At 45.3% G+C, this 57,671-nt stretch carries 42 protein-coding genes and 1 rRNA gene (1 of these 43 running past the window's edge); 18 read left to right on the forward strand and 25 right to left on the reverse strand.

Annotated elements, in window-relative coordinates:
- Nucleotides 1-438, reverse strand: a 16S ribosomal RNA gene (locus tag L5L94_RS12010); the annotation flags it as partial.
- Nucleotides 439-1,086: 648 nt separating this feature from the next.
- The gene (gene gmhB / locus L5L94_RS12015; protein ID WP_219253763.1) at nucleotides 1,087-1,635 is read right to left on the reverse strand and encodes a D-glycero-beta-D-manno-heptose 1,7-bisphosphate 7-phosphatase; all 549 of its coding nucleotides are present in this window, start codon (nucleotides 1,633-1,635) and stop codon (nucleotides 1,087-1,089) included.
- A gap of 425 nt (nucleotides 1,636-2,060) precedes the next feature.
- Between gmhB and L5L94_RS12020 the strand changes: the two genes are divergently transcribed.
- The gene (locus tag L5L94_RS12020; protein ID WP_028760950.1) at nucleotides 2,061-2,732 is read left to right on the forward strand and encodes a GntR family transcriptional regulator; all 672 of its coding nucleotides are present in this window, start codon (nucleotides 2,061-2,063) and stop codon (nucleotides 2,730-2,732) included.
- Nucleotides 2,733-2,823: 91 nt separating this feature from the next.
- Nucleotides 2,824-3,891, forward strand: coding sequence for a ketoacyl-ACP synthase III (locus tag L5L94_RS12025; RefSeq protein ID WP_028760951.1), 1,068 nt, complete (start codon nucleotides 2,824-2,826; stop codon nucleotides 3,889-3,891).
- A gap of 88 nt (nucleotides 3,892-3,979) precedes the next feature.
- Here L5L94_RS12025 and L5L94_RS12030 read toward each other — a convergent pair whose 3' ends face one another.
- The 12 genes from L5L94_RS12030 to L5L94_RS12085 all read right to left on the reverse strand — a co-directional run bounded on the left by L5L94_RS12030 (nucleotide 3,980) and on the right by L5L94_RS12085 (nucleotide 20,654).
- Nucleotides 3,980-4,573, reverse strand: a complete 594-nt coding sequence (locus L5L94_RS12030; RefSeq protein WP_263163315.1) for a lecithin retinol acyltransferase family protein — start codon at nucleotides 4,571-4,573, stop codon at nucleotides 3,980-3,982.
- A gap of 203 nt (nucleotides 4,574-4,776) precedes the next feature.
- A complete protein-coding gene (locus L5L94_RS12035) occupies nucleotides 4,777-5,463 on the reverse strand; it encodes an exonuclease domain-containing protein (protein ID WP_263163317.1) in 687 nt (228 codons plus the stop codon).
- Nucleotide 5,464: 1 nt separating this feature from the next.
- Nucleotides 5,465-7,312, reverse strand: coding sequence for a DUF294 nucleotidyltransferase-like domain-containing protein (locus L5L94_RS12040; RefSeq protein WP_263163319.1), 1,848 nt, complete (start codon nucleotides 7,310-7,312; stop codon nucleotides 5,465-5,467).
- A gap of 199 nt (nucleotides 7,313-7,511) precedes the next feature.
- Complete coding sequence (locus L5L94_RS12045; protein ID WP_131523557.1) at nucleotides 7,512-9,248, reverse strand: sodium:solute symporter family protein; 1,737 nt, start codon at nucleotides 9,246-9,248, stop codon at nucleotides 7,512-7,514.
- An 11-nt stretch (nucleotides 9,249-9,259) separates the two neighbouring features.
- A complete protein-coding gene (locus L5L94_RS12050) occupies nucleotides 9,260-9,526 on the reverse strand; it encodes a DUF4212 domain-containing protein (protein ID WP_006082142.1) in 267 nt (88 codons plus the stop codon).
- Between the two features lie 631 nt (nucleotides 9,527-10,157).
- The gene (locus L5L94_RS12055; RefSeq protein ID WP_263163321.1) at nucleotides 10,158-10,778 is read right to left on the reverse strand and encodes a thiol:disulfide interchange protein DsbA/DsbL; all 621 of its coding nucleotides are present in this window, start codon (nucleotides 10,776-10,778) and stop codon (nucleotides 10,158-10,160) included.
- A 121-nt stretch (nucleotides 10,779-10,899) separates the two neighbouring features.
- Nucleotides 10,900-11,763 (reverse strand): SDR family oxidoreductase, encoded by an 864-nt coding sequence (locus tag L5L94_RS12060; RefSeq protein ID WP_263163322.1) that lies wholly within the window; start codon nucleotides 11,761-11,763, stop codon nucleotides 10,900-10,902.
- A 56-nt stretch (nucleotides 11,764-11,819) separates the two neighbouring features.
- The gene (locus tag L5L94_RS12065) at nucleotides 11,820-13,025 is read right to left on the reverse strand and encodes an HD-GYP domain-containing protein (protein WP_173244162.1); all 1,206 of its coding nucleotides are present in this window, start codon (nucleotides 13,023-13,025) and stop codon (nucleotides 11,820-11,822) included.
- A gap of 222 nt (nucleotides 13,026-13,247) precedes the next feature.
- Complete coding sequence (locus L5L94_RS12070; RefSeq protein ID WP_131523553.1) at nucleotides 13,248-13,733, reverse strand: DUF2919 domain-containing protein; 486 nt, start codon at nucleotides 13,731-13,733, stop codon at nucleotides 13,248-13,250.
- Between the two features lie 246 nt (nucleotides 13,734-13,979).
- Nucleotides 13,980-16,037 carry an NAD-dependent DNA ligase LigA gene (gene ligA / locus L5L94_RS12075; protein WP_263163324.1) on the reverse strand — a complete coding sequence of 686 codons (2,058 nt, stop codon included), beginning with the start codon at nucleotides 16,035-16,037 and terminating at the stop codon, nucleotides 13,980-13,982.
- 103 nt (nucleotides 16,038-16,140) lie between these two features.
- A complete protein-coding gene (gene zipA / locus L5L94_RS12080; RefSeq protein WP_219251477.1) occupies nucleotides 16,141-17,214 on the reverse strand; it encodes a cell division protein ZipA in 1,074 nt (357 codons plus the stop codon).
- 23 nt (nucleotides 17,215-17,237) lie between these two features.
- Nucleotides 17,238-20,654, reverse strand: coding sequence for a chromosome segregation protein SMC (locus tag L5L94_RS12085; RefSeq protein ID WP_263163327.1), 3,417 nt, complete (start codon nucleotides 20,652-20,654; stop codon nucleotides 17,238-17,240).
- Between the two features lie 198 nt (nucleotides 20,655-20,852).
- Here L5L94_RS12085 and cysZ point away from each other — a divergent pair, with 198 nt between their 5' ends.
- Together cysZ and L5L94_RS12095 are read left to right on the forward strand one after the other, a co-directional pair.
- The gene (gene cysZ / locus L5L94_RS12090) at nucleotides 20,853-21,632 is read left to right on the forward strand and encodes a sulfate transporter CysZ (RefSeq protein WP_131523549.1); all 780 of its coding nucleotides are present in this window, start codon (nucleotides 20,853-20,855) and stop codon (nucleotides 21,630-21,632) included.
- A 144-nt stretch (nucleotides 21,633-21,776) separates the two neighbouring features.
- A complete protein-coding gene (locus L5L94_RS12095) occupies nucleotides 21,777-24,218 on the forward strand; it encodes a DUF5916 domain-containing protein (RefSeq protein ID WP_411569221.1) in 2,442 nt (813 codons plus the stop codon).
- Between the two features lie 100 nt (nucleotides 24,219-24,318).
- Here L5L94_RS12095 and L5L94_RS12100 read toward each other — a convergent pair whose 3' ends face one another.
- Both L5L94_RS12100 and L5L94_RS12105 read right to left on the reverse strand, forming a co-directional pair.
- Nucleotides 24,319-25,440, reverse strand: a complete 1,122-nt coding sequence (locus L5L94_RS12100) for a beta-ketoacyl-ACP synthase III (protein WP_028760965.1) — start codon at nucleotides 25,438-25,440, stop codon at nucleotides 24,319-24,321.
- Nucleotides 25,437-26,636 carry an RDD family protein gene (locus L5L94_RS12105; RefSeq protein WP_263163331.1) on the reverse strand — a complete coding sequence of 400 codons (1,200 nt, stop codon included), beginning with the start codon at nucleotides 26,634-26,636 and terminating at the stop codon, nucleotides 25,437-25,439. Before L5L94_RS12105 ends, L5L94_RS12100 begins: the two co-directional genes overlap by 4 nt.
- A 250-nt stretch (nucleotides 26,637-26,886) precedes the next feature.
- Between L5L94_RS12105 and cysK the strand changes: the two genes are divergently transcribed.
- The 4 genes from cysK to L5L94_RS12125 all read left to right on the forward strand — a co-directional run bounded on the left by cysK (nucleotide 26,887) and on the right by L5L94_RS12125 (nucleotide 33,690).
- Nucleotides 26,887-27,855, forward strand: a complete 969-nt coding sequence (cysK, locus tag L5L94_RS12110) for a cysteine synthase A (RefSeq protein WP_113940761.1) — start codon at nucleotides 26,887-26,889, stop codon at nucleotides 27,853-27,855.
- Between the two features lie 202 nt (nucleotides 27,856-28,057).
- A complete protein-coding gene (locus L5L94_RS12115) occupies nucleotides 28,058-29,131 on the forward strand; it encodes a methyltransferase (RefSeq protein WP_263163333.1) in 1,074 nt (357 codons plus the stop codon).
- 152 nt (nucleotides 29,132-29,283) lie between these two features.
- Entirely contained in the window at nucleotides 29,284-30,282 is a 999-nt protein-coding gene (locus tag L5L94_RS12120; protein ID WP_263163334.1) for a TDT family transporter, read from the forward strand.
- A 693-nt stretch (nucleotides 30,283-30,975) separates the two neighbouring features.
- Nucleotides 30,976-33,690, forward strand: coding sequence for a TonB-dependent receptor plug domain-containing protein (locus L5L94_RS12125; protein ID WP_263163336.1), 2,715 nt, complete (start codon nucleotides 30,976-30,978; stop codon nucleotides 33,688-33,690).
- Between the two features lie 154 nt (nucleotides 33,691-33,844).
- Here the strand turns inward: L5L94_RS12125 and focA are convergent, their stop codons facing one another.
- Nucleotides 33,845-34,840, reverse strand: coding sequence for a formate transporter FocA (gene focA / locus L5L94_RS12130; protein ID WP_263163338.1), 996 nt, complete (start codon nucleotides 34,838-34,840; stop codon nucleotides 33,845-33,847).
- Nucleotides 34,841-36,046: 1,206 nt separating this feature from the next.
- On the opposite strand from focA, the gene pflB reads away from it, so the two are divergent.
- Complete coding sequence (gene pflB, locus L5L94_RS12135) at nucleotides 36,047-38,329, forward strand: formate C-acetyltransferase (protein ID WP_263163340.1); 2,283 nt, start codon at nucleotides 36,047-36,049, stop codon at nucleotides 38,327-38,329.
- A 63-nt stretch (nucleotides 38,330-38,392) separates the two neighbouring features.
- Nucleotides 38,393-39,133, forward strand: a complete 741-nt coding sequence (gene pflA / locus L5L94_RS12140) for a pyruvate formate lyase 1-activating protein (RefSeq protein WP_263163342.1) — start codon at nucleotides 38,393-38,395, stop codon at nucleotides 39,131-39,133.
- 44 nt (nucleotides 39,134-39,177) lie between these two features.
- On the opposite strand, the gene yfbV is transcribed toward pflA, so the two are convergent.
- Nucleotides 39,178-39,621 (reverse strand): terminus macrodomain insulation protein YfbV, encoded by a 444-nt coding sequence (yfbV, locus tag L5L94_RS12145; protein WP_081729091.1) that lies wholly within the window; start codon nucleotides 39,619-39,621, stop codon nucleotides 39,178-39,180.
- 141 nt (nucleotides 39,622-39,762) lie between these two features.
- On the opposite strand from yfbV, the gene ackA reads away from it, so the two are divergent.
- The 3 genes from ackA (at nucleotide 39,763) to L5L94_RS12160 (ending at nucleotide 44,139) form a co-directional block, all read left to right on the forward strand.
- Nucleotides 39,763-40,962, forward strand: a complete 1,200-nt coding sequence (ackA, locus tag L5L94_RS12150; RefSeq protein WP_107948097.1) for an acetate kinase — start codon at nucleotides 39,763-39,765, stop codon at nucleotides 40,960-40,962.
- Between the two features lie 111 nt (nucleotides 40,963-41,073).
- Nucleotides 41,074-43,227, forward strand: a complete 2,154-nt coding sequence (gene pta, locus L5L94_RS12155; RefSeq protein ID WP_028760976.1) for a phosphate acetyltransferase — start codon at nucleotides 41,074-41,076, stop codon at nucleotides 43,225-43,227.
- A gap of 477 nt (nucleotides 43,228-43,704) precedes the next feature.
- Nucleotides 43,705-44,139, forward strand: a complete 435-nt coding sequence (locus tag L5L94_RS12160) for a hypothetical protein (protein ID WP_263163345.1) — start codon at nucleotides 43,705-43,707, stop codon at nucleotides 44,137-44,139.
- 798 nt (nucleotides 44,140-44,937) lie between these two features.
- Here L5L94_RS12160 and L5L94_RS12165 read toward each other — a convergent pair.
- Both L5L94_RS12165 and L5L94_RS12170 read right to left on the reverse strand, forming a co-directional pair.
- Nucleotides 44,938-45,855, reverse strand: coding sequence for a class I SAM-dependent methyltransferase (locus L5L94_RS12165; protein WP_131523541.1), 918 nt, complete (start codon nucleotides 45,853-45,855; stop codon nucleotides 44,938-44,940).
- A gap of 6 nt (nucleotides 45,856-45,861) precedes the next feature.
- A complete protein-coding gene (locus L5L94_RS12170) occupies nucleotides 45,862-46,971 on the reverse strand; it encodes an AI-2E family transporter (RefSeq protein ID WP_263163347.1) in 1,110 nt (369 codons plus the stop codon).
- Between the two features lie 98 nt (nucleotides 46,972-47,069).
- Here L5L94_RS12170 and folX point away from each other — a divergent pair, with 98 nt between their 5' ends.
- The 3 genes from folX (at nucleotide 47,070) to gltS (ending at nucleotide 50,170) form a co-directional block, all read left to right on the forward strand.
- A complete protein-coding gene (folX, locus tag L5L94_RS12175; RefSeq protein WP_105252131.1) occupies nucleotides 47,070-47,432 on the forward strand; it encodes a dihydroneopterin triphosphate 2'-epimerase in 363 nt (120 codons plus the stop codon).
- An 87-nt stretch (nucleotides 47,433-47,519) separates the two neighbouring features.
- Nucleotides 47,520-48,413 carry a TIGR01777 family oxidoreductase gene (locus L5L94_RS12180; protein ID WP_219234381.1) on the forward strand — a complete coding sequence of 298 codons (894 nt, stop codon included), beginning with the start codon at nucleotides 47,520-47,522 and terminating at the stop codon, nucleotides 48,411-48,413.
- 533 nt (nucleotides 48,414-48,946) lie between these two features.
- A complete protein-coding gene (gene gltS / locus L5L94_RS12185; RefSeq protein WP_263163348.1) occupies nucleotides 48,947-50,170 on the forward strand; it encodes a sodium/glutamate symporter in 1,224 nt (407 codons plus the stop codon).
- A gap of 75 nt (nucleotides 50,171-50,245) precedes the next feature.
- Here gltS and lepB read toward each other — a convergent pair whose 3' ends face one another.
- The 3 genes from lepB to L5L94_RS12200 all read right to left on the reverse strand — a co-directional run bounded on the left by lepB (nucleotide 50,246) and on the right by L5L94_RS12200 (nucleotide 54,401).
- On the reverse strand, nucleotides 50,246-50,908 hold the full coding sequence (lepB, locus tag L5L94_RS12190) for a signal peptidase I (protein WP_263163350.1): 663 nt from the start codon (nucleotides 50,906-50,908) through the stop codon (nucleotides 50,246-50,248).
- A 266-nt stretch (nucleotides 50,909-51,174) separates the two neighbouring features.
- The gene (locus L5L94_RS12195) at nucleotides 51,175-53,670 is read right to left on the reverse strand and encodes an ABC transporter permease (protein WP_263163351.1); all 2,496 of its coding nucleotides are present in this window, start codon (nucleotides 53,668-53,670) and stop codon (nucleotides 51,175-51,177) included.
- 2 nt (nucleotides 53,671-53,672) lie between these two features.
- Nucleotides 53,673-54,401: an ABC transporter ATP-binding protein gene (locus tag L5L94_RS12200; RefSeq protein WP_212600695.1), complete on the reverse strand. Its 729-nt coding sequence runs from the start codon at nucleotides 54,399-54,401 to the stop codon at nucleotides 53,673-53,675.
- A 52-nt stretch (nucleotides 54,402-54,453) separates the two neighbouring features.
- On the opposite strand from L5L94_RS12200, the gene L5L94_RS12205 reads away from it, so the two are divergent.
- Together L5L94_RS12205 and L5L94_RS12210 are read left to right on the forward strand one after the other, a co-directional pair.
- A complete protein-coding gene (locus L5L94_RS12205; RefSeq protein WP_263163352.1) occupies nucleotides 54,454-55,053 on the forward strand; it encodes an arylesterase in 600 nt (199 codons plus the stop codon).
- Nucleotides 55,054-55,198: 145 nt separating this feature from the next.
- Nucleotides 55,199-56,266 carry a DUF3083 family protein gene (locus tag L5L94_RS12210; protein WP_028760986.1) on the forward strand — a complete coding sequence of 356 codons (1,068 nt, stop codon included), beginning with the start codon at nucleotides 55,199-55,201 and terminating at the stop codon, nucleotides 56,264-56,266.
- 87 nt (nucleotides 56,267-56,353) lie between these two features.
- Here the strand turns inward: L5L94_RS12210 and sohB are convergent, their stop codons facing one another.
- Nucleotides 56,354-57,370 carry a protease SohB gene (sohB, locus tag L5L94_RS12215; protein ID WP_198572807.1) on the reverse strand — a complete coding sequence of 339 codons (1,017 nt, stop codon included), beginning with the start codon at nucleotides 57,368-57,370 and terminating at the stop codon, nucleotides 56,354-56,356.
- 111 nt (nucleotides 57,371-57,481) lie between these two features.
- A protein-coding gene (locus L5L94_RS12220) for a VolA/Pla-1 family phospholipase (RefSeq protein WP_263163354.1) crosses the window boundary here: on the reverse strand, nucleotides 57,482-57,671 show its 3' end. The gene runs 2,294 nt beyond the window's last position; only the last 190 of its 2,484 coding nucleotides appear in the window; the start codon falls outside the window, past its right edge; the stop codon is at nucleotides 57,482-57,484.

Here is a 57,671-nt window from a genome sequence, read left to right on the forward strand (position 1 = left end):
AAGTGCTTTACAACCCGAAGGCCTTCTTCACACACGCGGCATGGCTGCATCAGGGTTTCCCCCATTGTGCAATATTCCCCACTGCTGCCTCCCGTAGGAGTCTGGGCCGTGTCTCAGTCCCAGTGTGGCTGATCATCCTCTCAGAACAGCTAGGGATCGTCGCCTTGGTGAGCCATTACCTCACCAACTAGCTAATCCCACCTAGGTTCATCCAATCGCGGAAGGCCCGAAGGTCCCCTCCTTTCCCCCRTAGGGCGTATGCGGTATTAGCAGTCGTTTCCAACTGTTATCCCCCTCGACTGGGCAGATCCCTAGGCATTACTCACCCGTCCGCCGCTCGCCACCTCAGAAGTAAACTCCCTTGTGCTGCCGCTCGACTTGCATGTGTTAGGCCTGCCGCCAGCGTTCAATCTGAGCCATGATCAAACTCTTCAATTAAAGTTTTGTTGTTTGACTCACGTCAAACGGCTCAATGAATTCTACTGTTTTGATTCGCTTTGCTCACTAAGAAGCATCACGTTTCAACTCATACATTACTGTATGTACATATTACTATGAACACTCAGTCACGCTTCTCGTTGAGAAGAATGACTTGAAAACATTGATTTAAATTTTTGACTGCCAACCCTAAGGTTAAGCAGTTTCGATTAACTCAACACCTGTGAGTGTCCACACAGATTTGCTTGATAAATTGTTAAAGAGCATGGTTAGCAGCTTATTCAGCGTTTAACCCTTGACCCCGCTGGGTCAGTGGATGCGCATTATAGGGATGTCAGATTTTACCGCAACCCCTTTGGCGCGAATAATTACGAAAAACGATTCAAGCGCACACTTTTTAAACTAAAAGTGTGTTTTAACGCCAATATTATCGAATCTATGCTGAATTAAGGGCAAAGATGAGATTAATCCAGCGCTAGAAATGACAAGAGCCAACCTATTGGTTAGCTCTTGTCATGTTAGATCACTTTTAACGCAAGCTTCCATTCAACAAGAGCAACAACCCACGCTACTGGCTACTGTGATAGTAGCTACTTGAGATGAACTTATAAGCAAATGTTTATCTGCTTATAAGTAATAGCGTAGCGACTAGCCTAGGCTTTTTAAGTAAGACGGCACATCGGCAATACTGTCGAGTACCACAGTGGCATCACTGTCATCGGCAATAACCTTACCACTGCGCACTAATATACGAGTAGTCACGCCCGCCGCTTTCGCTGCCTGCATATCTTCGGCTTTGTCGCCAACCATGACTGAGTGCGCTAAGTCGATTTTTAAGAATTGCGCCGCATCATTAAGCATACCCGGCTTAGGTTTGCGGCAATCACAATCGACCTTATATTCCCCTATGCCTTTCTCGGCATGGTGCGGGCAATAGTAAATACCATCGAGCTCGACCCCTTTGTCGGCAAAGTTCCAATCCATCCACTCCGTTAAGCTGTGGAATTGGTCTTCAGTGTACATGCCACGGGCAATACCAGATTGGTTAGTGACGACAACTAACTTGTAGCCCATTTCTTTTAAAGAGAGGCAAGATTCAAACACACCGTCAATATATTCGAAGTCATCCACTAAATAGACATAACCATGGTCTTTGTTAATCACGCCATCACGGTCTAAAAATACTGCTCGACTCACTGTAATACTCCCAAATCGCCTAAGGCGTTATCGCGCTATTATTCCATTCATTATCAGAAATTGCACCGCTGAAGTTATGCTTTTAGTGCTAAATTGCGCGTTAGTGATATTTCGTGGCTGTACAGGCAAATCTCTATGCACAGCTTGTGTCTATGCGAGATAGTAATTGTCCCACCAAATTAGAGTCCAAAAAAATCCAGCAGTGAGCTGAACAGCGTTTTTACAAATAATTGCCACCGTTGCCATCGAAGCCGCTCGCAAGGAATGCGCTTCAAATCGTAAGAGAAAACCACAAAAAACCCCGTCTTTTGGGCATTATTAGTCTCTTAGATGCTGCACTCAATCAAGCATTTCCCTTTATTTGTGGTGTTTTTAACGGTAATCTTGGGCAAATAACGAGAAAATACCCGAAATAGACGGAAATAATGAGTCGAACTACTCCTATCGTCCACAAAACCCGCACCCAGTTAGTTGTGGAAGTGCTCAGAGAGAGAATTCTTTCAGGTGACATAGCCGCAGGAGAACCCCTCAGACAAAGTGCTTTGGCTGAAGCGTTAAATGTCAGCCGTATTCCGGTGAGAGAAGCGTTATTGCAACTCGAAGCCGAAGGACTCGTTAAGTTTGAGCCCCATAAAGGTGCGACTGCGACAGTTTTATCCGTCGAACAAGTCACCGAACTTTTTGAATTACGTGCAATGATCGAAACCGATCTGCTTGCGAAAGCGATCCCACGACTTCAAGAGGCTGATTTAGAAAAAGCAGAACGTGTACTCGAGCAATTGGAGTCGGCCTTCAAACATGAAGATGCCGTCGCCAGTTGGAGCGAGTTGAATACGCAATTTCACACTTGCTTATATCAGGCGGCTAATCGCCCACACACCCTTGAGGTTGTTCACGGCCTCAATACTAATTGTGATAGATACATTCGTTTGCAGTTATTGCTCGCGGGGGGAATTCCTGCCGCAGAGCATGAGCACAGGGCTTTGCTCAACCACTGCAAACTGAGAGAAACAGAAAAAGCGACGGCGCTACTGCGTCATCATATTCTGCATGCCGCAATGACAATTCGAGATCTCGTCGCCAAACAGGTGGTCTAGATCACGGACGGCCATTAGAGTTGCCGATAAGCTTTGTTGTCGATTCAAGGCAGCGCTCAGGTTCTGCCTTTTTTATTTGAGAGAAACCACCATGCAGTACGCCACTATCACAGGTTGGGGCAAATGTGTTCCACCAGCCACGCTGACCAACGATGATCTTGCTACCTTTATCGAGACATCCGACGAATGGATCAAATCTCGCACAGGGATCAGCCAGCGCCATATCAGTCATGTAAATACCTCTGAACTTGCTTCAGTTGCAGCACAACGTGCGCTCGCAGCAGCGGGTATTGATGGCAGTGAAATCGACATGATCATTCTGGCCAGTGCCAGCCCAGACACTTTGATCCCAAATATTGCATCCACTGTACAAGCTAATATTGGCGCCAGTTGTGCCGCATTCGATATCAATGCTGCCTGCAGTGGCTTCTTATATGGCTTAGGTTTAGCCAGCTCACAAATCAAGAGTGGCCAGAGCAAGAAAGTATTAGTCATTGGTGCTGAACGTTTATCTTTCTATTTAGATTGGTCGCGCCGCGAAACCGCAGTGCTATTTGGTGATGGTGCGGGTGCCGTTGTGGTTGAAGCGACAGATGTTGCCGGTGGCGTGCTCGGTTATGAACTGAATAACGATCCTGAAGGTCGTGATATTCTGAAAGCGGGCTTTGGCACGGCGATGGACAGATTCTCAGCCGACTCATTGGACTTTTTCATTGAATTCGATGGCCAAGAAATCTTCAAGCGTGCGATTAACGGAATGAATAAATTGAGCACTAAAGTGCTTGAAAAATGTGGTGTTGATAAGGATGAAGTGGATCTCGTGATCCCGCATCAAGCCAACGAACGTATTATTGATACCTTAGTTAGCCGAATGAAAATCCCGAAAGAAAAAGCCTTCGTGAACATCGCTAATTATGGCAATACCTCGGCGGCGACGATTCCAATTGCGATTTGTGATGCGTTAGAACAAGGCATTATCAAGCCGAATCAAACCATACTCTCTTGTGCCTTTGGCGCAGGCTTAACCTCTGCCGCACTCTTGCTGCAATGGGGAAATCGTGTCACACCTATCAATATCAGTGATGCCGAGTTACCGCCTTGTGATAAAACAGGCATAGAGTTAGTCAAACGCGCTGTAGATTATTTTTGTAAGCCGTAAACGGTTTCTGCAAAACGATTACATAGTGTTTCACTAAAACATAAAAGCCATCTTAAGCGATGGCTTTTTTAGTATATGACTACAGAACTTATTCATTCAGCTTGCTAATGATCATCTCATCCCAATAGATAGCTTGATTAAAATGTTCGGCGAGTTTTTGATTTAACTCATTAAAGCCTTTAATCACGCCTTCGCTGCCACTAATACAAGACCAAACAAATCGATGGCAATTGTTGTCGAATAAATCATATTCCCGATACTGATAAATCGCCTGTTCAGCGCGGGGCAACACAGAGTCGGCAATAAGAGGCTGATGTTGGTGATTACAGGCAAGATAGATTTGGCTACCGGTCCGTCCCGCTAAAAAACGCTTTACCGATACAGCCCGCACCAGCCCTGAGCCATGTAACTCTACGAGGCAATCATCACCAAGCCAAATGCCAGTATGCTCAATCACGCCAAAAACATAACAACAGACGATACTGCCAGGAATTGGCGATACTTGTTTTAATCCCTTTTGCCATTGACTCGGCGGTGCCACCATAGCGCAATTGGCAACGGGGTACTTAGGGGCCTTACCGAGTAATCTGTCACGCTCAAGCTGTTGACGCTGCTGGCGCTCATCGGCCAGCAAAACCGCACCGATTACGGCACCACCCACCCAAAGTAAAGGTAACGGCATCATATTCTCCTACACACTCAACTTAGTAGAGTGAAGTACAAGTTGGTTGGATTGCCAAGTTAACGGCAGGTTGAATTTGAACAGAGGATTAAATGTAAACTGAGTTTAGCTTGTCAGTGATTAACCTAAGATGAAATCCAGGTGAAACCAATCCATCTCAAATGGATTCACTCACCACAAAGAGTGATTTCAGTTAACACTGACTAAGTCGATTTTTGCAGTAAATCAGCCACGGTAAGCTTTGCCGCACCGCCCATGGCGGCCATTTGCGCGAGTAATAATTCCCCACAAGCTAAGGCATCGGTCAGCGCGCTATGGGCTGTATAAATGGGTAAACTGTAACGTTCGCGACAAGCACCGAGACGCAAACTCCCCTCTTTAATCACTGAATGTTCCCGTAGTAAACGGTGCTTTTCAACCATTAAAGTATCGATTGCAGGTAAAACAAGGGCTTGATGATAAATCGTCAATAAATCCTGCTGTAAAAAACGACAATCTAAACGGGCATGATGTGCCACCAGCACGCGTCCATAGGTTTGATTGATAAACCAGCACATGGCTTCTTCAATGGTGACAGCTTGCACCAAATGATTGTCAAGAATGCCGTGGATCGTCGCGCTTTGGCCTACACTACCGCGAATTTGCACTAACTTTTGCTCGGCGCGTGCCAACGGGATCTCACCGCGCTCAATCGGCACCAATCCAATACTGAGAATTTGGTCTTGCTGTGGATTGAGCCCTGTCATCTCCAAATCCATCGCCGTTAACGGCGCTTCAGATAACGGCATTGCCAGCAGAGGCAACAGCGACTGATAATAGCCTTTAAATAAATGATGTTGGCAACGCAGCGCCCGCCAATTGAGCTGAGTTTTCAGCAACAATGTATTCATATCAAAAACTTCGCATAAATTTCATCTTCATCCCCGCCTGCGCCTCATGCACGACTTTAAAAGCGTCACGTAACTGATGACGAACCAGCGAAGACAAATGCCCAGGCAGCAAATAATTACTCACCTCTACCCCTTGATTATGTTGATAACCTTGGTTCGATAACCGCATATGGGCGATAAACTCGTGGGCATCAGCCAAATTGAGCGCATCTTGTCGATTGAGGATATTCGCATCCATCAAGGCACGAATACGTTTTGCGGTATTCACTTCTTTAATGCCCGCAGACAAGGCATAAACACGGGAAATATCGTTGATCAAAGCATTGCCCTTATGCTTCAAATCGATGCCTTTAACTTCACTACCATCCCGCTCGAGTACAAATTTGCGAAAAAATCCTAACGGCGGCGACTCCACCAGCGAATTGCCTGTCATACCCGCGAGGAAAATATCGTTATCGCGGGTTTGAGCCAAGACTTTATCCTGTAAGGCATCAAACAGGGTTTGTGGACCGTAAACCGATCGCATATCGAAGAAGATGCTGGCGTGCATTAACGCCTTAGGCTCAGGCGTTATGACCCATTTTTCAAATACCTGTTGCCACTGTTTGAGTGACATCCGCCATTGGGGATTTTGCGCCATAATATTGCCGGGACAAAATTCATAACCACATTGGTCAAGCCCTGCGCATACGGCATGGGTTAAGGCATCAAAATAACCTTTAGCAAAATCATCCATCTCTTCTGCGACTAACAAGCCATTATCTTGATCTGAACACGCAGCCTGATCTTGTCGTCCCTGCGAGCCAAATGCCAACCAGCAAAAGGCCATCGGCGGTTCACCAAGCAATTGTTGATTGAGCAAGATTAATCTCCGCGTCAGCGCATCGGTGACAGAGGTTAACACTCGGCCAATTTCTTCAGCTCTGGCATCGGCACTAATAAGATTTTGCAGCAATAGGGGAATTTGCTTACTGACACCAATTAAACTGGCAAGATCCTGCTGCCGTTCTATCTCACCAATCAACAGTAGCGGTTGTGAGCCCTGCCCGCGCAAGATGTCAGTACTGGTCACCATACCGATAGCTTTATCTTGATCGATAATAGGTAAGTGATGAATATTATGCTCACTCATCAGCAGCATGGCTTCAAAAATCAATGCATTGGAGGAAATCGAGATAGGTGAAACCGTCATGGCTTGATGCACAGCAACGCTGCCATCAAGCCCAGCTGCTAACACGCGATTACGCAAATCCTTATCGGTTAAGATGCCAACCAATTTATGATTATCCGTCACCAATAAGGACGATACTCGGCGATTTCGCATCAAGAGTGCCGCCTGAGTCACGCTAGCTTGGGCATCTATAACGATGGGAGTGGAAGACATCAAGGTACTTATCCGACTTGTGGTCGTCAGATCCTTTGCCTTAAAGCGGGCCTCATGGCGTAAACGCTTTGCGAAGGCGCGGGTAAAAAACTTATCGAAGTGACGACTCTCACTCCTAAGGCTATCAAACAAGGCTTGGGGCAGATGATAAACTAGACCGTCTTCAAGAATAGCGACTTTATTAACGACTTTTTCCCCTGATAACAAAGTAGAAAAGCCAAAAAACTCACCCTCACCCACTCTATCCACCAACACGCCGTCAGGATCGCGCACCTCAAAGGCGCCGCTACGCACCATATACAACTTAGGCGAATTCGCGTCGAAATTAACATAACCAGAGGCTTTGCTGTAATACCCAACAGTAACAGCCTTAGCGCAGCGCACAACAACATCCTCAGGCAGAGCATCAAAGGGCACAAGTCCCTGTAGAAATTGCACTACGGGTTGTAACTCACTGGCATTCATAGGCAACACCTTCTTTAGGCGAATTTTTACTGAGATGTCATCACTATAGCCTGCATTGTCGCTACGCTACATTCGACTAAAGTCAGCCGCAAGCATAATAAAGTGACTCCCCACAGAATCATAAAGGCTGGCCAAAAGAGCCATAAAAAAGAGCGCCGAAGCGCTCTCTTGTGTTGGTACTCACCATTACGCAGTAAGGTTAGTGGCCGCTTGCTTCACCCGAACCTTTAGGGAAACGAATCGATTCAACCATCTCCTGAACATGCAGTGGTGTTGCCGCAGTGACTCGACTCACTATCGCTGCCACACCGAAGTTCACTAACATGCCTACCATACCAATACCTTCTGGTGAAATACCCAGAAACCAGTTAGCAGCTATGTTAGCCGTTGGATCAACAAACTTGAAGTAGATGATATAACCAGCAGTAAACAGTAGACCCGTTAACATACCGGCAATCGCACCTTCTTTATTCATTGTCTTAGAGAAAATACCCATAACAATGGCAGGGAACAGTGAGGAAGCCGCTAATCCGAAGGCGAATGCCACCACTGCCGCCACGAAACCAGGAGGGTTCACCCCAAAGTAACCCGCAATCACAATGCCGATACCTGCCGCCAAGCGAGCGTATAGCAGCTCTTTTTTATCGGAAAGGTTAGGCATTAAATTCTTTTTCAATAGGTCGTGTGAAACCGACGTTGAAATCACCAATAGCAAGCCTGCAGATGTTGATAACGCTGCTGCTAAACCACCCGCCGCCACGAGGGCGATAACCCAAGCTGGTAAATTAGCGATTTCTGGCGTAGCAAGTACGATAATATCGTTATCAATCTTCATTTCATTTTTGCTAGCGGGATCTTCAATCTTACCTGACGAATAGTAAATTTTACCGTCGCCATTTTTGTCATCCCACTTAATCAAACCGGTTTTTTCCCAGTTCTTAATCCAATCTGGTGCAGACTCATAAGCCACACCTTTAGAATCGGGACCGTTAATAGTTTCAATCATGTTCACGCGGGAGAACGCTGCTAACGCAGGTACTGTGGTGTACATAATCGCAATAAAAACAAGCGACCATCCGGCAGTGATACGTGCATCCTTCACCTTAGGTACAGTGAAGAAACGCACGATAACATGGGGTAAACCCGCAGTACCCACCATCAAGGCTCCCGTAATACAGAACACATCTATCATGCTCTTAGAACCGTCGGTGTAAGGTGCAAAGCCGAGCTCAACCGAAACGTTATTGAGTTTTTCTAACAAATACACACCGCTATTATTACCAGCGGCATCCAGTAACTCAGCACCAAAACCAATTTGCGGTACTAAGTGGCCCGTCATCATCACTGAAAGGAAAATAGCCGGAACCATAAAGGCGAAAATCAGTACGCAGTATTGGGCAACCTGAGTGTAGGTAATCCCTTTCATACCACCGAGTACCGCGTAGAAGAACACGACCGCCATACCGATATATACGCCCGTATCCACATCCACTTCAAGGAAACGCGAGAACACAACACCCACACCGCGCATTTGCCCTGCAATATACGTAAAGCAAATAAAGATGGCACAGATAACCGCTACAGTACGTGCCGCCTGTGAGTAATAACGCTCACCGACGAAATCTGGCACAGTAAACTTACCAAATTTACGTAAATACGGTGCCATACAAAGGGCAAGCAATACGTAGCCGCCCGTCCAGCCCATCAAGTACACGCTACCATCGTAACCGACGAAAGACACAATACCCGCTAACGAAATAAATGACGCCGCTGACATCCAATCTGCCGCCGTTGCCATACCGTTCACCACAGGGTGAACACCGCCGCCAGCAACATAGAACTCTTTGGTTGAACCCGCACGGGTCCAGATTGCAATCCCAATGTAGAGCGCAAATGAGAGCCCTACGATAATATATGTGAGTGTTTGAACATCCATCTCAAAGCTCCTTAGTCTTCTTGTACGTTATATTTTTTATCTAAGGCGTTGGCTTTTGCCGCGTAGACAAAGATAAGCGCAACGAATACATACATAGATCCCTGTTGTGCAAACCAGAAACCTAATTTGAATCCCATGAAATGGACTTCATTGAGTACATCAACCAATAAAATGCCGCATCCAAAAGAAACTGCCGCCCAAATGGCTAATAAGCTCAGTACGAGACGAATATTCTCGCGCCAATAACCCTTTGCCTTGTCGTTGTTTTCAAAACCCATAGTGACTCCCCTGTGCTGTTTTAATTTTAAGTCATGTTTAATCTAGCAACAGCTGGTGTGAGCACAATCACGACTTTCGTCTAACCCGTGATTCAAAACACTGTCTGCAAATAGCGAATAGAAACAAATTCAAAGAGTTAACAATAACATTACATTTTGATGCGGTTTTAACTTTTTTAACAGGTTAGACCAATGTCGAACATGAATGAGTGGGATGTGAATGGAGAAAGAGGATTTTCATCCAATAAATAGAAATAACTTATTGTCTGAACTAGGGAAATTAGAAATTTAAATGACCTTTAATACGGCTCTAGACTGGCTAAAAATCAGATACTTGAGATTTTTAGCCTAGATTATTGAGAATTTTAATCATGAGTTCCTCAATTAATTAGAGACGTTAAATCTCTCATCAAACCTAGGTCAGCCCAATTGCTTACCGTTTTATTTCATCATGTCATTTCGTCACAATGTTAGGGTTTGACTCATAGTCACCTTGCAGGTTAACAACAAAAAATAACCCAGCCTATGCTGGGTTACTCAATCTACCTTGAGGAAACGTGACTAAAGGTTACTCGCAAAAAGCTACTTTCATCGCATGATACATCGCGTGCCGTCCGTCTATAAAATGCCGTTACTTCGCAGCTAAAAACTTCACTAACGCTGCCAATTCTTCTGCGGTATGTGCGGTTGAGGTCAGCATATAACGGCCATTAACCAGTAATGACGGTACCCCCTTGATCCCAGCAAGCTCAGCTTGAGAGTCATAATTCATTAGGGTGAATTTAGCATCGACGGAATTCATCGCGGCATCGACATCATCTGCCTTAGCGCCTTGGGCAAGGAAAAAGGCTTTTACTTGCTCAAGGGTGGTAAATTGCTCACCTTTCTCATGAATTTGCTTAAAAATGGCACCATGGGTTTGCTTAGTCATCTTTAATTTTTGCGCCATATAATAGGCAAACTGGCTCAATTCCCAAGCAGGACGACCTGCACCAACGGGGGTACGCTCAAAGGCCACATCTTTGCCAAGCAGCTTTACTGTCGACTCAATGAGCGGTTCTTGCTTATAACAATGTGTGCAGTTATAAGAAAAAAACTCCCGCAGCACTGGCTTTTGTGCTTCGGTAATGCCCGCCACAGTGACATAATCCTTGCCTTCTTCGAAACTTGCAGCCTGCAGGGCAAAGCTGGCACTCAGCATTAATCCGCACGCAAATACTGCTATAGGTCGAACTCGATTAAACACGCTCATTATATTGTCTCTTTTTATTCGTCATTTGTTTAAATAAGGATTACACATTTGCTCAAGCAAATTTGGAACTCAAAGATAACCTAAAAGTTCAACTTTTACCTTTTACAGTAATGAACCTTTCTCAACATGACGCTAGCATATCCAGCGGCGAAACATACTGATATCGAAAGCCTAAATCCGTGACAATCGCGTCAGCTTGGATGACTTTACTCGGCATAGATTGTTGATTAAATTCTGGCGCGACTAAACCTAGAGATTCGGCAGCAGCTTGATAAAACTCAGCTTTAGTCGGATGTGAAGGTGCGCAAAGATTATAAATCGGCGCCACTGATAATCCAGAATGAGTTGCCGCGAGAATTGCGCTAACCGCGCGCACACAGTCACTAAGATGGACTAAATTTACCGCGACATTCGCCCCACTCACATCGGTTTTTCCAGCAAGAAAACGCCCAGGATGACGTTTAGGACCGACGAGCCCAGCAAAACGAACGATACAGGTATGGGGCAATGCTTGAAATAAAGCTTCAGCATCTAACAGCACTTGGCTATCGCTTGATTCTGCCATCGCATCGGCTTCTGTCATCAATTTATCTTGGGTCGGATATACGCCCGTAGTGCTGATAAACACAATCCGCTGATATTGCCAGCCTTGAGTTAATGCGATGAGTTGTTGTAATTCTTCAAGATAAGCGGCATTACCACGCTTTAGCCGTGGAGGAATATTGACCACCAGATAATCAGTCTGAAATAAACCGCTTAAAGCCTGAGCATCGGAGGCAGATGATGCTTCGTGGCCCAATTGCAGCGGATAGGCTTCAATCCCGACTTCAGTTAATACCGATAATTCTTCGGCACTGCGCTTACAGCCAGTGACTCGATAGCCTTCATGGACAAGTTGCTTTGCCAAAGCAAAACCAAACCAACCACAACCGACCAAAGCAACACTGGATTTTACTGCGCTGTTTTCTGCTTTTACATTCGCCATATTAGCCCTAAGGGAATCACATCAGCGGATAGAATACGGAACTTAGCGCATAAGATTCAAGCTTGTAGCGAACTAAAATAAAAACTAATCCCTTTATCGACTTGTAAGGTACGAATAGCACCCTCGGACAACTCTTCCGCCTTGATGGCTTTTTGTACTGTCACGCCTTCATTACTTAAAAAACGCAGCGATGGCTCACTGCCATCCTCTTTGCAGGCCCACACTTGGGGTTGACTCACATCTTTAGTCGTCATCATGACTTTTGCGATACAGCCATCGGAGAGTTTCACTATGGTTCCTGGTGGATAAATACCGAGAATTTTAACCAAAATAGCGATTAAAGATTCGGCATGTTTAGTGGCCCGATTCTTAAACAAATAACCTAAAGCGACTTGAGGGGAGGATATTTGTTGACCACTGAGCTGTTGATCGTAGTCATTTGCCAAACTCACGATCTGCGTAATGATAGGAATTTTATGGTCAGTTAACCCATCAGGGAAACCTGAACCGTCAATAAACTCATGGTGGTGTAGCACAATGTGTAGTACTTCTTTAGGGAATAATCCGGAACGATTGAGCATGTCATAGGCGAAATTAGGGTGCATTTGCAGATAATTTGACTCATGAGGTGTTAAGGCTCCGCGCTTACGGCGAATAACATCAGGTACCTTAAGTTTTCCAATATCATGTAACAAACTACCAAGAGCAATATCACGCAGTTCCCTTGGGCTTAAATCCAGTGCATGGCCCATCATCATTGCTAATACTGCCACGGAGACGCCGTGCTGGGTCACACTGACATCGTTATCATCCATTCCAACCAAAGTGAGGAAAGGTTTTTCAACTTCCTGTAGATGGCTGAGCAAGTCTTCTACCAGTGCCGCCGATAATCGATAGGCACCTTCGGGATCACTGGCTATCTTGCCAAATACATTTCGGCAGTTATTTACATTCTCAAGGAAACGCTTTTGGCTTAAACGTATCGCCTTACGGGTATCGGCCTTAAGATCTCGCTCAGGTGGAACTTCAATTTCATCTTCAACATCCTCATCTTCCCTAACAGTCTCCGAGCCGGGATTCAATTCAGATAACAAAAAAACATAGGGAACGCCTAAGCCACGGATCATTTCGATTTGAGCGGCACTGCTAATATCAACACGGTTAAATAAAAAAGGGTGGTTCGTCCATGACAAAGGCAACTTGACTCTCATGCCAAGTTGAATTTCTGACAGTAACAACTTTTTTTGAGGTACTTTTGCCACGCAATATGACTCCTTTCAAATGTAATGTGGATATAAACAGATGGCCTCATCTGCGTATCCAACAGGGCACATTTAAGCTAAGTACATATAACTATAGATGATTCAAAGCATTCAATGGAGAAATAAGGTAAAAATCCTTATCAAACTGAGGGATAGAACACATCGTCATGTGCCCCACCGCTCAGATCTAAATAAAGTTATTATATAACAATACGATAAAAACTAAGGCTGAAGTTCTTTAGCTTCTTCTTTTGGCCAATCACGGAGGTAATAACTGAGTCGCTTCGATTTAATAAGATAAATACTCGACCAAAATAACATTAAAGCATCTAAAGCAAGACTCCAATGAAACAGAAATTGGCCATGGATCAATCGCTGACCCAACAAAACGCCATCAATAATCAACAGCAACCACAACCCCCATTTTAAATGCACAAAAATCGGTCTTAACCATTGGGGCGAACGTCGACGTTCAGCTATCACCACAAGATAAATCAAAACCGCGCCAAGTCCCGCCCCGAGTGCTAGCAAAAAATCTGACTTTTCAGGGTAAAAAATCCGCACTAACTCAGAACGGTCACCCATCTGAGTCAGCGAGGCGATAAAAATACACCAACCACGCGCGAGATAAGCCAAAAGCGCATATAAAAAGATGGGCGGTTTAATGTGGCCTTTATCATCGAGCCAAGTGATGTGACTAAAATTCAAATAGGTTTCCAATCAGCAAAATCTAAAACAGCATATCAAGGAGATGGTGCCAATCGCGGTTAATTCAATAGCCAAAGCAGATAATCTTTCCGCACCTTGATTATTTTCAGACAAAAATAGCGCCTTGGGCCAGGCGCTATTTAATATCTGCTATTCGGCGGTATTCACCCCTTGATACAAGGCTGCAGCCGTTACAGCCGGCATTGAATCAACATCAAGCCAACGCCCTCTCTGAAATGACGCCAATCAAGCGTTCGCGGCGAGAAGGGCTAACAACTCGTCTTCATCCATCACTTTAACACCAAGCTCCTGCGCTTTAGCCAGTTTTGAACCTGCCGCCTCACCTGCCACTAAACAATCGGTATTTTTGGAGACACTGCCTGCCACTTTCGCCCCCAGCGCCTGCAACTGCGCTTTAGCATCATTGCGATTGAGCTGATTTAAGGTGCCAGTCAATACCCAAGTTTGGCCTTTAAGCGGCTGAGCATCTGCACTAGGTGCTTGAATGGCGGGCCAATGCACACCAGCAGCAACTAAAGCATCAATAACTTCAAGGTTATGGGGCTGGGCAAAAAAGTGGGCCACATGCTGGGCAACGACAGCACCAACATCTTCCACTTCAGTTAACTGCTCCACAGTGGCCACCCGCAGCGCATCTAGACTGGCAAAGTGCGCCGCTAGGTTTGCTGCCGTCGCCTCGCCCACTTCGCGAATACCTAAGCCATATAAGAAACGCGCGAGAGTGGTGGTTTTGGCCGCTTCAATCGCGGCCGCTAAATTGGTTGCTGACTTCATCCCCATACGGTCAAGCATAGTCATCATAGAAGCGGTGAGCTTAAACAGATCCGCAGGACTTTGAACTAACTCTTTATCAATCAATTGCTCAACGACTTTGTCGCCCATACCATCGATATCTAAAGCCTTGCGGGAGGCAAAATGCTTAATCGCTTCTTTACGCTGCGCTTCGCAGAATAAACCTCCGCTACAGCGAGCCACAGCCTCACCTTCTAGGCGCTCGACTAAACTGCCACACACAGGGCAATTATGCGGAAATACAATGTCTGTCGCCGTTTCAGGGCGTCTTTCGGGCACTATGCCAACAATTTGTGGGATAACATCGCCAGCGCGGCGGATGATCACTGTGTCACCGACTTTAATGCCTAAGCGGGCAATTTCATCGGCATTGTGCAGCGTCGCATTCGATACCGTCACGCCACCAACAAACACTGGCTTTAAGCGTGCTACTGGCGTGACAGCACCTGTGCGGCCCACTTGAAAATCAACGCCTTCAAGTTGGGTCATTTCTTCCTGTGCGGGGAACTTATAAGCAATCGCCCAGCGGGGTGATTTAGCCACAAAGCCTAAACGTTGCTGCTGGGCAATGTCGTTAACTTTCATCACTACGCCATCGATTTCAAAGGCTAAATCACCGCGACGGCTGAGAATATCTTTGTAGTAGTCATAGACTTGGCTTAGTTCAGCGCAGACTTTAATTTCGCTACTTACGGGTAAACCCCACGATTTAAGCTGCTGTAACTGCTCGAAATGGGTTTTAGCTAACGGATGGGAATCCGGCTCCACCACACCGAGCGCATAGGCATAAAAAGCCAATGAACGGGCAGCAGTAATTTTACTGTCAAGTTGTCGCAAGCTACCTGCTGCTGCGTTACGCGGATTCACGAAGAGTTTTTCATCTTTGGCGCGCGCCCTGTCATTCAAAGCTTCAAAAGCGGCTTTTGGCATAAAAGCCTCGCCGCGTACTTCAACGAGTTCAGGGAAGTCATTACCACGTAATTTAAGCGGGATCGATTTAATGGTTTTAACATTTTCAGTGATGTCTTCACCCACTGAACCATCGCCGCGCGTCGCCGCACGCTCGAGCACACCATGGCGATACAAGATACTCACGGCAAGGCCATCAAGTTTAGGCTCACAACAAAAGCTCACCTCACCCACTTTATCGGTGACACGCTTATGGAAAGCACTGAAATCCGCCTCATCGAAGGCGTTATCTAGGCTTAACATAGGCTTAAGGTGCGTGATTTGATCAAATTTGGCGAGCGCTAATCCGCCCACCCTTTGAGTCGGTGAATCAGCGACAATCAAATGGGGATACAAGGCTTCTAACTTGAGTAAACGCTGCATCAACCTGTCGTACTCAGAATCGGTAATGCTCGGAGCATCGTCCACATAGTAACGAATGTTGTGCTCGTTCAGCGATTGGCTGAGCGCCTGCATCACCTGCGATGCGTTTTCTGGGGTGACGTCTTTAGACAGAAGTGTATCGATTTGAATGTCTTGCATATTCTTTATCCAGAATTCTTTAGATCACAAAAAGTAGATCACAAAAAATGAGGCCGCAATCGCGGCCTCATCAATGTATTAACCGCCAAGTTGCGGCGTCGGCTTAAGCGTTAGCGCGAATGCGGTGTAAATAATCTTGCTTAGTGAACTCACCCCAAGGTTGGCGTTGTCCGTCAAGCACGACCGCATCGATATCATCCGCGAGTTGACGCGCCGAGTTAAGCATAATCGAGAAATTCATTAGGGCGTCACCGTAGCAAGGCAAAGTCATGAAAAACACCACACCTTGGGTACTGAACTGCTCCATATTATCCGGATCAAACACGCCAGGCTTTAGCATATTCGCTATCGAGAACAATACTTTACCATTGCCAGCATTATCCACATGGCGATGGAAAATATTCATATCGCCATATTTAAAATTCAAGGTTAAGAAACAAGGTAGCAATTCGGCTCCGTTAAGCTGTAGACCCTCTTTAGCGACCACGTGTAATACCAGTACGTCGCGTGGTTCACCTAACTCATCTTCAGCGGCTTGTTCGACAACCTCTTCTTGATATCTATCTTCTTTATATTCATTTTCGTCAAACAAGGCCGTTTGCTGCGGAGCTGCACTACGTAACGCATGTTCCTGCTCAGCCGCTTTTTGCGCGACGATAGCCGCATGAGATTGACCCATTGGCGGAGTTTGCGTACTCACTTGAGTGTTCAAAACGGGCTCTTGACGCGAGACTTTCGGGCCACGGTGTTGCTCTTTTGCCACGGGTGGCTGCAAGCTAAAATCAGGCTGAGCTGTTACAGGCTCGTGTTTAGGGCCAACTTTCAACTCTGGTTTAAATTCTGCTGATTTAAACTCTTGTGGTTTAAATTCAGGCTTAGGTTCTAGCTTTACTTCCTGCTTCAAATAAGGATTGGTCGCAGGAGTTTCGTTGTTAGGTGCAAGTTCACCGGCTTTGCGCACGCGTACGGCGCCAATACCATCGGCATCAAACCCTTCTGAATCGATCCGCTTCGGACTCGGCTCACCTTTCTCAGCCTGTTTCTTATAAAAGTTGCTCATTGGGCTATCTTTCAATGATTTAGGCTGTTGTCTTCTGATAGACCAAAATCCATGCACCAGCACAGCAACTATGGCTATGGCGCCTAAAACGAACAATACTAGTTGCAAATCTTCCATTGGTTACCCTGTCTTTCTTCTAGTTATCCAGCGTCAGCCATCGCCACCGCTTGCTCTATGTCTACCGCAACTATACGAGACACACCGGGCTCGTGCATAGTCACGCCAATAAGTTGATCCGCCATTTCCATGGTTATTTTGTTATGGCTGATATAAATAAACTGTACGCTCTGTGACATTTCTTTTAGCAATCGACAGAAGCGTTCTACGTTGGCATCGTCTAATGGCGCATCCACTTCATCTAACATACAGAAGGGAGCAGGATTCAGCCTAAAAATGGCGAATACCAATGATAAAGCGGTTAATGCTTTTTCACCACCCGAAAGAAGATGGATTGTGCTGTTCTTCTTCCCCGGTGGTTGGGCCATGATAGTCACGCCCGTTTCTAGCAAATCGTCGTCAGTTAACGCTAAATAAGCTCGGCCGCCGCCAAACACTTTCGGAAATAAGCGTCCGAGATCTTCGTTGACTGAATCAAATGTCGTCTTAAAGCGGCTTCGGGTTTCCTTATCTATTTTACGGATCGCTTCCTCTAAGGTTGCAAGCCCTTTATTTAAATCGTCATCTTGATGATCAAGATAAGATTTTCGCTCACTTTGCTGTTCAAATTCTTCGATCGCCGCAAGGTTAATGGCACCTAAACGAACAATTTTCTGCCGTATTTGATCTAAATCACTCTGCCACTTGTCTGGCATCCCCTCTGCGGGCAAGTTTCCAAGGATTTCAGACAGAATGATTTGCTGTTCCTGTAAGGCTTCCAGCTGACTATTCGCTTGGCCTTTTATTCCTTCACGACGTAACTTTAACGTGCTCAGGCTTTGAGTCAAGTCCTCAAGCTTACCAAGCTCTTGTTTTTGCTTTATTCCTATACGGTTTAATGTGTCTGTGAGCACACTTTGCTGCTGACGAACCTCTTTTAAGCCCTGTTGTTGCTCATGTTGTTGCTTTAGTAACTGCGTTAACTGTTCAGTCAGCTGCCCACTATTTTGCACCCCACTCAATTGGGCAACTTTGGCAAGTTCTGTTAACACAGACTCGCGGGAGTGGATGAGTTCATTGACACGCACTTGCTGTAATTCAATTTGCTCCGTGCTCACGGCCATGCGCATCGTCACGGCTTGCAAACCCGTCGCAGTGGCTGATAATTGACGTTCTACCTCAGTAATACGCCCTTTTAATGCTTGATGGCGCACACTATCGGCCTGCGTGTCTTGGATGAGTTGCCGTTGAATATCTTCACTTGCCTGCAGCGTCTCATCGAGCTCCATTTCTTGTTCTGCTAATAATTCGCATTGCTCGCTTAAGCGTTCAATATCAATCAAACTCGTACTTAAAGCCGCGTCGAGTTTACTTTGCTGTTCGACGCGCGCCTTCACTTGCTCGATTAAACCACTAAGCTGCATCGACTTAGTCGCTTTGTCTAACTGCAATTGATGTAATTTTTGCGCGCCATAGGTCAGTTGCAGTCTTTGTTGCTGCAAAATAGCCGCAAGATCTGTCATCTTGTCTTGCCGAATCTGCAGGGATTGTTGCAAATCGAGGATATTTTGCGCTAACTGAGCTTGCTCTTTACTGAGTTGCACCAGTGACTGGGCGCCCTCTGTTTTCGTGATTAAAAAACCTTGTCCCAGTAGATAACCGTCGGCAGTGACAATCCGTTGATCGGATGTTAGTTGTGGCAGCAGTTCTTTAGCTGCATGGATATCCTTTGCCCACTTAAGCCCCGCTAACCAAGGGGCGAGATTCACCTTAGCCTGTAAAAATTCACTTTGGTTTGATTGTGACGCTAATGCTTGAAACCCCATTTCAGTTTCAGTGACGCCAACGGGCAAGGTCAACAAGCCATTTAGGGCGAGTTCGGCCGCGGTTTCCCAACCATTTTCAACGGTTAAACTCTGCCATAACTGCGGTTTATCACTCTGCTGTTCTTGCTTAGTCAACCACTGTTCAACCAGCTCATGGCGCGCTTTAGTCGCAGTTAATTGCTGCTGAATTTGCTCAGCGCTATGGCGGGCTTCATCTAAGGCTTGCGTACTTGCACTTACACTTTGTTCTTGCTGATGATTAATTTCATTTTGCAGTGTGAGCGCATCATCCAAAGACTCAATATCTTGCTGCAATGGTGTAATACTCGATGCGAGATCACCATCCATTAACGCCGAAAGTTGCGCCTGCTGCTCACGACTTTGCTGCTGTTTGTGTTGCTGTAATTGCTGCTGATGCGCTAACTGGCTGCGACGCAGTTCAAGCTGCAACTTATGCTGAGAAACATCCGCGGCCTGTTGGCGCGCCACTTCGGCCTGCTGCTGACTGCGTTCTATGCTCATTTCCCATTGGGATTGCAGCTCATCCATGAGCTCTTGTTGCTCATCATGCTGTGGCCCAAGCTTGGCAAGCTCAAGCTCTAACGCACTAAGACTCGCTTTATAGCCGTTAAGCTTATCGGTGTTTTGTTGGATCTGCTCTTTGACTTGCGCCAACTGGGTTTCGAGCTGGGCGTCGCGCTGCTTTTGATTCTGTAGCTGTTGCTCTAACTTAGCGATTTCAGTACCGGTCAGATAATAGGCCTCAACCGCTCGCTGCTCTTGCTCCGCCAGTTGCGCGAGTTGCACTTGCAGTTCAGTGGTTTGTAATTCATCGGTTTGCGCGAGTGACTGCGCCGCCGCTTGCTGTACTTCAATAGCACTTATCTGCTCAGATAGGCTCGCCATCTGATCTTGCAACTCTTGATAGCGCATCACAAGGAGTTCAGCATGGGTCTTACGCTCGGCCTGCTTAAGCTCACGATATTGCTTAGCGGCTTTAGCCTGCTGCGCGAGTTTATCTAACTGCTTACCGAGTTCACTGCGAATATCGCCCAAACGCTCGAGGTTTTCGCGGGTATGGCGAATACGGTTTTCAGTTTCGCGCCGACGCTCTTTATAGCGGGAAATCCCAGCGGCTTCCTCAATAAAGGTACGCAAGTCTTGGGGTTTAGATTCAATCAGGCGGGAAATAGTGCCTTGCTCGATAATGGCATAACTTCGCGGGCCAAGACCTGTGCCCATAAACAAGTCGGTAATGTCTTTACGACGACACTTTTGACCATTGAGAAAATACCAAGACTCACCGTCGCGGCTCACTTGACGCTTAACGGCGATTTCTTCATAACTGGCATACTGACCAGCGAGGCGACCTTCTTTGTTTTCAAAAATAAGTTCAACACCCGCCACAGACACAGGTTTTCGCGCGCTTGAACCGTTAAATATCACATCAGCCATAGAATCACCGCGTAGGTGCTTCGCCGAGCTTTCACCGAGCACCCAACGCACTGCATCGATCACGTTCGATTTACCGCAGCCATTTGGGCCAATAATGGCGGTTAATGCCTGTAAAAAAGGAATTTTCGTGGGATCGACAAACGACTTAAAGCCGGCAAGTTTTATCTGTTTTAATCTCATGGTGCCAGTTAGCGCGTCTCTGAAGTCTGGCCCGAAAATGAGCCGAGCGGTGTAAATGCATTTATCGGCCAACTTTAACAAAGCAGGCAGCATTTTGTAACGCTTTTTATTGAATTCATGCGGCTTTTAGCTTGTCATCTGTCCATGAGTTGATCACAATCGCATATAGCTGTCGCTTAACTTTTTTGGAAAAACGATATGACACAGAAAAAAACCTTGCCCTTCCCAGCCAAAAGTGGCGTTAATTATTTTCTCGATGGCTTTGGTTTAATCACACGTAAAGGCCTGCGCACTTTCGTATTTATTCCGCTAATGATTAACCTTCTGCTGTTTGCTGGCGTCATTTATGTAGCCATAGGCCAGTTAGATACGCTATTCACTTGGATGAATGCGCAGCTCCCTGAGTACTTAAGCTGGTTAAACTTTTTACTTTGGCCACTCGCCGTCACCACTATGCTGGTGATGCTTGCTTTTGTATTTAGCTCCGTCATGAACTGGCTCGCCGCCCCCTTTAATGGTCTGTTGGCTGAAAAAGTCGAGCAGTTGTTAACTGGTAAGCAGCTGAATACCGGTTCTGGTATTGATTTAATCAAAGACTTACCTCGTATCCTTGGGCGTGAGTGGATCAAACTCAAATACTATCTGCCCCGCGCACTGGTATTTTTGTTATTGTTTTTAGTGCCTATGGTAGGCCAGACGCTGGCGCCGATTTTATGGTTTCTGTTCAGCGCTTGGATGATGGCGATTCAGTACTGCGATTATCCCTTCGATAACCACAAGGTCAGTTTTAAAGATATGCGCTTTGCCTTGAATCAAACCCGTGGCACCAGTTTTAGCTTTGGCGCCACTGTGACGCTATTTTCGATGATCCCCATAGTCAACTTTATCGTCATGCCAGTGGCGATTTGTGGCGCGACGGCCATGTGGGTCGATAAGTATCGTGAAGCGTATCGCAACCATGCAATCGCACCCGAGTAGTAACACCAGCAGTGCTGAGTCATGGCTCAGCACTGCTCCCCAATTTTTTTAGACCCAATAATCCAATCATGTTTCGCCTCGTTAAAATCAACGCAAACCTTGTAACAATTACTCGCTATTGTTAACTTCACGTTTTCTGGCAAAATGCGCGCCACGAATGTGTTATTTGAGTCTTTTTTGTTGAAATCAATCTTAGCCATAATCTTATCTAGTCTTACTTTTCTACCTGTAACTTGTCTTGCTGGCTATGCCAGCCAATTTCAGTTAGCCATTCCAACACTTAACAGTGCTGCCAATATCGACGGTGAGTTGGACGATGCCATTTGGCAACAAGCCGCAGTCACAGAGCTCAAATACGAAACCCAACCAGGGGAAAACATTGCCGCATTAGTGAAAACCGAGGCGCGAGTCTATGCGACTAAAACCAGTCTTTTTGTGGCATTTACTGCCAAAGACATTAATCCCAAACTCATTCGGGCAACCCTCAAGGACAGAGACAAGCTGTGGAGTGATGATTTAGTCGGAATTAAACTCGATACTTTTAATAATGCCCGTTTAGCATACCAATTTTTTATTAATCCCCTTGGCGTGCAATTAGACTCAATTGAAAACGAATTAACGGGTGAAGAAAGCGAAGCATGGGATGGGATTTGGAAATCCGCAGGCAAGATCACCGCCGATGGCTATCAGGTCGAAGTCGAATTACCACTGAGACTGTTCAACTTTGACGACAAGAAAAGCCTACAAGAATGGGGCTTTGAGTTAATTCGTTATTATCCACGCAATGAAAAACATCGCCTATCGACCCATAAGATTGACCGAAATACGAGTTGTCAACTTTGTCAGTTAGGTGTGGCTTCTGGCTTAGCGGGGGCAGAACAAGGACAGGATGTACAAATCACCCCGACTTTTATCGCCAACCGTAACGAACATAAACAGGCGGATGGCTGGGAAGCAGATAACAATCTCGAGCCAGGTGTAGACTTACGCTGGGGCATTAATTCCAGCACCTTACTCAATGCCACCATTAATCCCGATTTTTCCCAAGTCGAATCTGATGCTGGCCAGCTCGATGTGAACAGCACTTTCTCCTTGTTCTATGATGAGAAACGGCCGTTCTTTTTGGATAATAAAGACTATTTCGACACACAGGTGAATCTGCTGCACACCCGCAATATTGTTGCACCAGACTATGGTATAAAACTGACAAGTAAGAGCGATGATCATACTTTAGCTCTGCTAGCGAGTAACGATAGCCAAACCACGTTTTTGGTACCGGGAAATTTAAGCTCAGAAGTTGCCTCGCTTGATCAAGAAAGTTTGAACCTTGCGGGACGTTATCGTTTCGACATGAGCAAAACCTTCTCCATCGGTGGATTACTTACCGCGAAAACGAGCAGTGACAACACTCACAATGGTACAGCAAATAACCCACACTATGGGATTAACAGCCAACCCGATTACCACAACTATGTCATTAGTCTGGATGCGAAATATCAACCAACACCACAGGACAGTTTCACTGCGCAAGTGGCCCAATCAGATACTCAGTACCCCACGGGAGTTTATCGTCAATTTTGTACTGATACTGAAAATGACCCTAGTAATGGTTTGCCCTGTGGCCAATCTCAGCTTGATTGCGAACTCGGTCACTGCCAACTCAACGAACAAGTATTACGTAGCCAATCTGATAGCCGCTTTGGCGGCAATTTATATCAGTTAACCTTTAAACACGAAGAGCGAAATTGGTTTGCTTACAGTGAATACAACGCAGTTGATCCCGATTTTCGTGCCGATTTAGGCTTTGTCGAAAAAATCGATTACCGCACCTTTGAGGCTGGTGCGGGTTTGATTTGGTATCCTACGGGCACCTTTAACAAGGTGGAATTAGCGGGAGATTGGGATATCACTCATAACCAAGCAGGCGAACGACTTGAAGAAGAGTATGAAGCCTACATCGAAATCCTCGGCGCATTACAAAGCGAAATCACCTTTGGTGTAGAAACCCGTGAACGTGTGGGCCCTCGCCGCAATGCTTCACAGCTCACTATCGCCGGAAATAGTCAACTATATGATGAAACCCAAGTGTGGTTTTATGGCGCAGTAACCCCGTTATCGCCCCTGAGTATGGAGCTTGAAATGTACTACGGCGATGAAATTGATTTTATCAATGATAGGCTGGGCACTCAAACGCAAATGAACCCGAGTATCAATTGGAAAATTGCTAATGGACTTTCTATCGATATCTCCCATCTTTATCAGCAAATGGATCTGGAACAAGGTGCGCTTTTTACCGCGAATCTGAGCGATGTACGCCTCAACTGGCAATTCAGTCTACACAGTTTTATTCGCCTTTCTAGCATTTACACCCGGATAAATCGCAATGTGGCGCAGTATTTATATTCGGCGCCGCAGAGTGAGGAAGCGCATTTAGGCAATGAGCTCCTCTACGGTTATAAACTCAATCCGCAGAGTGTATTCTACCTCGGATACTCTGATAGTTTGCAGGCTAATGATGAGTTAAGCCGCCTGACGCGGGACGAGAAAACCTACTTTATGAAGTTAAGTTACGCATGGCTGCTATAAACAATCATTGCCTTAAACAGAAAGCAACTTAGGCAAACAACTGACATAAAAAAGCCCACATCTTCCTCGATGTGGGCATTTTATTATGGCGGTGAGAATCTTAGACCTTCTGCAGAATAACACTGCCAATAGAATATCCTGCGCCAAACGAACTCAATAAACCTAAATCGCCAGTCTTAAAGTCACCGGAAAACTTATGAAATGCAATCACAGAACCCGCGGAAGCCGTATTGGCGTATTCATCTAGTACCACGGGCGCTTGTTCCGCTGACACATCATCCCCAAGCAACTTTCTCACCACAAACTGATTCATGTTGATGTTCGCTTGATGTAACCACAAACGTTTGAAGGACTGTGGCGTTAACGCTTGTTCGGCCAGATGTTCATCCAAATGTTGGTAAATCATCGGCAACAGCTCTTTAAATACCTTGCGCCCTTGTTGGTGGAATAACTTATCGGCTTGATGGGCCGCACTCGGATCGCAGCGATTCAAGAAACCGAAATTACTGCGAATATTGTTCGAGTAATCGGTAAAACAGCGGCTTGAGAGGATCTTAAACACATGGTCAGACTGGGCTAAGCTTTGTTCTTCCAGTACCAGAGCCGTCGCCACATCACCGAAGATAAAATGGCTGTCACGGTCGCGATAATTCACCTGTGCCGAGCAAATCTCAGGGTTGATCACTAACACTCTTGAGGCAGAACCCGTAGCAATGGCATTAGCCGCGGCGACAATTGCAAACGTCGCCGATGAACACGCTACCTGCATGTCGTAACCATAACCCCGCGTACCCAGTGCACGTTGAATTTCAATCGCCATAGCAGGATACGCACGCTGAGTATAAGCACAGGCAACAATCACTAAGTCAATTTGCTCAGCTTTGAGATTGGCATTCTTTAGTGCCATCAAGGCAGCTTCAAGGCCAATCTCAGCCTGCATAGATAATTCGTCACTGCTGCGCTCAGGAATTAGCGGCATCATGACTTCGGGATCCAGAATGCCCTCTTTCACCATCACATATCTGTGCTTGATACCTGAGGCTTTTTCAATAAACTCGCTCGATGAATAGGACAAAGCCGCAACATGGCCTTGCTCAATTAAGCCTGCATTTTCAAGATTAAAAATATCCACATAAGCATTGAAGCTCTCAACTAAGGCTTCATTGGAAATACTGTGGGGCGGCGTAAATAGGCCACTCCCCGAAATGACGACCTGTTTCATAAATGCTCCAAACGGGTACTGGTTGTAAGGTGAGCAGAGGATGCATCATCACTCGTAAGCACAGGTGCTAACTCATTTTGCCCCTGCGCTTGTTGCTCTAATCGTTGCTTTTTATGCATTTGCACTAAGTCTATCACGACTGTTGAAGATATTTTATCTTGGATCCCCTGCCGATTGGCATCCCAAAATATTTGCATAAAGCCAAGTAAGCCAGTAGTAAAGCCTGCGGCATAGCCACCATAACGGCCAAACGCGGCCCATAAACTGATGTTGGCACCATCGAGCTGGATCACCCTAATGCCCAACATCTTCTTACCTAAGGTTTGACCATCAAATCGTGCAGTAAAGACGGTAAAGTAAAACGCTGCCCAACCAAAACCCAACCCCATATCACTCAGAAAGCCTTTCACCCAAGCGACAACACTATGGGTTGTAGCTTCATCAACGGTTCTGAGGCGAGAATATTGCGAAGAGCTCACATTCACTGCATCAGCCGCACTTTGCAGCTGTACATCCGGCGAAATAGCTTGAATAGGCTGAAGTGGCTCAGGCGGAGAATCTGTTGTCGCCAACTCAACAGGAAGTGTAATAACAGGCCATAGGCTGCCATTAAGCACCTCCGCCTGTAACTTTTCACTGTCTATGGCAGGCAAACTACTGTTGGCTATGGTTGCTAGCACTATTTCACGTTGATCATTTTCTGTCATGCCCTTTGATCCTGAAGCGCTTTTTATCGCTTCATGTAGGGATTGAACTTGAGTTTTACCACAAGCATAATTATTGCACTGGCTCAACGACATCAATGCTGGTAGTGACGTAATGATTTGTTCACCTAATGCCAATTGTTGCTCTACTCCCTCACTGCTTTTAACGTCTGATCCATTAAAATCAAACAGATTATTGGCGGTTGTCAGCAACATAAAAACCAACATCAGGGCATAAAGTCCCCACTTTAATAAACGACCAAACTTACGACTGCGCTTTTCAATCCAGATAATACTGACCACCAGCAAGACAAACATCCAATCCATCTGCTCAGCTAACACAGTGATCAGCAAACCATCAATCAGTATGGCTAACATCCGCTTCAACGGTGTCGCCAATGGGGTATATAACACGGCTGCTGCAATGGTAAATGCCTTTGGTGTTACCATCGTTTTTGGATCTTTACCCAGATCCATTTGTTGCTGCTTCATCTTTGCGCTTGTCCGATACGAGTGATAGGCTAGTTTTACGATTGAGACATCAAGAAGTTATCCCTGTTAATGCCACAATCTTTTTTATGTTAGCAAGAGGTTAACACAGTTAAACTGGCTGCCAATCAGGGTTTGCGAATAACAGCACACCCTTTAATAACCAAATCGAATAAAGAAGAACAAACAATCACTTCTAAAAGCGCCACAGCAGATTATGATTCAGTAGTGCCAACATAGGAGCAAGCAATCCATGAGCAAAATTTTCGAAGATAATTCATATACTATTGGTAATACACCGCTAGTACGTTTAAACCGTGTTAGCCAAGGTAAAGTGCTGGCCAAAGTCGAAGCCCGTAACCCAAGTTTCAGTGTTAAATGCCGTATCGGTGCCAATATGATTTGGGATGCCGAGAAGAAAGGTCTATTAACAAAAAATCACGAGCTGATTGAGCCGACATCAGGCAACACAGGTATTGCATTAGCGTATGTTGCCGCGGCCCGTGGCTATAAACTGACCCTTACCATGCCAAATACCATGAGTTTAGAGCGTCGTAAACTACTCAAAGCCCTAGGCGCAACTCTCGTGCTGACTGAAGGCGCGAAAGGCATGAAAGGTGCGATTGATAAAGCGGAAGAAATTCGCCAATCGGCTCCTGAAAAATACATTTTATTGCAGCAGTTTAATAACCCTGCTAACCCAGAAATCCATGAAAAAACCACAGGTCCAGAAATCTGGAATGATACCGATGGTGAAGTTGATGTGTTTGTTGCCGGTGTAGGTACTGGCGGTACAATTACTGGCGTAAGCCGTTACTTGAAAAAAGTGGCCGGTAAAACCATCACCTCAGTTGCGGTTGAGCCAGCAGATTCCCCTGTTATAGCTCAAACCTTAGCGGGTTTACCTGTGCAACCAGGGCCGCATAAAATCCAAGGTATTGGTGCAGGCTTTATCCCAGGTAACTTAGATTTAGAATTGATTGACCGTGTTGAGGCTGTAACTAACGATGAAGCCATCGACATGGCCCGCCGCTTAATGCAAGAAGAAGGCATTTTAGTGGGTATTTCATCGGGTGCCGCCGTTGTCGCCGCCAACCGCATCGCTGAGTTGCCAGAGTTTGCAGGCAAAACCATTGTGGTGATTTTGCCATCGGCTGCCGAGCGTTACCTATCTTCAGTCTTGTTCCAAGGCCAATTCGGCGACGAAGAAAACGTTCAATAAACGACGTTTTATCGTCCTTAAAATACCCAGCTTTGGCTGGGTATTTTTATTTATGGCATTCCATTATTTAGATCTCGATTACAGAGCATAAACAAGTTACTGCTCAAGTTTGGATACAGCTCATAGTTTTTTGTATCTCAACTGGCTTTCACGGCTAACTTGGTTATAAAGAACGGACCGGCTCGCCAATTCATTCCTTTTTATGTCTTTTTACCGAACACCAAGTAACATCAGCGCCTTCAATGCGAAATTTGAAGCTCAAAAAATTGCCTTTGGCCCCATCAGCTTTCAAGTCGCCCACTGCCTACTCAAATTCGATGTGCTAGCCCAAATAGATAACGCGGCCGATCATGGGATCACTGCGGCCGAGTTAAGGCAATCCACCCCACTGAGTGAATATGCCTTGGGGGTATTGTTGGATATGGGACTCAGTATGGGTTTAGTTTGGCAAAATGAAAATGGCTATGTCCTCGACAAAACGGGGCACTTTTTACTCCATGACGACATGGCCGCCATCAATCTTAACTTTGTGCAGGATGTTTGCTATCAAGGCCTTTTTAACCTTGATACCGCGCTACTCGAAGGCAAGGCCGCAGGACTTAAGGTGTTCGGTGACTGGAATACCATCTACCCCGCCTTAAAAGATCTACCACCCAAAGCGAAACAGAGCTGGTTTGCCTTCGATCATTACTATTCGGATCATGCCTTTCCACAGCTTCTGCCATTAGTGTTTGCCCATAAGCCAAGCCATTTAGTGGATATAGGCGGCAATACGGGAAAATGGGCACTGAGCTGCTGTGATTATGACGCAAACGTTGAAGTCACGATTATGGATTTCCCGGGGCAACTAGAGGTAGCCACACAAAATGCACTCGCACGAGGTTTTGCAGCGCGCGTGCATACCTTTGCCACCGATCTGCTGGACGACTCCCTACCCTTTGTCGAAGGCGCCGATACTTACTGGATGAGTCAATTTTTGGATTGCTTCTCAAAAAGCCAAATCCTGAGCATTTTACAACGCACGGCAAAGGCAATGACATCAAGCAGCCAACTCTTTATCGTCGAAACCTTTTGGGATAGACAGCCATCGGCCGCCTCCGCCTATTGCGTAAATGCCACTAGCCTCTATTTCAGCGCCATGGCCAATGGCAATAGCCGCATGTATCACTCTAAGGATTTATTGGCCCTGCTTCACCAAGCGGGACTGTATGTGGATGAAGATACAGACAATCTTGGCCTAGGGCACACGCTACTGCGTTGTAAACTCAAACCTTAAGTTTAATAACAACATCAAAGTAAACAAAACTTATGCAATGAATAAAATTAATCAAATTTATTTATCATTGATACCCGCAGTACACTAAATACATCAAAACAGCGCCCCAAAAAAGCGATGTTAAGCATTGTCAGTATTGAGAGGTATTCAAAATGACTTCAAAACGCAAACGCTGGACATCCCACGCAGCTAAACTTCCCAGCCCTATGGCTGGGTTGGCACTGGCAATTGCCAGCTTAGGTTGGACATGGGAGAACATGACACCTTCACTTAATGGCGCAGGACAACTCACAGGTGCCATCATAGCCTCTGTGTTACTGTTATTGCTCATGGGTAAATTCATGCTTCATCCTAACATTTTAAAGGACGAGCTAAGTCACCCTGTGATTGGTAGTGTGATCCCCACCTTCGCCATGGGCTTGATGGTGGTGTCTAAATCACTCGGCGATTATTTCCCCCATGCAGGCTTAACTCTGTGGCTAGTCGCCATTGGTATCCATGTGATCTTCCTAAGCGCGTTTATCTACTATCGCGCCATTGATTTTAAACTCGAGCACATGGTTCCAAGCTGGTTTGTACCACCCATTGGCATTATCGTCGCGGCGGTGTCTTTCCCTGTGTCTGATTACCAATGGTTAGCAAACGCCATTTTGGTTTTTGGAATGTTAGCCTACTTAATCATGCTGCCTTTGATGCTCTATCGCCTCATTTTCTGTCAGGCGATACCTGATACCGCTAAACCAACCATTGCCATTCTCGCAGCTCCCGCCAGTTTATCACTCGCGGGCTATCTGACTGTTTGTGAGCAGGCATCAATTCCCTTAGTCGCCTTACTACTGAGCATCGCCATTCTGATGACCAGCATCATCTACTTGGCCTTCTTTCACCTACTAAAACTGCCCTTTAGCCCAGGCTACGCAGCCTTTACCTTCCCTATGGTGATCGGTGCAACCGCCCTCTTTAAAACCGCAGCTTGGTTAACGCAGTTCAATAGCATGGGTGAGTTAGCGATATGGATAAAATACTTAGCAGAATTCGAACTGGTAATCGCCACCTTAGTGGTTGCCTATGTCGCCCTACGTTATTTAGGACACTACTTTCCACTGCAATTTAACGTGGTAGAGCAAAAATCAGTTCTAAATAGCAAATAAACAGAACCGCTTTTTGTAAAAATAATTAACCATACAAATGAATTGTTCACTCAAAAAACTAAACAATAAACCGAAAGCGAAGTGAATAGATATTCACTTCGCTTTTGTATTTAAACAGTCAAAATTAAATAATCAGAAATAGCATTTGATTAGTTTTTATTCTTTACAACATTTCATTCCATAATTTTACTTCTAGCTTACTGACGCGGTGTAAAAATATCACCATACAAAATTAAACCGCATGAAAATCCTTATTGATAACACTCCTCAATCATCCAATCTAAAATATATGGAATGACAAACCATATCGTTATTAATTCTTACTTTTTCACATAAAATAGTTTCAAACTATTATTGAAAACAACAAAATTAAAACACAATAAAACAAAAAATTAGCAACAATAAAAAAACACAAAGAACCAATAATAAAAACAAAAAGCCAAATAAAAAACAAAACCCTCAGATTAAAACCTTATCTGCCACCGATTACACACACACCCTACTTATATCTGCATTTTAAAAAGAGAGTAAATAACAAATTTTAAACAAAACTCCAGCATGACCAATGTTGCACTTGTTATTTTCTTGTGGTTATATCCTGAACTCAATTAAATGAGAGCTTAATTCTTTACATAAGTAACCATTTAAGAAAAATAAAAAATAAACATACAACATGTGTTAAGGGAGAATAAAATGCGTGCAAATTCTACATTAGCCAAAGCCGTTCGCTTTGCATTAATAAGCGGAGCAGCTACTGCCGCGTTAACCACTTCGATAGTATATGCAGCTGAAGATGGTGCCAAAGTTGAACGTATTGAAGTAACAGGTTCACGTATTAAGCGTACCGATATGGAAACCGCAACCCCAGTTACAGTACTAAGTGCTGATGATATGGCAAAACAAGGTTTTACTAACGTACAAGATGCATTGCAGAGCCTGACTTCAACAACAGGAGCAATGACAACTCAATCAGTACATGGTTTTACACCAGCTGCGTCATCAATCAGTTTACGTAATGCGGGTGCAAGCAGAACGCTAACATTGATTAACGGTAAACGTCTCAACCAATATCCTAAACCAGCAGGTGGTACAGACAACTTTGTTGATACCGCAAACTTACCAATGGAAGCTGTTGCTCGTATTGAGATATTACAATCTGGTGGTTCAGCAATTTATGGTGCAGATGCTGTTGGTGGCGTAGTAAACATTATCTTAAAAAGAGATTTTGATGGCGTCGCATTAAAATATCGACATGGTGATACTACTGAAGGCGGTGGTGGAAGCGATCGAATTGCGCTATCTCTGGGTTCATCTTCCGAACGTGGTAACGTCTCAACCTTCATCGAATTTACTGATACTGAGCGTTTGAATGCAACTGATAGAGCTGTTTTTGGATTAGATACAGACAAAGTACCTTATAGTAAATATTCACAATACAGCTCATATGGGGCTGGCATTACAGGTAAAAAACCTGCTGGTGGAACGACACCAAAAGGCCAACGTGTCCTCACTGCGAGTGAATGCGAAGCGAGCGGTTTTCTTTGGACAGGTAGCGCATGTGGCTTTGATCGCTCAAAGTGGCGCGATCTATCACCAGAAAGCACTCGTTTTATCAGTTCAACGAACTTTAACTATGAACTTGCAGATAATTTGAACTTTGTAGGACGTCTTGATTTTGCAGAAGCAAAATCAACAACACGTATCGAACCTATGGGTATCGATAACTACACAGTCAATGTTGCAGGAGACAAAGTAACTTTAGGTGTTGATTTAGATGATTCACTGACAAAAACATTCGACAAGAATACAGGTCTTGGTGGAGATTTTAAAAATGCCGAAAATGGTGACTACAACTATATTCGTCGTTTGCACGAATTCGGCAACCGCGCAGGAGAAACAAGTACCCGTAACTATTTCTTCACCGCGGGCTTGGAAGGCGTGATCGCTGATGATTATAGTTGGGATACATCCGTAAATTACGGCCGTACTAATGTGGATGTATTCAATAGTGGCTTTGCGACTGTGGGTGGATTATTTAATTATCTAGCTCAAGGTACTGACGGTAAATCACTGCTTGCGCCTATCAGCACAAATGATGTCAGCGGTATAGCGTACACTCCGTTTGAAAAAGCTCAATCAACTCAAAAAAATATTCAAGCAAATATCACAGGTCCAGCATTTGAACTGCCAGCAGGTTCAGCAGACTTTGCTTTTGGGGCAGAATATACCACTCAAGACTACTCATCAGAATCTGACTCAGAATCTGTTAAAGGCAATATTCTAAGCCGTGGTGGTTCATCAGGTGCTGGTGAGCGTTCATACTGGGCAACCTATATGGAATTAAAGCTTCCAGTTCTTGAGGACTTAACACTTGATGCGGCCTTACGTTATGACCGATATGATGATTTCGGTGGAAATTTGTCGCCTCAATTAACCGTAGAGTATCGTCCACTTGATGAATTATTAGTTCGTGGTTCTATCAGTAAAGTGTTCCGCGCACCAGATATGCATCGCGTATATGGAGATGCAACTAAAGCATATAGCAATATCATTGATTTTAAACAGTGCCAAGCTCTAGGTGGAACTCCATCTCAGAAAAATCCAGATCCAACACTGAACAAAATCTGTAATGAACTCAATATTGATATCACTACTGGTGCTAACAAAGATCTTAGCGCTGAAACAGGCTATACAGCCAACATAGGTGCTGTATATGGTGGCGATAGCTTAAATGCTTCACTCGATATTTGGGAGTGGAAACTGGATGACATGGTAAGTGACATCTCTGCAAGCAAAGCTGCTCGTGAATATGAAACTTATGCAAACATGATCACCCGTGACGCATTAGGTACTATTACTCACATTAATACCGTCGCACAAAACCTTGCTTATCAGAAAGTTCGTGGTATTGACTTAACCACTGGTTACGGATGGGATGTCGCTGACTTTGGTGAGTTAAAACTAAACTTTAATGGTACTTATATTCTTCTTTCTGAAGGACAAACAGATCCTACAGCTGCAATTGATGATGACATCGATGATGGTGGTTTACCGCAATATAAAGCCAATATCATTTTAGGTTGGTATATAAACGATTTTGAAACAACTTTAGGCGCTTACCACACAGCAAGAATGCATGGTGTTGGATATAAATCGTTTAAAAAAGCTGCATTAGATAAAGGTTTGGCATTCGATGAAAGTGCAAACGAAATTGCATCACAAACGAAGTGGAACTTAACATCGGCTTATAACATCACAGACGCAATTAAAGTGACTGGCGGTGTAATGAACTTATTTAATGCTGGACCAAACTTTGATCCAACAGATACAGCCTGGCCACACTATAACCGCTCATCATATGATGCGCGTGGTCGTGAATGGTTTATCGAAGGCGAAGTTAAATTCTAATATGGTGTTGATTAGTTAGAACCTAATCAAAAAACGGCATCTTCGGATGCCGTTTTTATTTACTTCATTATTTACACATCATAGTAAACCGACATAAAAAAGTGCCCAGCTACCTGCTGGGCACTTTCACTTCAGACTGATAATTAAAGACGTTTTAAGAATGTTTAGTCAGCTTAATCTCACTCTGATGCTGAGTTTTTTCAGTATGTGAATGTGGTGCAGAAAAGTGTTCATGATGAGCTTTGTGTGATTCAGCCAAGGTGACTTTACCCTGCTCTATCCACCAATAACCTAAACCAACAATCACACCGCCACCGACAATATTGCCTAAGGTTACAGGTATTAAATTATTGAATATAAAGTTTGCCACGGTTAAATCGGCAAATTGTGCTTGAGTAACCCCTAAAGACACGAAGAACTCTGGGCTGGCGATAGATTGGATCATCATGCCCATAGGCACCATAAATAAGTTAGCGATACTGTGTTCAAAGCCACTACTAACGAACATAGCCACAGGTAAAATTAACAGTAATGATTTCGTCAGTACATCACGGCTAGCAAAGGTCATCCACACACCTAAACACACCAACATGTTACATAAAATGCCTAAACTAAAAGCTTGGACCCAAGTATGGTGCAGTTTGTGCTGTGCCACTTTAAGTGCATTTAATCCCCAATTACCACCATCGAGCTCATACATACCTGCGGCAGTGATCAAGCAAACCATCAACATGGCTCCGACAAAATTGCCGGCATACACGCGGCACCAACATTTGAGTAATTCAGCGCCAGTGACCTGTTTTTGTGCCCATGCAACGGTACTGAGCACAGAACTGGTGAACAGTTCTCCACCGCAAACAACCACTAAAATTAAACCTAAACTAAAGGCTATTCCGCCAACGAAACGAACTAAACCCCAAGACGCATCGCCTGCGCCAGTGGTTACGGTTAAATAAAAAACAAAGGCTAAAGCGATAAATGCGCCAGCAAACACGGCTAAGCCAAAGGACTGCCAAGGTGCTTTAACCACTTTGCTTGTCCCGTAAATTTCAGCCTGATTGTAACAACTAAAATGAGCTGAAACCTGTGGCGCTTCATGTGCGCTGTTTGTCACAGTTGGAACTGATGACGATGGATTTGGGCTTTTCATTGCATAACTCCAACTTCAGATAAACAAACTTGAACGCGTAGCATAGGTATCTCCAGCAGCGCCATTGCGCAGATAATACGAATCAAAACCGAGATAATGATTTGCTTAAATGATGATTCACTAAAGTCTCGCTTTGTATCATACAACGCGCTTATGCTGTGAAGCAGATATTGCTAAAGCGTGATGCTATTCACACCCAAAATGTGAAAACTTTGAAGCCAAAAACACAAAAGGTTAATTGGTCTTACCATGGTGACACAATTTTCATCGCGAGAATGTGGCTTAATTAAGATGGTATACGATGCAAATCCTGCACGTTTCCATCTCATATTTAGTGAACTAACGCTTAAATTAATGCGCTATAGATTCAAGTTAACCTCAGCAATGACACATTAAATGACCAAGAGCTTGACGCGTGTCTCTCGGTATTCATTAAATTGAACCGATACTTTAGCATTTACAGTTTAGTCCAACAGCAAGTAACAAGTTGCCTGCATCATAGCAAACTACTGTATTTAGCCACTCTTTAACCCTTCCTGAATGATTTAAGCATTGCATGCTTTATTTGATGGCGTTATGACATGCCGTCTCCTAAATCGACACTAAGTTAGCAAATAAAAATAAATTAATACAAATAGCTAACATCAAACTTATTTTTAATATCATAACCACTGCGCCTACTGTGACAGCTCCCATTATCGAGCCGTGACTCCCACCAATCAAAATCAGCCTATACGAGGATAGATTTATCCTCGCTAAAGGTGGACAGTAAATGGGAACAATATAGGCAGGCTGATTTAAGAGATAATGGGGTTCAGATGTCACACCAACTTAAAAAGCGTGCCGTATTCCCTATTGTGGTAAAAAAATGCTACCTAGCTAGCAAATTTGGGATTAACAGAGCATAAACCAAGCCGTTTAAGATGCGATAGCGACAGACCTATGTTAATATGCCTATGGACAATTGGTCTTACCAATTATAAAGATTTATCAGTAGCCGATAATCAAAGTAAGCGAATATTTGTCATCTTATCGGGTATCAATAGACAGACTTTTGGAGTGACGAGCGCTTCAAAATCCAGTTCCCATCATAGGGCGTCATCATGAAGGGAGCTTTATTTCAGGAATTAGCTATTGGCTTATACTCAGCATTGCTTAACGCTGATCGCCAATAACCTTTTATCTCAACCAGAAGGTATTAGTACGATGACCGACAAAACTGAACTGTTTGCCAACGCATGGGAAAGCTTTACTCCTGGCGATTGGAAATCTGAAGTCAATGTACGTGACTTTATCCAACAAAACTACGCGCCTTTTGAAGGCGACGAGTCCTTCCTCGCCGGTGCCACCGAAGCGACCACAAAATTGTGGGATAAAGTCATGGAAGGCATCAAACAGGAAAACCGTACCCACGCGCCTGTTGATTTCGACACTAAGATGGTTTCAACCATCACTTCCCACGACGCTGGCTATATCAACAAAGAATTAGAAACTATCGTTGGCTTACAAACAGACGCGCCGCTAAAACGCGCTATGTTGCCTAACGGTGGTATTCGTATGGTGGAAAGCTCATGCGCCGCCTACGATCGTGTACTGGATGAAGATGTTAAATACGTTTATTCAGAACTGCGCAAAACCCATAACCAAGGTGTGTTCGATGTTTACACCCCCGAAATTATGGCCTGTCGTAAATCAGGTATTTTAACGGGCTTACCCGATGCTTATGGCCGTGGCCGTATCATTGGTGACTATCGCCGTGTGGCACTTTACGGTATCGATTACCTGATGAAAGATAAGTTTGCCCAATTTAGCTCACTGCAAGCGCAGTTCGAAGCGGGTGAAGAGTTATCTAACGTTATCCAACTACGTGAAGAAATTGCCGAGCAACACCGTGCATTAGGCCAAATGAAGAAAATGGCTGCCAAGTATGGCTTCGATATTTCTCGTCCTGCGACCAATGCACAAGAAGCGATCCAATGGACTTACTTCGGCTATTTAGCTGCAGTGAAGAGCCAAAACGGCGCTGCCATGTCATTAGGTCGTACCTCTTCATTCCTCGACATCTATATTGAACGTGATCTGAAAAATGGCACCTTAACTGAGCAACAAGCTCAGGAAATGGTTGACCATTTCGTGATGAAATTGCGTATGGTGCGTTTCCTACGTACCCCTGAATACGACGAATTGTTCTCAGGCGACCCAATTTGGGCGACGGAGTCAATCGGCGGTATGGGCTTAGATGGCCGTACGTTAGTGACAAAATCAAGCTTCCGTTTCTTGAACACCCTTTACACTATGGGTCCAAGTCCAGAGCCAAACATCACGGTATTATGGTCAGATAAACTGCCAATCGGTTTCAAAAAATATTGCGCCAAAGTGTCTATCGACACTAGCTCAATCCAATACGAAAACGATGACTTAATGCGTCCTGATTTCCAATCAGACGACTATGCAATCGCCTGTTGTGTGAGCCCTATGGTTGTGGGTAAACACATGCAGTTCTTCGGTGCTCGCGCTAACTTAGCGAAAACCATGCTGTATGCGATTAACGGCGGCGTAGACGAAAAACTGAAAATCCAAATTGCCCCTAAAGCAGACATGATCACAGACGAAGTGCTCAACTTTGATGATGTGATGAATCGCTTAGACGGTTTAATGGATTGGTTAGCGACTCAATATGTCACTGCACTGAACTCAATCCACTACATGCACGATAAGTACTCTTACGAAGCCGCGCTTATGGCGCTGCACGACAGAGACGTACGTCGCACTATGGCTTGTGGTATTGCGGGTTTATCTATCGCAGCCGACTCACTGTCTGCCATCAAATACGCCACCGTAAAACCAGTGCGTGATGAAAACGGCATAGCAGTTGATTTCGATATCAGCGGTGACTATCCAAAATTTGGTAACAACGACCCACGTGTAGATGATATCGCCTGTGACTTAGTTGAACGTTTTATGGCGAAAATTCGTGACCGTAAAATGTATCGCAATGCGATCCCAACGCAGTCAATTCTGACCATCACCTCAAACGTGGTTTATGGTAAGAAAACCGGTAACACACCAGATGGTCGTCGTTCAGGTGCGCCATTTGCACCGGGTGCAAACCCTATGCATGGCCGTGATGAAAAAGGCGCAATCGCTTCTTTAACCTCAGTGGCAAAACTCCCATTTGCCCACGCTCAAGACGGTATTTCTTATACCTTCTCAATCGTGCCAAATGCGCTGGGTAAAGATGATGATGCTCGCCGTACCAACTTAGCGGCATTGATGGACGGATACTTCGACCACAATGACAAAAAAGAAGGTGGCCAACACTTGAACGTCAACGTGATGAACCGCGAGATGCTCGAAGATGCCGTTAAGCATCCAGACAAGTATCCACAGCTGACCATCCGAGTTTCTGGCTATGCAGTGCGCTTTAACTCACTGACACCAGAACAGCAACAAGATGTGATCACGCGTACGTTCACAAAAGGTCTGTAAGCTAAATTAGTCAAGGCTGTAGTACACTGTGCTACAGCCTCACTTATTTTAACAGGAGTCACAATGGCAGTTATCGGTCGGATCCACTCGGTGGAATCCTTTGGCACAGTAGATGGTCCCGGCATACGGTTTATCACCTTTATGCAGGGCTGTTTAATGCGCTGCCAATATTGCCACAACCGTGACACTTGGGATCTTGATGGCGGAAAAGAAGTTCTGGTCGATGAGTTAATGAGTCAAATCTTAAGCTATCGGCCTTTTCTCGATGCCAGCAATGGTGGTGTTACGGCCAGTGGTGGTGAAGCCATTTTACAGGCCGAATTTGTCGCCGAATTATTCACGGCTTGTCAGCAAGAAGGTATTCATACCTGTTTAGATACCAATGGTTTTGTACGTAAATACACGCCAGTGATTGATGAGTTGCTCGACCATACTGACTTGGTTCTGCTCGACATCAAGCACATGGACGATGAAAAACATATTGAGTTAACCAAAGTCAGCAACCATAGAACACTGCAATTTGCGCAGTATTTAGCAGAGCGTAATCAAGCGACGTGGATACGTTATGTCGTAGTGGGCGGGTTTACCGACGATGAAGCATCGGCATTACAACTGGCCGAGTTTATCAAGCCCATGAAAAACATTGAAAAGGTAGAGTTACTACCCTATCACGAATTAGGTAAACATAAGTGGGAAGCCATGGGCGAAAGCTATCAACTCGATGGGATATCTCCCCCGAGTCGAGAAACCATGGAAAAGATCAAAGCGGTATTTGTCCAACAAGGGATTAACGCGATTTATTAATCCACAGTAATAGAAAAGCCAAAACGGATAACCGCGGCAACGGCCTAAAGTTCTTCCCAATAACTGGCATCTAAACGCTCAAAGGCTATTTTTAAAATCAGTGCCATATCGAGGTAACAGGCTTTAGCGCCTAACGTGTGGCAATTGATGCCCATGGATGACAACTTCGCACTCAACTGGTTAATCCAGTCGAACAGCGTTAACGGTAATGGATGGCGAGCTCGCCAGCCTAACCACAGCAGCCCCTGTAACGGTAAGCTGATGAAAAATAAACCGAGAGTGACAGCTTGGGGCAGAAATGCCCAACCGTGAATATACAGCTGGCTCATGCTCACAAAAATCGCCAGCACTGGCATCACCAGTATGGCGAGCTGAGTTGCTCGGACGACCCGATACTCAGGAAAATAAAAACCCAGTTGTCTAACCATAGGCCAAGTCTTCATATACTGATGACCATCACCTAAGGTTTTGAGGATCTTAATGCTCAATCTTAGACACCAACTACAATGGAATACTGCTCTTACCATAGCACAATCTGGCGAATCGCCCCAAGACTGATATGGTAAAAACACCGCAGTTCCTCATTATTTTGAATCGTTATATTAAACACAATGGCAAAGGGTTTACACATGTCAAATAAACTGGTTTTAGTTCTCAATTGCGGTAGCTCTTCTCTCAAATTTGCCGTCATTGACGCGCAAACAGGTGACGACCAAATTTCTGGCTTAGCCGAATGTTTTGGTTTAGAAGACTCTCGCATTAAATGGAAAATCAACGGCGAAAAACATGAAGCAGCCTTAGGTGCATTTACGGCTCACCGTGAAGCAGTTGAATACATTGTTAATAAAATTCTTGCGGAACAACCTGAATTAGCAGCAAAAATTCAAGCCGTTGGCCATCGTATCGTTCACGGTGGTGAGAAATTCACTCGCTCAGTGATCATCGATGAGAGCGTGATCAAAGGTATCGAAGACTGTGCTTCATTAGCCCCACTGCACAATCCTGCTCACCTTATCGGCATCCGCGCGGCAATGGCCTCTTTCCCTAAATTGCCACAGGTTGCTGTATTTGATACCGCTTTCCACCAAAGCATGCCAGACAGAGCTTATGTCTACGCCCTGCCTTACAAGTTATACCGTGAACACGGTATCCGTCGTTATGGCATGCATGGCACGAGTCATTTATTCGTTAGCCGTGAAGCGGCAAAAATGCTCAACAAGCCAATTGAAGAAACGAATGTAATCTGTGCTCACTTAGGCAACGGTGCATCAGTCACCGCCATCAAAGGCGGCAAAAGTGTCGACACTTCTATGGGCTTAACCCCATTAGAAGGTTTGGTCATGGGCACTCGTTGTGGCGATATTGACCCTTCAATCATCTACCACTTAGTTCATCAACTGGGTTACACCTTAGAAGAAGTGAATAACCTGATGAACAAGCAAAGTGGTCTGCTGGGCATTTCCGAGCTGACTAACGATTGCCGCGGCATCGAAGAAGGTTACGCAGACGGTCATAAAGGCGCGACCTTAGCCTTAGAAATCTTCTGCTACCGCTTAGCCAAGTACATCGCCTCTTACACTGTGCCACTGGGCCGTTTAGATGCAGTCGTCTTCACCGGTGGTATTGGTGAAAACTCAGATTTAATCCGTGAAAAAGTGCTCAACATGCTGGAAATATTCAATTTCCATGTCGATAGTGAGCGCAACAAAGCGGCGCGTTTCGGTAAGAAAGGTATCATCACCCAAGATAAAGGCACGATTGCCATGGTGATCCCAACGAACGAAGAATGGGTTATCGCCGAAGATTCCATTAAACTTATCAACAAATAAAAAGACCTAAGCCGTTTGCTCACCCAAACGGCTTTATACCTTACGTAGCCGTACTCACAAGCAAATTTGCAGAAACTCTTCTGCCAAAAACCATCGAAACTAGAGGTTTTTATGTCTCGTAATATTATGTTAATCCCCATAGGTACCGGAGTCGGCCTGACCTCCTTAAGCCTTGGGATGGTGCGCGCACTGGAGCGCCACGGGGTTAAGGTTCAGTTCTTTAAGCCTATTTCTCAGCTTCGTCCAAACGATAATGGCCCAGAACGCTCGACCACTATTCTGAGCAAATCGCCAACAGTAAATCCCTTAGAGCCCTTCGACATGGCCCATGCCGAAGCCTTAATCCGCGCCGACCAAATCGACGTCTTAATGGAGCAAATCATTGCCCGTGCGGCCGATTGCGCTAGCAACACAGAGACCTTAATTGTCGAAGGTCTAGTACCAACGCGTAATCATCCCTTCGCCGATGATGTGAACTATGCCATCGCTAAAGCTATGGATGCCGACGTGATTTTTATTGCCACACCAGGCAGTGATACGGCCACAGGGCTAATGAATCGCCTCGAAATCGCCTATAACTCTTGGGGCGGAAAAAAGAATAAACGCCTGATTGGTGCTGTGATCAACAAGATTGGTGCCCCCGTTGACGACGAAGGTCGCGCGCGCCCTGATCTATCTGAAGTCTTTGATCACCAAGGTGTTCAACGCTCAGATGCGGCCAGCATGTTCCAACTGCCGGGTAAGAGCCCACTGCGCATTTTAGGCAGCGTGCCCTACAATCTTGATCTTGTTGCACCTCGTGCATCGGATTTAGCGAAACATTTAAGTGCACGCATTCTGAATGCTGGCGAAATGCATACCCGCCGTCTGCGTAAAGTAACGTTTTGTGCCCGCAGTATCCCGAACATGGTCACTCATATTAAGACTGACTCCTTGCTTGTAACCTCAGGCGACCGCTCAGATGTGATCGTATCAGCCTGTCTTGCGGCCATGAACGGCGTGAAAATTGGTGCCCTGTTATTAACAGGTAGCTACGAGCCGGAGCCAGAAATTCTTAAGCTGTGTGAGCAGGCCTTTGAAACCGGTTTACCTGTGTTCTTGATCGACAGTAACACTTGGCAAACCTCGCTCAACATTCAACGTTTCGACCATGAAGTACCCGTCGATGACGCTGTCCGTATCGATCTGGTGCAGGATTATGTGGCCAGCCACATCGACCAAACGTGGATTGAAAGCGTGACTAAAAACTCACCCCGTGAGCATCGCCTGTCACCACCGGCTTTCCGTTACAAACTCACGGAATTGGCGCGTGCCGCCCACAAGACTGTGGTGCTGCCAGAAGGTGATGAGCCGCGTACCATTAAAGCGGCGGCCATTTGTGCCGAACGCGGTATTGCTCGCTGTGTACTTTTAGGCAAAAAAGATGAAATCCTGCGTATCGCCGCACAGCAAGATGTGGTGCTTGGCGAAGGCGTGATCATTATCGATCCAGAAGAGGTGCGCGACCGTTACGTAGAACCTATGTTGGAACTGCGTCGCAGCAAAGGCTTAACTGAAGTCGTTGCCCGTGAACAGTTAGAAGACAACATGGTGCTCGGCACTATGATGTTGGCGCAAAACGAAGTCGACGGTATCGTTTCTGGTGCGGTTAACACCACAGCCAATACCATTCGCCCACCACTGCAATTGATCAAAACGGCACCGGGCTCAAGCTTAGTTTCATCCATCTTCTTTATGCTGATGCCAGATCAAGTGCTTGTTTACGGTGACTGTGCGATTAACCCAGATCCCAATGCTGAGCAGTTAGCAGATATCGCCATCCAATCGGCAGAATCAGCAAAAGCCTTCGGTATCGAGCCAAGAGTGGCAATGATCAGCTACTCAACTGGCAACTCAGGTACAGGTTCTGATGTGGATAAAGTGCGTGAAGCAACCCGTATTGCCAAAGAAAAACGCCCAGATCTGATTATTGATGGTCCATTGCAATACGATGCGGCGGTTATGCCAAACGTTGCACGCTCTAAGGCACCTAATAGCCCTGTCGCTGGTCAAGCTACCGTTTTCGTGTTCCCAGACCTTAATACAGGCAACACGACTTACAAGGCCGTACAGCGAAGCGCCGATCTGATCAGTATTGGTCCTATGCTGCAAGGTATGCGCAAACCTGTGAACGACTTGTCTCGCGGCGCGTTAGTCGATGACATCGTCTACACTATCGCACTAACGGCAATTCAAGCCGCACAAAACGACGCAGCTAAAGGCTAACAGCATTAAATCTGCATAGCGTTACGCACAAAAAAGCACTGGTTATTACCGGTGCTTTTTTATGCTCAAATTTAGCGTAAACCATACCGTTGATCGCAAGAATCGCTTAATGGATAAGTCGAAATTACAAAAGATGAAGAAAAAACGAGAAATATCGAATTATGCAGTGTGAATAAGCTCGGCAAATTGCGAAAAATATCCACAAGTAGAAGTGGAACATAATGGAAAGCAGAAAAGCGTCACTTTTTAACCAGCAAATAAAGCAAGACAATATCAGTGACTTACAAAGTATCACTGAAGTCTTCAACATAGTTTTCCACAGTTTCTGTGGATAACCTTTTTATATGACTCCTAACTATATGCCACACACATGAGGTTTGAGTCAATGCTTTTCACAATAGACAGCAAATCACGACAAGACTTGTACATTACAGCTAAAATCGCGATACTCGGAACAAATTCCAATAACTAAAACTTATGCGAACTCTATTTTTTTTCTCCCTCCTGTTCCTCTTCGGTTGTGGCGATCCCTCAACGCAAGAGCAACGCCAGTTATCACCGGAAGAAGTGAGCTTAGGCTTTTTTAAAGCGATTTATGTTGATCGTAATGTTGAACAAGCCAAGCAATACGTCGACGATCCCATTAAACAAGTGCTCACCCATTACCACATTGTCGCAGCCGTACAGCGTAATATGCTCGGCCTATCTATGACCAATGTTGAAATGGAAATTGATGATATCGATATCGACTTCTTCCGCAAATTTACCAAAGACGTCATTGTTGTGGTCAAAATGAAAGGTCTTAAAGGTGGTCAACCATGGATTGATGACAGGACCATACGCCTACACAAAATTGGGAGCCAATGGATTATCGTCGAACTTCTGCCTGAAAAGCGCAAAGTTAACGGTTAACCCCCTTTCTTGCCTGCTTTCACCGCGCATACCTTGTCATACAATCATTCTGCTTACTTTCAGCCAAAAAAATAGCAACCCTAAGGTTGCTATTTTTTTGTGCTTGTTCTGTTATTTCCGACTCATAAGTACCGTCAGTTTAATCGTTATCGATTAAGCCTGGATCACTTCTTCTTCGCTTTCAGCAGGTAAAGACGTTAGTACATCGTCTTTCACTTGATAATAAGCATTTTCGTATTCATGAACTTCCATAACAACTCCTGCTTGATTGGGTAAGGTCGCAGAGGCTTGCCATTCTATGCTGACATTTTGCCTATGAGGAAAGGGATACATTCCGTGGGCGGGAGTATAACAAAGCAAAAGCCATAATTACAGAAAACTTTCAGTTTTGTACCGCCAAACATAGCATTTAAGGCTGGTTATCATTTAAATAGCTCACAATCAGTACTTCCACATGAAAGACTTTCACTTTCTACGAGGATATTGAGGCCATGCTGACGCCATTTCATCATTCGCTTTATACAAAAGCGATTAACAGAAATCGCTTACATAAAATGAATCTAGGGAATGCCATTAGATGTTCAGGGCAGGCTTTATGGTGAAATTTCCACCCTCAAACACTTAGACCAACATCAAGTCAGTAAAGTGATTAAAACCTATGGGCAATCGCAGCTATCTAAGCGATTAAGCTACTGAGTAATTAGTGACAGTGTAATAAGCGACAGTGTAGAAAGCTAAACACTCAACCTAAGCCGACAAAAAAGCCAGTTAATACTGGCCAGTTAAGCTAAATCAGGCCTAGGCTTGAGTCGATAAGCGGTAGCGAAGCACCTTAAGTGACTTCTCTTCCGACACATCCATAAAGGCTAGCGGATTGGCTAAGCGCTCTATGTATTCGAGTGCAGGTGCTGCTTCCGCTACCTGTTGACGCAGGAAAGCGGTATCGAGTTCAGGTGCATTTAGACACAGTAATACTTCGCCATTCTCGGCAAGCAACTCAGGTAAACGCCTAATTAAACGCACATAATCCTTAGTCGCTACAAAACTGCCCTTCTGATTGCTCGGTGGATCGGCAACAACAATGTCGTAGGGACCGAGCTTTTTCAGTTTGCCCCAAGATTTAAAAATATCATGGCCTAAAAAACGGGCCCCCGCGCTAAAGCCATTCAGCAAATGATTCTGTTTGCCTATGCCTAATGCGCCTTTGCTCATGTCCATATTCACGACTTCATCGGCGCCCCCTTGTAATGCCGCGACCGAGAAACCACAGGTATAAGCGAACAAATTAAGCACCTTTTTATAACGGGCGTTTGCTCTAACCCACTCGCGGCCATTGGCCATATCGAGGAAGAGTCCGTGGTTTTGTCCGCGCATTAGGTGCACCTGAAACCGTGCACCATTTTCGCTAACGATATGCGGCTCAGGCACTTCACCTTGCAATAATTGGGTAAACGTCTCCCCCGCACTACGGTATTGGTAGACTAAATTCAATTGGCTATCTGGCCTAATAGCTTGCCAGCGCGCTGCAATCGCCTGTTGGCAAAGGGTTAAATCCGTATCCTCCAAGGGAGTAAAGCTGGTCAGCAATAGCACTGGTGCAAACCAATCTAAACATAGGTGCTCACAACCCACGTAATGCCCACCGCGACCGTGGAATAACCGCACCGCATCATCACCTAACTCAATTGTCGCTAGCGCTTGTATAAAACTTTGCATCTTCTATTACTTACTCTCAGTTGCACTTGTATTGGCTTCATCGCCATCGGGAATTGAATTTTCCGCGTTACTGGCCACGAACTTATCTTCGATATCGTCCGATAATAAAATGGCTAACCAATTACCACTCTTACTCGATTCGAGGGCAATTTTAACCACCATAGTCAATGGCACTGACAGCAACATGCCCACAGAACCTAATAACCAGCCCCAGAAAATTAATGATAAAAACACCACTAAGGTCGATAACCCCAGACCGCGCCCCATAAATTTAGGCTCAATGATATTGCCCATCACCATGTTGGCACCCACGTACAAAAGTGCAGTTCCCCCCGCCGCCGCAGGGCCAAGCTGAATAAAGGCCAACAACACCGCTGGAATCGCGGCAATGATAGAACCAATATTGGGAATGTAATTAAACAGGAAAGCAATCACCGCCCATAACATGGCGTAATCCACGCCGATGAAGGTCAATCCCACACCGACGATGATCCCAGTAGCCAAACTCACTAAGGTCTTGATCACCATGTACTGATTCACAGATTGTAAAAAGCGGTCAATCTGCTTTAAGCGCATATCGGGATCGTCCAATGCCAGGTGCAATTTCTTTGGCAGCGACTGAGCTTCAAACAGCATAAAGACGATAGTGAGGATGATCAGAAATAAATTCGCCATCACATTGCCGACACCCGATAGCATATTCGTGGTCATAGACAAGGCCATACCTGGGTCAAAATAGGCTAATACCTGATCCTTCGAAATCTGAATATTTAATGCCTGTAATTTATGGATAATCCACGAAAACTGCTCCACCAGCTGATCGCGATATTGGGGCAATTGTTTAGAAAACTCATTGACAGAACTGCCGACGACTGAGGCTAACCATAGGCCCATCAAAACAATAAAACCCATCAAGAGGATCACTGCCAGCCATTTAGGCACACGGAACTTTGTCATCAAACCGATTGCAGGATTACAAATCACCGCAAGAAAACTGGACAGCACAAACGGCACCACAATCGGGCTCGCCGCCTTAATCCCTGCCAAAATAATCACTACAAAGGCCATAACCGCAAAGCCACGATAAGCAGCAGAGGGCGCATTAGGTCGAGTCATTTATTAAAAATCCTTCTTGATCTTAGATAAAATTGTTAGGCTAACCCTTGAAACCACTTAACCTCAGAAACTTTAGCTTAAGATAGCCATTTGTCATTATGAAACCAGAAACCGCGATTATACGCATTAAAAACTTAAGACTTCGTACTTTTATTGGCATTAAAGACGATGAAATCCAAAATCGCCAAGACGTGATCATTAATGTCGTGATCCATTATTGTGCCGAACGTGCCCGCAACAGTGACAATGTCGAGGATGCGCTCAATTACCGCACAATCACCAAAAAGATCATTGAACTGATTGAGAATAACCGTTTCTCATTACTCGAAAATCTCACCAGCCAAACGCTGGCCATCGCCAGTGAGCATCCTTGGGTTGAATTTGCCAGTGTCGAAATAGACAAACCCCATGCACTACGCTTTGCCGATTCAGTCTCGATGGAGTTATGTTATCAAAAATAATCTGGCTAAAAATACTCCGACTAAGTGATCGTTGCACACCGCATTTTGGTATATATCCGCAGAGCTTAACCAATTAAGAGAGGTTCCATGAATATACTGATCACCGGCGCAAGCGGCTTTATTGGTCGCCAATTAGTCGAACGACTGGCGCCATATCATCAACTGACGTTATTAACTCGCTCAGTGCAACAAACACAAAAAGTGCTCGGCAATCAGCACCATTACCTCGAGAGTCTCGATGTGCTAAGCAACTTAAATCACATTGATGCCATCGTAAATCTTGCGGGTGAACCCATAGTCGCTAAACGTTGGAGTAAAAATCAGAAGCAACGCATTTGTGATAGTCGCTGGGATATTACGGCAAGATTAACTCAGCTAATACAACAGAGTAGCACTCCTCCTCAGATCATGGTGAGTGGTTCGGCAGTCGGTTATTACGGGCGGCACGATGATAAATTACTCGATGAGTCTAGTGGTGCCCATGTTGAGTTTAGCCATGACATCTGTCGAAAATGGGAGCAAGAAGCGCTAAATGCAACCTCAGAGCACACACGAGTCTGCATTATCCGTATTGGTATCGTGCTAGGTAAAGGTGGTGCCTTAGAGAAAATGTTACCGCCATTTAAACTCGGACTCGGTGGCCCAATTGGCCATGGACGCCAAGGTATGAGCTGGATCCATGTGCAGGATCTCATTTCCCTTATTGATTTTTTACTCACTCAACAACACTGTAAAGGCATATTTAATGCCACAGCACCCAATCCAGTGAGTAACGCTGTGTTTACCAAAGCGCTCGGAAAAGCACTTAATCGCCCAGCGTTAATCACGACCCCACCGCTTGCATTACGCTTAGCGATGGGCGAAATGTCGGAGCTGCTGACGGAAGGGCAATTTGTTTACCCCAAACGTGCCCTCGAAGCGGGTTTTCAGTTTCAATTCAGTGATCTCGATAACGCCTTAACAAACGTGTTAGCCAAATAGGCTAGCACGCTAGCGCCTAAACTCAGCTTTAATATGCTGATAAAATCAGTGGCTAATGCAGGTGGCATCTTAGTACTCAAATCCGCTCAACAACCAGGTATATTGTAACGTCAATCTTGCCATTATTTTAGCAACACTAGAAAAACAAGAATGTAACATCATGATTTATATTATGATTTAGCGACAATCCGTCCATTTTCTGCTAAACTCGCCTCCATTCGGTCATAGGAGGCACGCATTAACCGCCTCAGCCTTGACCACAGATAGACTCAGCAACACCTCATAAATAGACAGTTATTTATGCTCAGGAACAGGCTATTTAATCTGCTGTTCTTGGTCTGTAGACCATAAAACGATACACACTCGCGCCTACTCATCCTTTAAATTTTTTATCGGATTGACACTGATCTGTCCTCGACATCAAGCGCTTAACATCCAGCATTAGCAGGTACTTAATAACAAGATGGGTTACTTCTCATTGGACATTGTGCCCAATGAAACGCCCGCACTAAGACAGTTTGTAAGGAATTTTCATGCACACGACCTATATGATTGGCGAGCTAGAATCATTTTTAATTGCCATTTTCGTGCTGTTTATCGGCCACTCTATCAATCGCCATGTACGTGTCTTCAGGCAATATAATATCCCCGAACCCATAGTGGGTGGCCTTGTTGTCGCCGCGGGAGTCACATTTCTTCACTTTCAAAATATCAGTCTCGACTTCAACCTATCACTGCAAAATACCTTAATGCTGATGTTTTTTAGCACCATTGGCCTCTCGGCAAACTACAAGCTATTGCTCAGCGGTGGTAAAAAAGTCTTCATCTTTTTAGGTGTAGCCTCAATGTATATTGTGATTCAAAATGCCGTTGGCGTCAGTTTAGCCAGCCTATTGGGGCTCGATCCCATCATGGGACTTATCGCAGGATCAATTACCCTGTCGGGCGGCCATGGTACCGGCGTTGCTTGGTCACAAACCTTTGCAGAGCGCTACGGTATCAACACCTTAGAGTTTGCTATGGCCGCGGCAACTTTTGGTTTGATCATGGGTGGGATCATTGGTGGCCCCGTCGCGCAGCGATTAATCGGTAAACATAATCTCGTTTCTCGCTATGGAGTTGGCCGCAAGCATCACAGTGAACATCCGCATTTAGTCACTTATGATCACTTAGAAGAAGACCAAGTCACCGCCAAAACCATATTAGAAACTCTGTTTGTACTGTTGTTGTGTGTTGCAGGATCAAAATGGCTCACGCTGTGGATCAGCCAATCGGGTATTGCATGGCTAAAAATGCCCGACTTTGTATATGCTCTTTTTCTTGGCGTGCTCATCGCTAATCTCACAGAACTCACCCGCGGTTACAAACCCCATACCGAAAGTATCGATGTGATAGGGACTGTCGCGCTGTCACTCTTCCTCTCAATGGCCTTAATGACTTTAAAGTTATGGGAAATTTTTGATTTAGCGATCCCGCTACTGGTAATTTTACTGGTACAAACCGCAGTGTTGGCCATTTTTGCCTATTTCGTGACGTTCAAAGTCATGGGCAGTAATTACGATGCTGCGGTGATCACCGGCGGCCACTGCGGCTTTGGTATGGGTGCAACCCCAACAGCAGTAATGAATATGGGCGCGCTAGTATCACGCACAGGGCCATCACCCCAAGCCTTTATGGTAGTGCCTATCGTCGGAGCCTTCTTTATCGACATAGTCAACTTAATTGTCTTACAGGGCTATCTGAGCTTTATGAAGTAGTTGTTTATAACTCAATCACTTAAAAAATAGGGCGCCGACTTTGGCGCCCTATTTCATGGTTCAAAATAGTTAAGACTAGAATTCACGCATTAAGCGTTCAGGCCGAGGCAGGTAATAATCATCATAATCAAGGGAGAAAACGACTGAACTTGAACGGCCAACAATCTCATCACGGGGCACGAAGCCAATAACCCGAGAGTCTGCGCTGTTATCACGGTTATCACCCAGGGCTAAATAATGCGCATCCGGCACTGTGACAGGTCCAAAATTGGCAAGCCTTGAGGATACAGGGTTAAGGCGAATACTGTGGACCATACCGAGTAAATTTTCCTGCATTTCTGTCACATCAGCGGGAGCATAAGCACTCAATGCTTGGGATGTGTAGCTAAGCAGTTCACCGTTTAAATACAAGCGATTATCCTGCATCATCACAGTATCGCCTGGCACAGCTATTACCCGCTTAATCAGTTTTTTATCGGCCTTTTTCGAGTCAAATACCACGATATCGCCGCGAACAGGATCTGCCAGTTTAACTAATGCGATATGCGTAAATGGCACCCTAAGATCATAAGCCATCTTATTAACAAGAATGCGATCACCCTCGACGATAGTCGGCAGCATAGAACCCGATGGCACAGTATTCCAATCGGCCACAGCGCTCCTGAACACTAGCATTAAACTGATAAACAGAAAAAAGGAGCGATTATCCTTAAGCAGTTTTGTTATTCCTTTGAACATAATATTCCCTCTATGGCATATATAAGCTAGTCGCTGTTCTCAGTTAGATAGACCCATTGAGTTGCACTAAGTTCTGTTGCTACCTGCTTAAGCACAGATCAATTTGTAAGCCGATGTAAAAAGCATATTCAATTCAAGTGCAGCAGAATCAACCCCATAACAAAAAAGCACTGAGCTTATGTGGCATCAGTGCTTTTATTGTTGGCTCAGCTTGTTGTTTTAATAAGCTTTATGTTTTAGCCCATCAACAGAGTTCACAAACCGCCCTAGCTCCCAGCCTTTAATAGCTCAGAGCAAGATTGGCTGAGCAATTGTCGACAACGCCAAACCCCTAGTAAGGCGACGATTAAGGCTCCAGAAACCGGGGCAATACCCCACCAAGGCCAGTGCATGTATACATTAAGTTCAAATACTTGCGTCTTAAGTAGATATAACGCAAATTCGGCCACAATTACGGCTAACACACCCGCAATACCGCCAAGTAAGGCGAACTCTAAACCCGTTGCACTGCGCAATAACCATCCTGAAGCACCAAAGGTACGCAACACAGCTAATTCACGTTGCCGAGTTGCCATGCCAGCCTCAGTCTGTGCAATCAAGACTAAGGCACTGGCTAATAACACTAAGGCCAGCACTAAAGACAAGGACAGCGACACTTGCTCAATTATCTGCCGCAACTGCCCCACCATAGCGCCAACATCTATGATAGATATGGTCGGAAATTGCTGAATAAGCGCAAGGATCACTGCATCCTTAGGCGTACCATCAGCATTCATAGTCTTATCGTTAGTCGCCTGATCATTCAGATAGAAACTCGCCATCGAAGTATAAGCAAAAGGTGCGAGCGCTTCTTGGGTGAAAATCATAAAGAAGTTCGGTTGCAGCGTTTCCCAGTGTACGGCACGAATACTGGCAACTTTAACTGTGAGCTCTTGATTATCAATCACGTAAGTCAGCTTATCGCCAAGACCAATACCTAGACGCTCCGCCACGCCGGACTCCACCGACACTTCATCGGCGGCTTGATTAAAATGCCCCTCTAACAGTTCGTTGTTAGCAGGCAGTGTATTGCGCCACGTTAGGTTTAACTCGCGCGAAATGCCCACTCTTCCCTTTTCACCCGCTTCGGACTGTTCATTCGAAATCAGCGCTTCACCGTTAATTTGAGTTAATCGGCCACGGATCACCGGATAAATGTCTGTCGCCACTATCCCCTTAGTCGTCATGAAATCATTCAAGGGCTTTGCATCATCAGGCGCAATATTGACAAGGAAATAATTAGGCGCATTTTCGGGCAACTGTTTTTGCCATTCGTTAAGTAAATCTTGTCTTAGCGCCAAAATCGTCAATAACAGTACCAGTGCAGCGCTAAAGCCAACCAATTGCACCGCATTTTGCCGCGCACGACGCCTTAGCCCCGCCAGCGCTAATTGTAAAGGATTGGTAGTCTTCATACCAACACTGTGTCCTGCTCGTATCATCACAAATCCAAGCAGACTTAATAGCGCAGCCAGCAATAGCACAGCCGCGACCACAGTCAGAGTCAAAGTCCAACTTTGGGAATACAAATAGCCCAATAGCGCCATAGCCCCTAGACTCAGTAGCAAATGCAGCCACATACCAAGCTGTAAGCCTTCTAACTGGCGCTGCAACACCCGCAGTGGCGGAATAGCCAGTAAACGCATCAATGGATAAGCCGAAAACATAAAGGCGCTGATGAGCCCTGTGCTGATGCCGAGTAATAATGGTCGTGTGAGTGGCGGTGAATAGGCCGCAATTTCGGGTGGCAATAGATAACTGATCCCAAAATCGAGTAACCCCCCCCCAATAAGACCTAGACCAATTCCCAGTAGCGTTACCAACAATAAATGAGTACCAAACAACAGGCGAATTTGCTTTGCCGAGGCGCCAAAGGTTTTCAGCATGGCCACCACATCGTAATGACGCTGACAATAACGCTGGGCGGCAATACCTATCGCCGCGCAGGCCAATGCAATGCCCATCAAACTTGCCAGCAGTAAGAAGCGCTCCGCTCGCTTAACGGCTCCCGCAATAGGTGAGTCACCGGATTGCACATCGACCCAACGCTGGGTGCTATTCAAAAGCGGTTTAACACTTTGTTCAAAGGCCGTAAGCGAGGCTTCATCTCCAGCAAATTGATACAGATAAGTCACGCGGCTGCCTGGTTGAATAACACCTGTTTTGGCGACATCCTCCATCCGCATCAATACCACAGGCGATGAAGCAAAAGGATTAAAACCTGCGTCGGGTAAGCGGCTGATCTCATTGCTGAGCACAAATTCGCTGTTACCTAGTTCGATGGATTTGGGATAACCCAAAAGTCCGCCTAAGCGAGTCTCAAACCAGATTTCGCCCGCTTGAGGTAACGCCTTTGTTTTACCGCTGGTGAGTTCAATATCCCCCTTAAGCGGGTAACCCGACTCTACGGCGCGTACTGTGACTAACTGAAACTTATCTCCCGAATAGACCATGGAATTAAATTGCATATTAGTCACATGCTTAAGCCCAAGCGCTTCGGCTTTGGATAAAATCGCCGCATCAATTTTAACTGGCGAATCGATAATACGGTCGGCAGCAATAAACTGTGAAGCTTGACCACTAATTGCCACTTGCAGACGTTCACTCACCCGCGCCAAGCCACTCACAGACAAAACCGCGAGCGTAATAGCGAGGATAATCAATAACAATTGCCCTTGCTGTAACTCGCGTTTAAACAGACGCCATGCCAGACTTAACTCCATTATTAAGCCTCCTTAACATCGGCTAGCGGTTCTGTTTGAGTAATATCTTCCTGTAAATGGCCGTTATCCATCACTAGTTGACGCTCACAGCGTTTGGCCAGCAGCAGATCATGGGTAACGAGGACTAAGGTTGTATGGCTTTCTTGATTAAGCTCAAACAACATATCGGCAATCTTATGGCCGTTGACGCTGTCTAAATTGCCTGTTGGTTCATCGGCAAACAAAACTGTAGGCTCACAGATAAAAGCGCGGGCAATCGCCACCCTTTGCTGTTCACCACCCGAAAGCTGTTTGGGTAAATGAGTCAAGCGATGGGATAAACCAACCCGCACCAACATGGCCTGCGCTTTTTCCTTGGCATTGCTCACGCCTGCAAGCTCGGCGGGTAACATGACGTTCTCGAGTGCAGTTAAGGTATCCACTAACATAAAGGATTGAAAAATAAAGCTGACCTTCTGTTTACGCAGTGCCGCTTTTTGCTCTTCATTCAGTGGTGATAATGCCACACCATCGAGCCAAATCTCCCCCGACGTAGGCGTATCAAGCGCCGCAAGCAATCCCAATAAGGTGGATTTGCCCGAACCTGATGGGCCGAGAATAGCCACACTCTCACCTTGCTTGACATCTAAGTTAATGCCCTTGAGGATAGTGAGCGTTCCTTCCTGAGTAATCACTGATTTTTCGAGGTTAACAACATTAATGGCACTGTTTTTTAAGATGACGTTAGACATAGGATCCTTCTTATATAAATCGTTCTGGTATCAATCGCTAAGATTAAAATCAATGGCGAAGACCCTAGGGGCATTCATCCTACTGAGTGTACTCATGGTCACGCCCGCTCACGCGGCAAAGATACTGATCCTCGGCGATAGCTTAGGCGCTAGCTACGGCATGGCAGAACAGTCAGGCTGGGTAGCACTACTGCAAAAAAATCTGCCCGAACATCAGTTTACCAATGGCTCAGTGAGCGGCGAAACCACAGCGGGCGGCCTACGCCGATTACCCGCCTTGCTCGATTCTGTTGCTCCCGATCTTGTGGTCATTGAGCTAGGAGGTAATGATGGTTTACGTGGATTCCCCCCAACGCAACTCGAAAATAATCTAATCCAAATCATTACCCTAGCCAAAGATAGCGGCGCAAAAGTGCTGCTGACCGAGATCATGGTACCGCCTAACTATGGCCCTCGCTATACCCAAAAGTTCACCCAAGTGTATCAAGACATATCTAAAACCCAGGATATAGTGTTGATCCCCTTCTTTATGCAGGATATCGCTCCCCATCCAGAATTAATGCAAAGGGATGGCATTCATCCCAACGAAAAGGCGCAAGCTCAGATTGCGGCTTGGATGCAACCATGGATAGAAAATGCGTTAACCCAATAAAATAGCTGCTATTTTAAGCTAACGAACCGCTTACTTAGCTAAACTCATACTCAACGGATAAAAACGTGTTCTAACGCAAGATTAACCCTATAGATAAACAGTAAAATTCGTGTTAGCAAATGGTTAACTCAAACAAGGAGTCAATATGTCCCTTAGCCATCAGCAAAAAGTGTACATACCCAAGGAAGCCCGTACAAATCAATACATCACAGCCGAAATCAAGGTGACGGATGAGCTACTCAATCAATATCCCGATTATCAAAGCTGTTATCAAACGTTAAGCCGTTTGATATTTAATTTGGCAGAACAACACGATCTCCGTAATGTTCACGTGATCACTAACGATAAACTGCCAGTAGTGCGTTACCATACCGAAGCATATTGCTTCCAAACCACTGAACAAATTCTATTTTTTTATAACCCAGCCTACCACGAAGCCCAAAACTTATTCTCGCAAGAAAACTATCGCGCCCGCAAACTGCGCATTGTGTTTCTTGCCACAGGTGACGATATTCGCAGTAATTCCGCCAGTTTCCATATCAAGGTGCGTGAGTTGCTCACTGAATTAATGCCCTTAATGCCAATAAGCGATCTTAAGGTTAAGGTCCGCGACCATCAGCATTTATCCTATGATCTGTTCGCAAAAGCTAAGGGCTATAAAGAAACCTATGGTTATAAACTGCGCGCCATCGGCCCAAGATATAAAGCCAGAAAATGTGAGTTACCAGAAAACGTTAGCTCTCTCACCTATGTGACTGTGAGCTTGCCACTGAGCCGCAAACTCAAACAGGGTTTATTACCTGACTCAGCCACTGACTTTACGCCTTTATATCAGCATCTTGAAGACTGCTTCCTCAAAGCGGCAGCGAATAGACAACTGACACGCCTTGCTATGATAGCGAACGGCTTAACACCGCTTGTGCGTAACAGTAAGTTTGAAAAGCTCGACAGCAAAGCCGAAGTACAAATGATAGGGTTCGATCCTAATGCGACTGAGCAACAAGTTATCCGTCGCTGGGATGCCGATAACTTAGTCGAAGCCGCGCACTTTACCATAGTGGCAGGTACTAAGGACTGTGATGATTCAGGTTTCGGTCGCTTTATGAACAATGTTGAAACAGCTCTGAAGGCCTTCGCAGCCGACATAGGTGTCGATCCGGAGCGTGAAGATCTCATCGTACGCTTCCATCAACATATCAGCTATCAAATCTAACCCACTTCGGTATTAGCCGCGAAAGCTCAGCAAATGAAAACGCCTGCAAATGCAGGCGTTTTTACTTTTATTCACCAATAGACAGAATTACATAGGACGATTTTTTTCTATGAGGCGATTGAAAATAGCGTTCACAGACAAAGAGGCACCGTGGGCAATTTTATCAGCGAGTTTCTTTCTCACCTGATAACGTATCTTGTACACAGTACGCTCTGTGGCGAGTGACATTATCACATCATCGCTGGTCGAAATCGCATCAACTAAACCTAATTCGATAGCTTGCTGACCGTACCAATGCTCGCCAGTGGCGACTTTCACTAAATCCAACTCAGGGCGATACTTACCAACAAACGCCTTAAATAAGACGTGGGTTTCTTCGAGTTCTTCTTGAAACTTCTGTCTTCCCTCATCGGAGTTTTCACCAAATACTGTCAAGGTGCGCTTAAAATTACCGGCCGTGTGTTGCTCATAATCAATTTCATGCTTTTTCAGCAGGCGGTTAAAGTTAGGCAGTTGAGCAACAACACCAATAGAACCGACAATGGCAAAAGGTGCAGCATAAATTTTATTCGCTACACAAGCCATCATATAGCCACCACTGGCGGCGACTTTATCAACACAGACAGTCAATGGAATATCTGATTGACGTAAGCGATCTAACTGGCTGGAGGCTAAACCATAACCATGCACCATACCACCGCCACTCTCTACATTGACAACCACTTCATCGCCTTTTTCTGCGATAGCGATAATTGCACTGATTTCTTCACGCAGTGATGCAACCTCAGCGGCATCGATACTGCCCTTAAAATCAATCACGAACACTTTGCCCGTGCAGGCTTCATCTGCGGCCTTGTCTTTTGCCTTTTCGTCAGCTTTTAATTGCTTTTCATAGGCTTTGAATTGTTTCTTTGACAGAAGTTCTTCTTTTAAGCCATGCTTAAGTTCTTCTAACTCTTCAGACAAGTTAGTGATCCTCAGCTCGCCCTTATCTGACTTGTGTTTTACAGTAGAAGCCAACACCACAATAATAACGGCAACGATTGCGACCACTATTGTGACGGCTTTCGCCAAAAACATTCCATACTCGTATAAAAATTCCAAAGTGTTCTCCGTTAGGGCGTTACATCATTCAGTCAATTGCGCGCTATTCTAACAGCCTAAAGGCCCATAAAAAAACCCAGCAAAGGCTGGGTTTTTCCGATTAAGGCAAGATTAGTTAGGACAAGTCGCAATGACCTCACTGTTTGTCACTAAAATCGTCGCATCGCCCTTACCTGCAGTAGCTGCATAGGTTGCCACTTGGGTCTGCATTTCAACCGTGGCAGCCGCGGCCATACCATCCGTTGATTCCTTTTCTTTAGGATCGACAATCGAACTGTGGTGACCTTTAGCGAAACGCACA

Source organism: Shewanella sp. SM21, from assembly GCF_025654335.1.
Classification (GTDB): Bacteria; Pseudomonadota; Gammaproteobacteria; order Enterobacterales; family Shewanellaceae; genus Shewanella; species Shewanella oncorhynchi.

Coding starts and splice junctions, on each gene's coding strand:
- L5L94_RS12120 (WP_263163334.1), top strand. CDS start 29,284: ATGACTTCAAAACGCAAACGCTGGACATCCCACGCAGCTAAACTTCCC.
- L5L94_RS12060 (WP_263163322.1), bottom strand. CDS start 11,763: ATGGCGAATGTAAAAGCAGAAAACAGCGCAGTAAAATCCAGTGTTGCT.
- gltS (WP_263163348.1), top strand. CDS start 48,947: ATGCACACGACCTATATGATTGGCGAGCTAGAATCATTTTTAATTGCC.
- L5L94_RS12105 (WP_263163331.1), bottom strand. CDS start 26,636: ATGAAGCAGCAACAAATGGATCTGGGTAAAGATCCAAAAACGATGGTA.
- ackA (WP_107948097.1), top strand. CDS start 39,763: ATGTCAAATAAACTGGTTTTAGTTCTCAATTGCGGTAGCTCTTCTCTC.
- L5L94_RS12020 (WP_028760950.1), top strand. CDS start 2,061: ATGAGTCGAACTACTCCTATCGTCCACAAAACCCGCACCCAGTTAGTT.
- L5L94_RS12085 (WP_263163327.1), bottom strand. CDS start 20,654: ATGAGATTAAAACAGATAAAACTTGCCGGCTTTAAGTCGTTTGTCGAT.
- L5L94_RS12050 (WP_006082142.1), bottom strand. CDS start 9,526: ATGGGTTTTGAAAACAACGACAAGGCAAAGGGTTATTGGCGCGAGAAT.
- L5L94_RS12030 (WP_263163315.1), bottom strand. CDS start 4,573: ATGCCGTTACCTTTACTTTGGGTGGGTGGTGCCGTAATCGGTGCGGTT.
- L5L94_RS12125 (WP_263163336.1), top strand. CDS start 30,976: ATGCGTGCAAATTCTACATTAGCCAAAGCCGTTCGCTTTGCATTAATA.
- L5L94_RS12100 (WP_028760965.1), bottom strand. CDS start 25,440: ATGAAACAGGTCGTCATTTCGGGGAGTGGCCTATTTACGCCGCCCCAC.
- L5L94_RS12115 (WP_263163333.1), top strand. CDS start 28,058: ATGTCTTTTTACCGAACACCAAGTAACATCAGCGCCTTCAATGCGAAA.
- L5L94_RS12095 (WP_411569221.1), top strand. CDS start 21,777: ATGCGCGCCACGAATGTGTTATTTGAGTCTTTTTTGTTGAAATCAATC.
- pflB (WP_263163340.1), top strand. CDS start 36,047: ATGACCGACAAAACTGAACTGTTTGCCAACGCATGGGAAAGCTTTACT.
- L5L94_RS12160 (WP_263163345.1), top strand. CDS start 43,705: ATGCGAACTCTATTTTTTTTCTCCCTCCTGTTCCTCTTCGGTTGTGGC.
- L5L94_RS12195 (WP_263163351.1), bottom strand. CDS start 53,670: ATGGAGTTAAGTCTGGCATGGCGTCTGTTTAAACGCGAGTTACAGCAA.
- zipA (WP_219251477.1), bottom strand. CDS start 17,214: ATGGAAGATTTGCAACTAGTATTGTTCGTTTTAGGCGCCATAGCCATA.
- ligA (WP_263163324.1), bottom strand. CDS start 16,037: ATGCAAGACATTCAAATCGATACACTTCTGTCTAAAGACGTCACCCCA.
- L5L94_RS12055 (WP_263163321.1), bottom strand. CDS start 10,778: ATGAGCGTGTTTAATCGAGTTCGACCTATAGCAGTATTTGCGTGCGGA.
- L5L94_RS12180 (WP_219234381.1), top strand. CDS start 47,520: ATGAATATACTGATCACCGGCGCAAGCGGCTTTATTGGTCGCCAATTA.
- pflA (WP_263163342.1), top strand. CDS start 38,393: ATGGCAGTTATCGGTCGGATCCACTCGGTGGAATCCTTTGGCACAGTA.
- L5L94_RS12025 (WP_028760951.1), top strand. CDS start 2,824: ATGCAGTACGCCACTATCACAGGTTGGGGCAAATGTGTTCCACCAGCC.
- L5L94_RS12210 (WP_028760986.1), top strand. CDS start 55,199: ATGTCCCTTAGCCATCAGCAAAAAGTGTACATACCCAAGGAAGCCCGT.
- L5L94_RS12045 (WP_131523557.1), bottom strand. CDS start 9,248: ATGGATGTTCAAACACTCACATATATTATCGTAGGGCTCTCATTTGCG.
- cysZ (WP_131523549.1), top strand. CDS start 20,853: ATGACACAGAAAAAAACCTTGCCCTTCCCAGCCAAAAGTGGCGTTAAT.
- lepB (WP_263163350.1), bottom strand. CDS start 50,908: ATGTTCAAAGGAATAACAAAACTGCTTAAGGATAATCGCTCCTTTTTT.
- folX (WP_105252131.1), top strand. CDS start 47,070: ATGAAACCAGAAACCGCGATTATACGCATTAAAAACTTAAGACTTCGT.
- L5L94_RS12205 (WP_263163352.1), top strand. CDS start 54,454: ATGGCGAAGACCCTAGGGGCATTCATCCTACTGAGTGTACTCATGGTC.
- pta (WP_028760976.1), top strand. CDS start 41,074: ATGTCTCGTAATATTATGTTAATCCCCATAGGTACCGGAGTCGGCCTG.
- L5L94_RS12035 (WP_263163317.1), bottom strand. CDS start 5,463: ATGAATACATTGTTGCTGAAAACTCAGCTCAATTGGCGGGCGCTGCGT.
- focA (WP_263163338.1), bottom strand. CDS start 34,840: ATGAAAAGCCCAAATCCATCGTCATCAGTTCCAACTGTGACAAACAGC.
- cysK (WP_113940761.1), top strand. CDS start 26,887: ATGAGCAAAATTTTCGAAGATAATTCATATACTATTGGTAATACACCG.
- L5L94_RS12040 (WP_263163319.1), bottom strand. CDS start 7,312: ATGAATGCCAGTGAGTTACAACCCGTAGTGCAATTTCTACAGGGACTT.
- L5L94_RS12165 (WP_131523541.1), bottom strand. CDS start 45,855: ATGCAAAGTTTTATACAAGCGCTAGCGACAATTGAGTTAGGTGATGAT.
- L5L94_RS12170 (WP_263163347.1), bottom strand. CDS start 46,971: ATGACTCGACCTAATGCGCCCTCTGCTGCTTATCGTGGCTTTGCGGTT.
- L5L94_RS12200 (WP_212600695.1), bottom strand. CDS start 54,401: ATGTCTAACGTCATCTTAAAAAACAGTGCCATTAATGTTGTTAACCTC.